The organism is Blautia hansenii DSM 20583 (genome assembly GCF_002222595.2).
GTDB lineage: Bacteria > Bacillota > Clostridia > Lachnospirales > Lachnospiraceae > Blautia > Blautia hansenii.
Window position 1 is genome coordinate 2,721,200 of record NZ_CP022413.2, and the last position, 57,671, is coordinate 2,778,870.

The following is a 57,671-nucleotide window of genomic DNA, read 5'->3' on the forward strand; positions in this document are numbered from 1 at the left end:
CTTTTGCTTCACTCTCTCACCTCTATATGCTGTTACTCTGCTTTGTAATTTTAGATAAAATACTTTTCACCAGACTGGTAAGCTGTTCCTTGAAAATCAAAACCAAACCGATAAGCACCACAAGTATAAGTATAATTTCTACTACGCCGACAGCATCCTCTTCCTGCCAAAATTCCTTTAATACTCCCATAATTCTTACCTCCTGTTATAAAAAACTAAAAAATGCCGGTATCATTAAAATCATTAACACAACAATCAGTTGCAGTACCATAGGAAGCAAAAGCTTCGTAGACGCCTCTTCTCCTCTTACCTTTGCACTGCGCTTTCTCTCGTCCTCTGCCACTGCCTCCTCCCTTTCCAAAAGCTCCAAAAGGTTCTGATTTCCCTTTTTCAAATTCTGCACTAATAAAACAGACAAAATTTTATACTGAGAAATCCCGCACCTTGTTCCGAAACGCTCATAGGCCTCTGCCTCATATATACCGCCCTGCATTTCTTTGCAGGTACGGACAATTTCTTCATACGCACTCCTTTCTTTTGCATGATATTTTTCCCTGCTGCGCAGATATCCGTCTGCAATTTTTTCCATAGCCTTTCGTATGGTAAATCCGGCTCTTAAAAACAACACCAATTTCTGAACAATATCAGGATAATCTCTCTGCATCTCCTTTCTCACAAGTTCCTGCTGCTTTTTCGCTTTTTCCTTCTGCAAGGGATAAACACCCAAGCCCAATACCAAAGACAGCATACAGATAATTCCTCCTGTCTGTATTCCCGTTCTCCTATAACGAATTTCTTCTCCCTGTACTGTTTGGGGAAGATATAAAGGTCCTGAAGGATTTTCGCTTAAGAGCTCTGCTTCTTTTTGAATTTCCTTCTGTATTTTTTCTCTTTCATTCAATTTCGATGGATAAACCGTAATCTCAGCATTCCATATATCTGTTACTTCTCCAAGAGAAAGAAACGCAGCCACTTCCACACTTTCTCCCTTTTCAGAAACACCTTCTTGCGGTATTCCCTCCCAGCTCAATATATCCGGATTTCCTGTACTCCATGATATTTGTACCGGATTTTCTTCCAAAGCCTGCGGAAACCGAAAGTCACCTCCTTCTTTCTTTGCCTTTTTCAACCACTTGTCCAACTCTTTTTTGGCTTCCTTTACATAGTTTTCCATCTCCTTTTCTGTATATCTTTCTTCCTCTACATAAACTGTAATTTCCTGTGTCTTTCCCTGTGTTTCGGCAAGAAGTGTCTCCTCGTACCCGCCTTCTCCATAAGGATTTCTTTCCAGATACTCCATACTTCTTTCTTTGTCTTCTTTTATAAAAATTCCTATACCTAAAAGATTTCCAAGCAAAATTACCGACACTGCCATACAAAAACTCTTTTTGTCCTTTCCCCACTCTTTAAACATCAATCTGAGTCAACCTCACTCCCCATTGAAATGCCGCAGTATACAAAAGAAGGCAAGCTGTCATAACACAAATCCCCACAGGATTTCCATATAACACGCTTAAAAATTCCGGAGAAGTAATCTGCATATAAAGAATAATCCCCAGAGGAATAAAGCTCATAATCTTCTGTTCCATTTTTCGAGATGCCAAAACAGCATCAATTTCCTTCTTCACCTGAATACGCTCTTCAATAGACGAAATACAACGGTTTAAAATTCCTCTCATATTTCCTCCCATTTTCTTTGCCTGTATCAATACATCTGTAAAATTCAAAATATCTTCTACTCTGCTTCGAATTCCCAAATCATACAGCAATTCTTCTAAGGGTATGCTGTGTCCCAGTTGTCTTTCTATATAGGCAAATTCCCTTGCCATCTCTGCTTTTTCTCCATACAGTCTTTCCAAATCTTTTCTTGCTTCCCTTATGGTGTTATCTAAAGAATAACCTGCCGATATCCCCACCTGCATAGCATTTAAGGCATCTTTAAACTGATAATTTAGCCTTTTCTTTCTCAGACGGATTTGTTGTTTTTTCCTTTGATGTATGTACCAGAAAGGTAACGGAAGCATAAAGAAAAAAACTGCCGTGCTCTTATAAAACAAATAATTTATTCCCATGCAGGCACACACTGCTTCCATAAGATAAAGTCCCCACTGCTGTACAGAAAGATGATAAACATCATAATCAATTTTATTCACAGGATAATTCCTGCCTTTGTAAGCTTTTCGGTGTGATAAAGCTGTCCTCTTTTTTCTAAATTTCTGTTTCTGACAAATAACGGATTTAATACAACCTCACCTTCCTTTGAAATTTCTTTAATCTCACAGATTTCCAATACTTTTCTGCTTTTATCTGACATTCTTCCTAAATGTATAAAGATATCAAAGCCTGACACAATCTGGCGGCGAATAACCGGTATAGGCAAATCTATTCCCATCAAAACCATTGTTTCCAGCCTGCTTATCATATCCTGACAGCTATTGGCATGAATGGTGCTCAGGCTTCCGTCATTTCCTATATTTACAACCTGCAAAAGCTCTGCCGCTTCCTTTCCTCTCACCTCTCCTACAATAATTCTGCTTGGTCTCATACGAAGGCAGGTTCTCAATAAATCTCCGATGGTAATTTCCTGAGATTTCTCAATATTCGCCGGTCTACATTCCAGACGAACCAGATTTTCTATCCCCTGAATTTGCAGTTCTGCATTATCTTCGATAGTAATGACTCTCTCATCCTTGGGAATATATTCTGATAACGCATTTAAAAATGTAGTTTTTCCCGAACCTGTCCCACCTCCTATTAAAATCGTATAACCTGCTTTCATAAGCTTTTCTAAAAAAATAGCTGCATCTTCTGTAATGCTCTCCAATTTCAACAAACGTTCCATAGTAATAGGCTTTTCCGGAAATTTTCTTATGGTAAGCACCGGACCGTCCAGCGCAACGGGAGCAATAACCGCATTTATTCGTTCTCCTCCTGCCAGTCGTGCGTCTACAATGGGCTGCAGCGTATTGATTACACGATTGCATTTTGATGCCATTTGCTGAATAACATCCTCCAGCTTTTCCGGAGAAGAAAAGCTCTTTTCAAAAGCTTCGATTTTACCGTCCTTTTCTATAAAAATTTTATTCCATCCATTAATCATAATCTCTGTGACATCATCGTTTTCCAGCAGCTCCTCCAGAATATCCATACGCCGTACAGACATAAAAAGTGCATTTCGCAGACTTTCTCTCTGTGCAATAGGCAAATATTTTTTCTTGCCGTGCTGATGTAAAATTTCATCAATTATCTCCAAAACATCTTCATCTAAATCTTTCCATGTATTTTCCAGCCTTTCCACCAATGTTTTTCGCAAATCTTGAAATTCATCACTGCTTTCTTCTTTCATAATTTTCCAGCACCTTTCTCACAAAACTTCCCCAAGGTCCCATTTTCAGTTCCTGTACTGTGTTTATTCCTTCCATACTCTCGCCGGTAAGAGAAACTATCCTTATCCTATCTTTCTCTATAACACCCCAATTTTCCATCAAGGTATGGAACTGAGAAAGTTTACAGTCTGCTATAAATCCTCCCTTTACAGGCACATAAATTTCACTGCATAAATTCAATACAGAAAACAGCTCATCCACTGCACTGCTGATATTCAATATCAAAACATGATATCTGCCGCTCTTTTTCACAGCTTCAAAAAGCCTGCTCCAATGTACAAAGGGAATTGATTTAATATCCTCCGGCGACTCCACAGGAGGCAGATAATCCATATCCCCCTGCTGCTGTATCATCCCTTCCACTTCCTCCCATAAATTTTCCTTTCCGCAGCGCAGTGCAAAAAAGAAATCCGTAAGGTTTTTCTCGTATTCTCTCAAAAATAACTGCTCCAATCCTGCAAAATCTTCCATGCTGATATACAGTACCCTTTTCTCTTCTCCCAAAATCTGTGCTGCCGCCAATGCAAACAAACAATTTGCACAGATTTCAGAAGGTGAATAAATTCCCACAATTTTCATGCCCTGTCTTGCATCCGAGCAGAAAGGAACCTGCGTTTTTTCCGTATAGTATTTCATCACCTCCTTAATTACACTTTCCGCCGACTGATACTTATAGATACACTTATACGGCGATTTTGGCTCCTCTTTTTCATCAGAAAGCACCACTACATTCTCTTCTTTTATCTGCTGTATCCGTTCATCTACATCTTTCTGTGCAATCAACAACATAGGCGGAGGCTGACTTCCCACCGAACTGTAAAATTTTTCCACATCTGTAAAAGCTTCTGCACGAAACGGAAGCTTTTTCTTATTGTTCAAATACTCTGTAAAATTACAGGCATAATCCGTATCTGAATCACAGACTGCAATCATATTTTTCTTCAATAAAATCCTCCTACATAAAGCATGACGCTTAGAAATATCGGTACTGTAAAATGGAAATTTTCAGGTCGACTGCCCTTTTTCCTGTAAGCACACAGCACCCTGCTTTGACTATATTCATAAACATAATTGAAAAAATAAGAAAATCGCTCTTTGAAATTTCCACAGGAAATCAGAAATGCGAAAGATAAAAGTCCTCCCAGAAAAAGAGAACAAAGAATAAGCTTAAAAACAGCAGTTACACCTAAAAAAATTCCCAGACCGGAAAATAATTTTATGTCTCCTGCACCTAACATTCGAAAGTAAAACAACGGGAACAGCAAAACACAGGGCAATAATAATCCCAAGCCTCCTGATAAAGTCCCAGCTATTCCATTTGCTCCCATCTGCCAGAAAAAGCCTGTCAGAAAAAACACTACAATAAATCCGTTCACCACCCTTTCCATCAGAAAATCCATGCACATGGCAATACCCGAAAAACACAATACAAATAACGATTGTACTGACAACAAATCACCTCTTTTATTTTATAAAATCTTTGGAAAATCCCAGTCGAACGACTGTAAGAATATCTTGAAGTTGTATCTGATTATAGTCTCAGAAAAAGGATTTGTAAAGAGAAATTATTACTAATTTTTCGATTTGGATAGACTACACAAAATTAGCATTTGCAATCTCTGTGATTTTCAGTTAAAATATTGAATAGAAACAGTAATAAGGAGTATAGACTATGGGACTTATTATATTTTTAGGTGACAGTATTACCGATGCCGGCAGGAAAACTTCTCCTAATGAGCTGGGATTTGGTTATGTAAATATATTTTCAGAACGTTTAAAAGCCCAAAGCCAGAACTGGAACATTCTCAATCGTGGTGTAGAGGGTTATGTCGTACAAAATGTTGCAGAAACTCTCCATCGTGAATGTATTTCCTTAAAGCCTGATTATATCAGTATTCTGGTGGGAGTGAATGATATCGGACTGATTGCAAATTCCTCTGCTTCCGAACAGGATAAGCTCTATATGCTGGAAGACAGTATCCGTGCCTATCACGAAATGCTTTTTGATTTATCCAGAGAAACACAGGCAAAAGTCATTATTTTAGAACCTTTTATTCTGCCTCAGCATGAAAAATATGAAGACTGGGTACCATGGCAGAAAAAAATGTCTAAAAACATTCAGAAGCTTGCCCGCAATTATGGCGCTTATTTCATTCCACTGCAAACACCTTTGAATAATAAAATTCAGGAACAGGGATATGAAAATATTACTACCGACGGTATTCATCTTACCACTCAGGGACAGCAGCTCCTTGCAGATATTGTAAAGGACTCTTTCCATTTATAAATTTTTTCAAAATTTAATCTTTCAAAAACAAAAGGCGGGATATACCTCAATGTGTATATCCCGTTGCTATTTCAACAAATTTTCCCGATACAACTTCAGCTAAATCTTTTGGATTTAATTTCAATGTCGTACCAATTCTTCCTCCGCTTACATAGATTTCCTCATACGCAAGAGCACTTTCATGAATAATGGTAGCGTACTGTTTTTTCATTCCCAACGGACTGCAGCCGCCTCTCACATAACCGCTCACTTTTGTAATATCCTTTACATGAATAAGCTCTACGGATTTTTCACCCACTGCTTTTGCAGCTTTTTTCAAGTCAATTTCAAGAGCAATGGGAATAACAACAACATAATACTCTTTACTTTTCCCCTGCACAATCAAAGTTTTAAAAGATTGCTCCACAGGAGCTCCTGTTTTTTGTGCGGTATGGAGTCCGTCAATAAACTCATCGCACTCATATTGAAGAACCTCATAAGGAATTTTATTTTTCTCTAAAATTCTCATTGCATTTGTCTTAATTTCTTTTTCTTTATGCTTTCCCATTGCTTTACTCCTATAATTTCAAATGCTTCATAAAATGTCTGTAAAGTACGCAGCCTACAAAAGCCGCCAAAAGCTCTGCGATTGGGAAGGTAATCCATACCCCAAACAGCCCCATACTCTTGGATAATAATGCAGCTAAAGGAATAATAATTACCAACTGACGCAGCACAGAAATCACCAGTGACTGAATTCCTTTTCCCAACGCTTCAAATGCACCGGAAAGTACGCAGCCTACCGTGGAAATTAAAAATCCCACAGCAATCACCCGAAGCATGGGTACGCCGATTTTCAGCATTTCCTCATTTGCATCAAACAGCTTCATAATAAATCCCGGAAACATCAAAAACAACAGCATACCTGCCAGCATAATTACACCGGTTGCTTCCATACTTGCCTTTAGCGTTTCCTTCATACGTTTTTTATTTCCCGCACCATAATTGTAGCTCATAATCGGACGCATACCCTGCACAACACCGTTTGCCGGCATATATACAAAAGACTGGATTTTAATGTAAAGTCCGAATACTGCAATGGCAGTTGCTGAAAAAGCTGCCAAAACAGAATTTAAGGCTGCTACCAGAATAGACGGCATTGCCATCATAATGGCGGAAGGAATTCCCACCGTATAAATTTTTTTCAAAATTGCTCCGTCCAGACGGAACCCTTTGAAATTGATTTTAATAGACGGACATTTTTTCAGGAAAAATCCCATAGAAAGCACTGCTGCTAAAATCTGTGCCGCAACCGTTGCAATGGCTGCACCCTGCACACCCATCGCAGGCAAACCAAACCATCCAAAGATTAACACAGGGTCTAAGATAATATTAAAAATAGCTCCTATTCCCTGAAAAAACATAGGCATAATCATATTTCCCGTTGCCTGAAACAGTTTTTCGGAATATAAATGATACATACTTCCGACACTGAAAAATAAAACAATCTGTGTATATTGGCAGCTCATATCCAAAATCTCAGGACTGTCTGTAAACGCACTGAGAAATGGTCTTGTCAGGAAAATCCCCGCAAGTACAAACAAAAGCCAATGTACTGCGCAAAATATCAGTCCGTGGTTCGCTGTTGCCGTAACCTCTTTGTCATCCTTTGCACCCAGCGCTCTGGCAGCACAGGCACTTAAACCAATACCAAATCCACAGGATACTGCCAAAATCATATTTTGCAGCGGATACGCCAGGGAAACTGCTGTCAGAGCGTCTTCACTTACTCTGGCTACATACATGCTGTCTACAATATTATATAACGCTTGTATCAACATAGAAATCATAGGCGGCACAGACATGGAAATCAAAAGGGGCATTACTTTTTTTGTCCCCATTGCATTTGTATTTTTATCCATTTTTGTTTTCCCTCCTTTTCTACCTCATACAGCATAACGATTTCCGTGTTTTTTGTCAATCATTTCATACATACCGCACTGCTTTTCGGAAATACTAAAAGAAAAACAGGAGGCGCATTATGAATAAAAATACGATAAAAAATTCCCATTTTGACAAATTCAACGTAGAAGCCACTTCCATCAATGATTTAGACGGCTGCGCTACAACAGAGGCTACCGGACTCATCCCCGCCATGCCGAAATCCCTCTCGGAAATTGACTCCTATAAAAAAATACTTCCCTACTCTCCTGATTGTTATGTGGAGAAAACAGACAAAAAAAGAGAGCAGTAAGAGGCTGATTTTCAGCTTCTTCTTGCTCTCCTGCCAAATTATTCTTCTTTTTTAGTCTTCTTTGAGGTTTCCTTGTCTGTCTGACTGTCCTCATTCTCCTTTTGCTTGTCCGACTTACTGTCTGAATTTACAGTCTGCCCTTCTGTCTTTTCTGACGTATTGCTGCCTTCCTTCGTATCTTTTTCTGCATCTCCCTGTTTCGCATCTACTTCTTCGCCGGAAGTCTTCTCTGTGCTGTCGGTTACCGGAGTTGCCACTTTTTCAGCCGCTTCTTTTAAAGCAGCCACTGTAAACTCTGCTTCTTCATCTTCTGTATGAATTTTGTGTTCCTCAGCCAATGCGTCTGTGTAATCAGAAAGCTTATAAACTCCCATTTCTGTAAAATCGTCATTATAATGTATTACCAACGGAACTAAACCATATTCCTCAATAGTTACTTCTCCTGACTTCGCATCCTTTTTTAATGTAAATTCTGCCATTCCTCCCAGAAGATTTTCCAAAGATGACTGATGACTTACAAAATTTCCAAGAGAATAATACACCAGCATTTCTTTTCCATCCGTTCTTGTCAGCTTTCCGTATTTTTTCAAAATATGAGGATGTGAACAGATTACGACATCCGCTCCCTGTTCTGCCAGAAAATCAATTTTTTCCTGAAGCTTTTCGTCTGTATCCTCTGCGTCACTTTTTCCTCCGTGAAGATATACAATACTTACATCTGCTTCTTTTTCTGCCTTTGCCAAATCCTCCTTGATATTCTTTTCTGAATAGGTATCCACCATATAACTTTCTTCTTCCGGAATAGAGTGATTTTCACTTACCATAGAACTGTAATTCATCACGGCAACTTTAAAATTTTTCTTCTTAATTACCTGATATCTGGCTTCGTCAGCTTCTCCATGTATTCCAAGGTAGACAATCTTCGGATAGCTTTTCTTCCAAAACTCTACGGAGTCTGTAATTCCGTCACTTTCTCTGTCAAATGCGTGTTCTGTTGCCTGTGTAACAATGTCAAAGCCTGCTTTTACCAATGCGTCACCTACTTCTGTGGGCGTTGCAAAATCAGGATAACCTGCTGCCTTATCATGCTCCTTAATAAAAGGCGTTTCCTGATTTACTGATGCCAAATCAGCCTTTTCTATGTCTTCCTTAATGTTCTCATACAGAAAATCAAAATTCCACTCCTGCTCTTTACCGGAGTTAATAACAGCGTCGTGAATAAGATTATCCCCTACCGCTACCATCTGAAGCACATTCTCCTCTTCTGCTGCTGCCTCCTGTTTCTTCTGTTCTTCTATCTTCTTCGCCTGTTTTTCTTCATTTTTCTTATGTACAGACGTTCCCACAGCAATGCCGCCAACGACCAAAACAAGTGCGCCAATTCCTGCTAAAATCATTCTCTGGCGCATAATTCTCTGACGTCTTTTTCTTTCTCTGATAATTCTTCTGTGTCTTTCTATTTCCCGCCTTCTGGCTTCTTCTTCCGCTCTACGTCTTCTACGATGCTCGCTCATGATAATCTCCTTCCTTAATCATCACTTTATCTTAACATGCGAATTTTCGCATAAATTTTGTGAACTAATTATTTCACAATTATAATATGAGTTTTAAGTTTATGTCAACTTATTTACGCGCAAAAAAAGAAGATGCTGTATCAAACAACATCTTCCCAATAAATCAACCAATTCCTTTATAAACCAGTCCTAAAATAAATACAATAATTGTCAAAGGCACATAGATGTATTTTGCGGTAGGTTTGAAGATTTTTGAAAGCCCCTTTTTACGTCCTTCTTCCAATTCTTCCTTAATTTTATCAAATCCTAAAATATAGTAGATAGAAATTGCTCCCAGAACTGCACCAAACGGAACTACAATAATAGTAATAAAGTCCATCCATGTTCCTACTCTTGCTTCTTCTTCCATGAAAAGTCCGACAATAAGTGTCAGTGCACCGCAAAGTAAAACTGCATGATTTCTTTTTAATTTAAATTTATGCTGCCAGCTCTCAATCACAGCTTCAAACATATTGATTAAAGAAGTAATTCCTGCAAAACATACAGACAGGAAAAAGATAACTGCAAACAGTCTTCCCATCGGCATCTGTTTAAAAATGTTCGGAATAGTCACAAACATTAAAGACGGTCCTGCGGAAGGTTCAATACCAAAAGCAAATACTGCCGGCATAATTGCCAAAGCAGAAAGCATGGCTGCTATCGTATCAAAAAACGCTGTCTGCATGGATGCCCTTGGAATGTCTTCTTTCTTGCTTAAATAAGAGCCGTAAACAATCATCCCCGAACCTGTAATAGACAGAGAGAAGAATGCCTGTCCCATAGCCATTACCCATGTATCAATATTTGCCAACGCTTCCCATTTCGGTACAAACAAAAATTCATAACCCTCTTTTGCTCCCGGAAGGAAGAATACTCTTACTGCCAATATGGAAAACAATACAAAAAACAAAGGCATCAATATCTTATTTGCTTTCTCAATCTGCGTAGCCGCCCCAATGAGAAGCACAATTACAGTAATTGCAATTACAAGTACGTGCCATGGCACATTTCCCATAAATGCAGTCACATCAGCAAAATATTCTGCTGAGTCCTGCTCTAAAACCGTATTTGTAACAGAACCGCATAAAAATCTCAAAACCCATCCGATAATTACAGAATATCCGATGGCAATTCCAAGAGAACCTAAAAGCGGTATCCACCCCAACACTTTTCCTACTTTTTCTTTCTTCTTTTCTTTCCAGCAAAGCTCGTAAGAACCCAGTGTTCCTGTTCCTGCTTTTCTGCCGATTGCAAATTCTGCTGAAAGTCCTACAAAACCAAACAAACAAATAAAGAAAATATAGGGAATTAAAAAGGCTGCTCCCCCATACTCTCCCAGTCGGTAAGGGAACATCCAGATATTTCCCAACCCTACTGCTGAACCTACGCAAGCCAGTACAAATCCCAGCGAATTTGTAAAGCTTCCATTTTTATGATTGTGCATATTTTTCCTCCTATCTCCCGATAATCTGCCCTTATTGGCAATATCACCGATTGATGCGTTAAATTTTAAAACTATACTTCATCAATGTAGCAAAGAATACAAGAAAAGTCAACCGGATATCCCTCTTTTTATGACGTTTTTTTTGCAGAAACATGGTATACTAAGTTAAAAAATCAGTTTATCGGCACATAGGTGTTGAATTATACTTGCAAGGGGGACTTTTCTAATGGATATTTTCACTTTCATTCTGGAAATTATTGGTACGGTGGCATTTGCTTCCTCCGGCGCCATGCTTGCGATTGAAAAGAAAATGGATATATTTGGTGTAAACATTTTAGGCGCTACAACAGCAGTTGGCGGCGGTATTATGAGAGATGTTATTTTAGGCGTAACGCCTCCTACTGCATTTGCCCAGCCTGTGTACATTTTATTCGCAATCATTACATCCACCTTATTGTTTGCCATTGTATATACCAATCCTGATATTATTCATTCTAAAATCAAAAATAAATTTTACGATAAGGTCATGCTCTGGTGTGATACTGTGGGCTTGGGAATTTTTACCGTAGTAGGTATTCAGACTGCTTCCCGCCATGTAACCGATGACAACGCCTTCTTTTTCCTGTTTATCGGTGTTCTTACCGGTGTAGGCGGCGGTGTTATCCGTGATATTATGGCAAGCGAAACGCCTTATATTCTGGTACGTGAGGTCTACGCCAGCGCTTCCATTGCCGGAGGAATTGTCTGCATTGTATGTCGAAGTACAATCGGAGAGGCAGCAGGACTTGTTCTAGGTCTTATTGTCACAGTAGTTATTCGTGCACTTGCAGCACATTTTCACTGGAACCTTCTGCGTATTCATTGACGAAGTTGAAAATCATGGTATGATAGATATAAAAAATAAAGGAGAGATTTCATAATGAGTAAAATTGATGAAGTAAGAAAAGCTATGGTTACTGCCATGAAAGCAGGTGACAAAGAACGTAAAGACTCCTTATCCATGCTGCTGTCTGCATTAAAAAATAAGGCAATCGACAAACGTGAGGATTTAACAGAAGCAGAAGAAAACGAGGTTGTTTTAAAAGAAATCAAACAGACAAAAGAAACTCTTGAGCTGACTCCGAAGGACAGAACAGAGATGATTGAAGAATGTACAAAACGTATTACTGTTTACGAAGAATTTGCTCCGAAAATGCTGAACGAAGATGAAATTAAAGAAGTTATTCAGGGCATATTAAGCGAGCTTTCTATCGAAACACCGACCGGAAAAGACAAAGGCAAAATCATGAAAGTGCTGATGCCTAAGGTAAAAGGAATTGCTGACGGAAAGCTGGTAAATCAGGTTTTGGCAGCTATGATGGAGTAAATTATCTTTATCTGAATTTTTAGAAGGGAATATCTATTATGCTTTTACATACATAGATATTCCCTTTTCTATTTTTAAACCACTGCTAAAATTCTTTATCACAACAAAAAACACCGTCCCCGCAGCTCTCTTGTCTGCAAAAACAGTGCTTTTTCATGCGCCTTCAGGGACTCGAACCCTGGACAAATAGATTAAGAGTCTACTGCTCTACCAACTGAGCTAAAGGCGCTTATTTATTTTGTTTTCCTCAATGCAAAAAGTATTATAACTGATACATTTTAAAAAAGCAAGCACATTTTTATACTTTTTTTGTTTTTTTTAAGAAACACTTTAGAAATATTTACACATTTTACGCTTAGTCTGTGCTCACTTTGAACTTGTAATCTCAAAGCGTGCTCGACAAATTCGCTAAAAGTGTATAAATATTTCCGAATAATGTTTCAAACAACAGTTCCACTTCTTCTATTTCCTTTTCACTTTTACAGAATGAAGCGTCTTTTCCACCTCTTCAATAGACCTTAAAACCTCCGAGGTCTTTGTTTTTTGCCTTCTGTTTTGATATGCCCATTGAAAAACTGCATCCTTTATTCCGCTTTTTCCTTTCATTGCAGACTCTCCAAAAAATTTCTTCTATTATATAGTCTATTGTCCTGCAATCAATTTGTGAATAGGATTTCCTTGAGAAGAGAATTTTTCTTCATATTCTGTCATCACATTTCCTTTATTCATTGCTTCATCATGATGAAGGTCAAAGGTATGTGCCAAGAGCTTCCATCCTGCTTCTTTTACTTCCTCCAAAGAAAATTCAAAGAGCTCTCTGTTATCTGTCTTAAATTCTACTACTCCTTCAGCATCCAGCACCTGCTGATATCTCTCCAGAAACTGACGGGAGGTTAATCTGCGCTTTGCATGTCTTTCCTTTGGCCATGGGTCTGAAAAATTCAAGTAAATCTTTTTTACCTCTCCTTTTTCAAATACTAACGGAAGTTCTCTTGCATCCATACGAATGAAGAACAGATTATTTAAAATTTTCCCTTCTTTTTCCTGTTCTTCTCTTTTCTGAAGCGCACGTAATAAAACGCTGTCATACATTTCAATTCCGATAAAATTTACGTCAGGATAAAGCTCTGCCAAGGTCATAATAAAGCGTCCTTTTCCCATTCCCACTTCGATATGAACCGGATTATGATTTCCAAAAACCTCTGCCCATTTTCCCTTTTTTTCCTGCACATCATGCACGACATATTTGCTATCTTCAATGGCATCCTTTGCCCCCGGTATATTTCTTAATCGCATTCAAAATTCCTGCCTTTCCAATTCTTCTATAAAAGTATAACCCATACCCTATCTCCTGTCAAAGACACAATAAATCCGGTGGTTTTTTTCCGGAAATGGTGTATAATAAGATGAGCAAGAAAAAAAGGAGGAAAGCCTATGGAAGACATTATCAACAAGCTTGCAGAAATAGAAGCTGCCGCCTCACATATTATGGAAGATGTTTCAGAGCAGAAAAAGCAACTGGCACAGCAATATGAAGAAGCTGTCCAGCAGTTTGATTTCACCATAGACACGGAAAGCCAAAACCGCTCCGATACAATCCGGCGGGAATTGGAAGTCCAGATGAAACAGGAGCTGGAAAAGCAGCGCAATGAGGCTGAACAGGTTTTAACCAGACTGGAAGCCTACTACACCAAATGTCATACGGACATGGCAAAAGAAATTTATGACAGAATATTAAGGATGTGAGAATATGGGAAGTCTGCTTTCTTACAGCGGTCTGTCCACAAAGGTACGGGCCATGCAAAGCAAGCTTATAAAAGAAGTCCAATATCAGGAAATTGCTCAAATGCCTTCTGTTACGGCTATTGTTTCTTATTTAAAGAAGCAGCCGGGATTTCAGGACCTTTGGGCAGATTTAGATGAAAACAGCCTCCACAGAGGAGATATTGAAAGGCTTCTTACTCATACCATTTATCAAAATTTTGCCAAGTTATACCGCTTCGCTAATCCGGAACAGCGAACCTTTATGGCATTGTATTTTAAACGCTATGAATTGGCAATTATGAAGGAATGTCTTAGAAAGGTCTTTGATAAAGGACACGCTGAGTTGGACCTTTCTCTTTTTAAGGACTTTTTCGACCGCCATTCAAAGCTGAATATTGAAAAGCTTGCAAATTCTTCTACGGTGGAAGAATTTATTTCTAATCTGGAGGGTTCCGAGTATTATAAACCCCTGAAAAAATTAGGGAATGATTACACCCCCAGAATTTTTGATTATGGTATGGCACTAGACCAGTATTATTTTGCCAATATCTGGTCCGTAAAAGAAAAACTCTTCAAAAAACGAGATTTAGAAGAAATCACAAAAGCATACGGAAATAAATTTGACATGTTAAATCTTCAATGGATTTACCGTTCAAAAAAATATTACCACATGACTCCTGCTGATATTTACGCACTGTTAATTCCTGTGCATTACCGTCTCAGCAGAAGAGAGATTTCCGCATTGGTGGAGGCCGGAGATGAAGAAGAATTTAAGCACATTCTGGACACCACCTATTACAAAAAGCGTTTTCCTGAGCTTGTTCCGGAAAAACTGGAAGCGTTTTATAATCTAAATTTAAAAAACATTCTGGAGACAGAGTCCAGAAAATATCCTCACTCAGTTATTATGCTGTATTCCTACCTCTATCACAAGGAGCATGAGGTAGACCGATTAACTACGGCTATTGAATGTGTCCGCTACGGACTGTCATCTGCTGAGATTTTAAAGTATATTGCAAAAACTTAATAACCGGAGGTGATTACATGATTGAGAAAATGAAATTCTTGAGTATTACCGGTCCGAAATCGGATATTGACCGTGTGGTAAATGAATATCTCTCCAAGTATGAAATTCATCTTGAAAATGCTATGGCACAGTTAAGTCAGGTACAGCACCTGTCGCCGTATATTCAGATAAATCCATATAAGGATTTATTAACCCGCATCAATGAATTTGCCGGTCAGCTCAAGGATACAGAGCACGTTCCCATACGTGATATTTCTCTGGAAGAAATCCAGCCCCTTGTGGATGTTTTGAATGAGAAAATTTCAAAAATTAACAAAAAATGTGATGAACTCAGTGAAAAACGTGCTTCTATCACAGAAGATTTAAAATGTATTACGCCTTTTCTTACCCTGCCTCAGGATTTAGATAAGCTGATACACTATCGTTTTGTTCAGGTACGTTTCGGACGTATTCCCGTAGAATATTATGAAAAATTCAAAGAATATGTTTACGATAATCTGGACACCATCTTTTTCCCCTGTCATCAGGATGATTATGTATGGGGACTTTATTTTGTCCTCTGGACAAAAATGGAACAGGTAGATGCCGTATTCTCTTCTATGCACTTTGAGCGCATTTATCTGAAAAAAGATTACTACTATGGTACTCCTCAAAAGCTTCACAACGATTTAAACACACAGTTAAATGAAATTGATAAAGAATTAAACACTTGTCATCAGGAAATTCAGGAGCTTCTAAACGGCGATGCCTCTGCTATTCTTTCTGCACAGGCTGCCTTAAATGCCCTTTCCACCAACTTTGATGTGCGAAAGGTCGCTGCCTGCGTACAGGAGCATCAGGAAACCTTCTACATTTTATGCGGATGGATGAGTGAAAAGGACAGCTCTTCTTTCATGAAAGAAATCGAAAACGACTCCAAGCTGTTCTGTGTGGTAGAGGATGACAATAATAAAATCAATTGTAAGCCGCCTACAAAGCTGAAAAATCCGAAGATTTTCAAGCCTTTTGAAATGTATATAAAAATGTATGGACTTCCTGACTATCACGAATTAGATCCTACTATTTTTGTAGCACTGACTTATTCTTTTATTTTCGGTGTTATGTTTGGAGATGTAGGACAGGGACTTTTACTGGCAATCGGGGGCTTTGCACTGTATAAATGGAAACAGGTTACACTAGGAGCTATTATTGGAACTGCAGGTATCTTCTCTACCTTCTTTGGTTTTATGTTCGGCAGTATTTTTGGCTTTGAACACACCATTGATGCTCTATGGCTAAGGCCCGTAGAAGCTATGACGCTGGTTCCCGGACTTGGACAAATGAATACTATTTTCGTTGTTGCCATTGTTTTTGGTATGTTCCTCATCCTTGTGACCATGATTTTCCACATTATCAATGCGGTACGTACTCATGACACAGAGGGTATCTGGTTTGACCAAAACTCTGTCTGCGGCCTTATTTTTTATGGAACTTTAACCGTATCTGCTCTTTTATTCCTCACAGGAAAATCACTGCCTGCTGCCATTATCTTAATTGTAATGTTTGCAGTTCCTCTTGTGGTTATCATGTTAAAAGAACCAATCACCCACATTGTGGAAAAGAAAACACCTGTAATCGAAGGCAGCAAGCCTATGTTTTTTGTACAGAGCTTCTTTGAGCTGTTTGAAATTATGTTAAGCTTTCTTTCAAACACACTTTCTTTTGTGCGTATCGGTGCTTTTGCTGTCAGCCACGCCGCTATGATGGGCGTTGTTATGATGCTTGCAGGTGCGGAAAGCGGTGGAAGCATTAACTGGCTGATTGTTATCGGAGGCAATCTCTTTGTATGTGCTATGGAAGGTCTGATTGTAGGTATTCAGGTACTTCGTCTTGAATATTATGAAATGTTCAGCCGTTTCTATAAGGGTACAGGAAAAGAATTTAAGCCATTTTTAAAACATGTAAATAAAACAAAATTCTCTGACCATACTTAATGGCGCAGACTGTTTATTATTTAGGAGGATATTATTATGACAACTATTATTCAAATTCTTACCGCAGCAGCTTTAGTTTTAAGTATTATCGTTCCTTTCGGAGCGTTCTTTCTGGGAGAAAAAACAAAAAAACGTTATAAAAAATCTCTCGCATGCAACTGCTTTTTCTTCTTCGGAAGCCTTCTTGTTGCTACTGTCGTAATGTTCAGCGGAACAGCCAGCGTTCATGCTGCAACTGCTGCCGGAACTTCTGACCTCGCAACAGGTCTTGGCTACATCGGTGCCGCTTTAGTTACCGGCCTTTCCGGCATTGGTTCAGGTATTGCCGTTGCAAGCTCTGCAAGTGCTGCTTTAGGCGCTATCAGCGAAGATGGTTCTTTATTTGGTAAATCCATGATTTTCGTAGCCATGGCAGAAGGTATTGCATTATATGGTCTGATTATTTCTTTCATGATCCTTGGTAAATTAGGCTGATTTCAATACGGAAGGATGATTTCCAATGAAAATGTTTTTAATCAGTGACAACATCGACACCTACACCGGTATGCGCCTTGCAGGCGTAGAAGGTGTGGTTGTCCACGAAAGAGAGGAGCTTCATCGTGCCTTGGAGGAAGCCATTAGCAACAAAGAAAACGGCATTATTCTCCTCACAGAAAAATTCGGAAAAGAATTTCCCGACATTATCGATGATGTGCGCTTAAATCACAAGCTTCCTCTGCTTATTGAAATCCCTGACCGTCATGGAACGGGACGGGCGCCTGACTTCATTACTTCTTATGTAAATGAAGCCATCGGACTAAAATTATGACAAGAAGGTGATGTGTATGACAACAGAAGAAAAATTGCAGCATTTCTATGAAGTTTCCATGGATACTGCCAGAGAAGAAGCGACAAAAGTATTGGATGAATACAAGGCTGCTCTGGAAACAGAAATGGAACGCCATAAACAGGAAAAGCAGGCTGCTTCTGAAAGTCAGTTCAAAATAGACTCAGACAACGCAGCCCGAGAAATCAACAAAGCACTTTCCGCAGAGCATCTCCATATTAAAAGAAAGCTTTCCAAAAAACAGCAGAAATTAAAAGAAAGTATCTTTGCTGAAGTAGAGGAATTACTGGATGACTTCTCTAAAAAGCCGGAGTATACAGACTGGCTGGAAGATAAAATCAAACAGTCCTTGGAGATTGCCGAAAACGACTCTGTACAGATTTATCTCACTGCAAAGGACTCTGCCAAGGCAGAGGAATTGACAAAACGCACCGGAATTACTCCTCTCATCTCTGAAACAGATTTTTTAGGTGGTATAAGAGCTGTTATTCCTGAAAAAAATATTTTAATTGACAATACGTTCCTTACTGCTTTTGAGAATGAAAAGGAACGTTTCAATTTCGATGGAGGATTTACCCATGAGTAAAACTGCTGAAATTTACGGCATCAATGGTCCTGTTATCTATTTAAAAGGCAACACAGGATTTAAAATGTCGGAAATGGTTTATGTAGGAGAGGAAAATCTGGTGGGCGAAGTTATCTCCCTGAAAAAGGAAGCCACAACGGTTCAGGTATTTGAGGAAACCAGCGGACTTCGTCCGGGAGAAACTGTAACTGCCAGTGGTGATGCCATTTCCGTCACACTGGGACCTGGTATTTTAAATAATATTTTTGATGGTATTCAAAGACCTCTTTCCGTTATTGCCGAACAATCCGGAAAATATATTTCCAGAGGTATGCAGGTAGACTCTCTGGATACAGAAAAACTTTGGGATGTGCATATTACTGTTTCTGAAGGTATGGAAGTCTATGGTGGAACTATTATTGCAGAAGTTCCTGAAACAGAGTCTATTGTGCATAAATCTATGGTTCCGCCAAACATTCACGGAGTAGTAAAATCCGTTGTTCCTGACGGAAAATACAATATTACTCAAACTATTGCCGTCCTGACTTTAGAAGACGGCTCTGAATATGAATTAAAACTAGCGCAGAAATGGCCGATACGAATTCCAAGACCTACAAGTAAACGTTACCCTGCTTCTAAACCACTTGTAACAGGACAGCGTATTTTGGACACTCTGTTCCCGATTGCAAAAGGCGGTACTGCTGCTGTTCCCGGCGGATTTGGTACAGGTAAAACCATGACGCAGCACCAGATTGCCAAATGGTCTGATGCCGATATTATTATTTACATCGGCTGCGGTGAGCGTGGAAATGAAATGACACAAGTATTGGAGGATTTCTCCAAACTTCATGACCCGAAAACAGGAAACGCCTTAATGGCACGTACTTCCTTAATTGCAAATACTTCAAATATGCCTGTTGCTGCCCGTGAGGCATCTATTTATACCGGTATTACCCTTGCGGAATACTACCGTGATATGGGCTATGACGTGGCAATTATGGCGGACTCTACTTCCCGATGGGCAGAGGCTTTGCGTGAATTATCCGGACGTCTGGAGGAAATGCCTGCGGAAGAAGGCTTCCCTGCTTATCTTGCATCCCGCCTTTCTGCCTTTTATGAAAGAGCCGGTATGATGCAGAATTTAAACGGTACGGAAGGTTCTGTATCCATTATCGGCGCTGTTTCCCCACAGGGCGGTGACTTTTCCGAGCCTGTAACACAAAATACCAAACGTTTTGTCCGCTGCTTCTGGGGACTGGATAAGTCTCTGGCTTATGCAAGGCATTTCCCTGCCATTCACTGGCTTACCAGTTACAGTGAATATCTGGGAGATTTATCTTACTGGTACAGTGAAAATGTTTCCCCGAAGTTTGTGGAGTACAGAAACCGCATTATGGCAATTTTAAACTCTGAAAGCAGTCTGATGGAAATCGTAAAGCTTATCGGAAGTGACGTACTTCCCGACGACCAGAAGCTGACTTTGGAAATTGCAAGAGTTATCCGTCTGGGCTTTTTACAGCAGAATGCTTTCCATCCTGACGATACCTGTGTTTCTCTGGAAAAACAGTTTAAAATGATGGAAGTTATTCTGTATTTATATAAGAAGTGCCGTGCTCTCATTGCAATGGGCATGCCAATGTCCGTATTGAAGAAGGAAAATATCTTTGAAAAAATCATTGCAATTAAATATGATGTGCCAAACGACCATCTGGAAATGATGGATGATTATAAAAAAGCTGTTAAAGATTTCTATAACACAGTAATGGAAAAGAATGGATAAGGAGGGACTGATTTATGGCAATCGAATATTTGGGCTTAAGCGAAATCAACGGCCCTCTGGTAGTTTTAGAAGGAGTAAAAAACGCCTCCTTTGATGAAATCGTAGAATTTCGTGTGGATGACGGAAGCAAAAAGCTGGGACGTATTGTAGAAATATACGAAGAAAAAGCAGTTATTCAGGTATTTGAAGGTACCGAAAATATGTCTCTTTCCAATACCCACACACGCCTCAGTGGACATCCTATGGAAGTGGAGCTTTCTCCCGATATTCTGGGACGTACCTTTAACGGTATCGGAAAACCCATTGACGGATTAGGTCCTGTCATTCCCGAAATGAAGCTGAATATTAACGGACTTCCGTTAAATCCCGTCACAAGAGAATATCCCAGAAACTTTATTCAGACAGGTATCTCTGCCATTGACGGACTGACTACTTTAATTCGTGGACAGAAGCTTCCGATTTTCTCAGGAAACGGACTTCCCCATGACCAGCTTGCAGCGCAGATTGTTCAGCAGGCATCTCTTGGAAGCAACAGCGATGAAAAATTCGCCATTGTTTTTGCTGCAATGGGTGTAAAATATGACGTAGCGGAATTTTTCCGCCGTACCTTTGAGGAAAGCGGTGTATCCGACCATGTTGTTATGTACCTGAATTTGGCAAATGACCCTGTTGTAGAACGTCTGATTACACCGAAGGTTGCTCTTACTGCTGCGGAATATCTGGCTTTTGAAAAAGGTATGCACATCCTTGTTATCCTTACAGATATCACATCCTTCTGTGAGGCCATGCGTGAGGTATCTTCCTCTAAGGGCGAAATTCCTTCCAGAAAAGGATATCCCGGATATTTGTACAGTGAACTGGCAACCCTTTATGAAAGAGCCGGTATTGTAAGAGGCGGCACAGGTTCTGTAACACAGATACCCATTCTTACTATGCCAAATGATGATATTACCCATCCAATTCCTGACTTAACAGGATATATTACCGAAGGTCAGATTGTACTTGACCGTCAGCTTCACGGACAAGCAATTTATCCGCCAATCAATGTACTGCCTTCTCTGTCACGTCTTATGAAGGACGGTATCGGTGAAGGCTTTACAAGGGAAGACCATCAAGACGTTGCAAATCAGCTTTTCTCCTGCTATGCAAAGGTAGGGGATGCCAGAGCTCTTGCATCCGTTATCGGCGAAGACGAGCTTTCACCTCTGGATAAAAAATATCTGGAGTTTGGTACTGCCTTTGAAGAAAACTTCGTGGGACAAAGAGCAGATGAAAACAGAACTATTCAGGAAACTTTAGATAAAGGTTGGGAGCTTCTTTCTATGATACCGAGAGAAGAACTTGACCGTATTGACACCAAAATTCTGGATAAATATTATCCTGAAAACGTAGAAAAGTAAAAGGGGGGATTTTGTGGATCCGAATACATTTCCCACCAAGGGAAACCTGATACTTGCGAAAAACTCTCTTGCTCTTTCAAAGCAAGGTTTTGATTTGATGGATAAGAAACGAAATATCTTAATCCGTGAACTGATGGATTTGATTGAGCAGGCAAAGGATATTCAGTCACAGATTGATGTTACCTTCCGTACTGCTTATGCTGCTCTGCAAAAGGCAAATATGGAAATCGGCATCAGTTATGTGCAGGAAATCTCCAGAACCGTACCTGTGGAAAACTCCATTTCCATAAAAACACGAAGCGTTATGGGTACGGAAATTCCTCTGGTGCGTTCTGAACCGTCTTCTGATGAGCCTACCTATTCCTACTATGGAACAAAAGCATCTCTTGATGAAGCTCACGCTGCTTTTGAAAAGGTAAAGGATTTAACTATCCGCTTGTCTATGGTGGAAAATTCTGCTTACCGACTGGCTGTTAATATCAAGAAAACACAGAAACGTGCCAATGCACTGAAAAACATCACAATCCCCAAATACGAGGCGCTTACAAAGAGCATCTCAAACGCATTGGAAGAAAAAGAGCGAGAAGAATTTACCCGCTTAAAGGTTATTAAAAGAATGCAGGGGAATTAAAACAGAGACCATTTTGACGAATTTATTTCCGTGAAAATGGTCTCTTTCTTTTTATTTCTTATTCCAATTCTTCTTTAATGGTATTATAAATCACCCAATTTGTGGCATCTATGCGAATTCTTTTATCACCTATCGGTGCATCATCAGCATTATCAGAGCAATACCCATATACCAGAGAAGCGTTTTCGGAAAATTCCTCCCACTTATCCTCAGAAAGACGTGTCATGGGAATTTCCCATAATTTCTCATATTCTTCTTCCTGTCCCTTTGGAATGACATCACTGACCTTTTTATCTGCCCACAAGGCTAAATGCTCATCTGCTTCATAATCATATCTTCGCATATCACTGTCTAATAACGTGCCAATCATATCAAAATCAGTCACATTATCCGTTGTTTTCCCAAAAGACTGTTCCATATTTTTCCGAACTTCATTCATATCTGTATCATCTGGATACATCACATCAATTCGGTGCAATTTCTGTGTTTTACCGCTGACTGTCATATCCATAAAGTTAAAACTGATGTGGTCCGTCTTTGCTCCAAATATTTCCCGTCCGTCTCGAAGCATAAATGCAGAGCCGTAAGTACCCTCCTGTATGTCGTCTAAATCATCTCGCTCTACCTGATATGCTTCCATAGTTTCTTCCATAGTCATTCCCCAAGGTGTATTTTCCAGTTCAAAATGCTCATTTTTTGCCTTGTTGCAGCTACATAAAAGCAATGCGACGGTTCCTGTTAAGAAAAATAAAGATACCTTTTTCATCATATCCCCTTCCTTACACTAAACATCTCAGATTTCAAATTTCTTACTACTTTTTTATCTAATCTATTGCTCATATATATACTACCACAATTATTATTTACATTTCAACCTGACGTATAATTTCTTTGTACAATATAATAATTAACAATAAAAGCTATCGCATAAAGCATCTGGCATATCTATACACTTTAATCAATAAATGTATAAATATTATCCAGATGCTTTCTACAACAGCTTCTTACATCGTAATCGTAAATTTACTTCCCACTCCCGGTGTACTTTCTACATCAACCTTAGCTCCCAAATACATGCAGCCATGTTTTACAATAGAAAGCCCCAGTCCTGTACCGCCGATTGCCTTTGAATGGCTCTTATCCACACGATAAAATCTTTCAAATACTCGAGACTGTTCTCCCTCAGGTATTCCAATTCCTGTGTCTTCCACTGAAATTTCTACTTTATTATTTTCTTCTTTCAATGTGACCGTCAAACTTCCACCCTGTTTATTATATTTTAACCCATTTTCACAGAGATTGAAGAGAACTTCATCTAAAATCATTCTTACTGTAGACACTTGAACATGAGATCCTTCCAGATAAAGTTTAACATCCTTTTCCTTTGCACTATGTTCTATACGGTGAAGAACCTCTTTAGAAAGCTGGTACAAATCCACCTGTTCTTTTTGATAAACAATTTCTCCTTCATCCAACTGAGAAATCTTAATTACATCATTTACCAGTGTAATTAATCTCTGTGCTTCTTTAAAAATACGACTGGCAAACACTTTTGTATCCTCAGGTTTTACAAATCCATCCTTAATAATTTCTGCAAAGCCTGAAATAGACGTAAGGGGTGTTTTCAATTCATGAGAAACATTTGCAGTAAACTCCCTGCGTAATTGCTCTCCTCGCATACGTTCTGTTACATCAAGAATAATAATAACTGCTCCTGTTACTTCCTTGCCCTGCCATACAGGATTAGCTGCAATCTGGCAGCTTCTTTCTGGGAATTCCATCATTCTAACTGTATGATGGCCTTCCAGCACCTGTTCTACAATACCCTGAAATTCTTCACTTCTATTTAGTGTTAAAATACTCTGTCTTCCCTGCCATTTAGAATCACCTAAAAGCTTCAGTGCACTGGAGTTATAAGATAATACTTCTGTATGCTTATCAATAACTAAAAATCCTTCTTCCATATTTTCTGTAATTAAAGAAAATTCTTCCTGTTGCTTTCTGGCATCTTCAATCTCACGATGAAGAGACTTTTGCTGTCTGCTAATTTTACTTAAGAGTGGTGTCAACTCATCATATACCTGATTATCCTCCGGATGTTCCAAATCAAGGGCATTGATAGGCTCTGTAATTTTCTTTGAAAGACGAAAAGCTAATAACGCTGACAAACCTACCATAAAAATCAAGATAATCAAAATAGGCTGTACCATTCCTCCTAAAAGCCCCGGAATATTATACTGAACACTGGATACTCTCAATACTTTTCCATCTGCCATTTTCATTGCATAATATAGCGTTTTTTCTGATAACGTATCTGATTTTCTTACTGCCGTACCAGATCCCGTTTTTAATGCTTTTTGAATTTCTGAGCGATTTTCATGATTATCCATATCATCTTCATCTGCTACACTGTCAAAAAGAACGGTTCCATCTTCATCAATATATGTGACACGTTCTGTCTGGGGAGGCAGTCTATCAAAAGCTTCCATTCCCTCTTTTTCCACTGCAATAGCCAAATAGGCTGCTTCTGTTTTTAGTTCTTTTGCCAGCTGCTTTCCAAAATAATGATATAAAATCCCCATAATCAATCCGGAGCCTGCAAAAAGGACAATCATGGAAACTAAAAGCATAGACTTGAAAATTCTTTTTGTCATTCTTCCCCTCCTACCTTATATCCTATACCTCGAACAGTCTCAATATATCGTCCGGCCTCTTTCAGTTTCTGACGAAGTGTTCTAATATGAACATCTACTGTTCTGCTTTCTCCATCAAACTGATATCCCCATATTTTATCCAAAAGCTGTGCCCTGGAAAACACAATCCCTGGATTTGATAAGAACAGCAATAAAAGCTCAAACTCCTTCATGGTAAGAGTAACTTCTTCTCCTTTTACCTTTACCAGATGACGCTTCTTTGAAACATATAATTCTCCCAAAACGTATTCTTCATCATCCTGAGGCTGTTCCTGACCACCCCTGCGAAGCAGTGCTTTCACTCTGGAAACCAACTCCATCATACGGAATGGTTTGGGAATATAATCATCTGCTCCGCCATCAAGACCTTTTACAACATCATATTCACTGCCCTTTGCCGTCAGCATGGCAATGGGAATATTTTTCGTTTCTTTCTTTTTACGAAGTTTCTGTAAAATTTCCAGTCCATCTTCCTCCGGCAGCATAATGTCCAAAAGCACTAAATCCGGAATTTTCTTTTCCATCGCATGCCAAAAATCAGAGGGATACGCAAATCCCTCTGCCACAAGCCCTTGACCATTTAAGGTATACACCAATAACTCTCTGATACTTTCATCATCTTCTACTAAATAAATCATCCTATTATCCTCTGTCTGCTTCATGCTTTCCTGTTATTGAGTACTCTACCCACTGGGCAATGTTTTCTGCGTGATCTCCAATTCTTTCCAAATACTTGGCAATCATAATTAAATCAATGTAATATTCTGCCTGCTGAGCATCCTTTTTCATCATATTTGGAAGCTCCTGTTTTACTTTTAAGAACAGATTGTCTACTACATCATCATATTCTACAACCTTTGCCGCAGCTTCCAAATCCTTCTTTACAAAAGAGTCAATGCTTTCTGTCACCATTTTAATTGCTGCTTCAGCCATTTCTCCAATATGAATTTTATGAGCCAGTTCCTTCACCTGAACAAAGCGGGACATATCCGCAATATCCTGCGCCTGATCCCCAATTCTTTCCATATCAGAAATCATTTTTAATGCAGAAGATATTTGTCTCAAGTCACCGGCTACGGGCTGCTGTTGAAGGAGAAGTTTCATACAAAGAGTTTCAATCTCTCTTTCTTTCTGATTGATTTCCTCCTCAATTCCATCTACAAGTTCCTTTTCTGCATCCTGAGTATCCTCAAGCTGATCCACTGCTCTTCTGATTGCTCTTTCACATAAAGCTCCCATTTTAATCAGCTCTACATTCAGCTCCTCAAGCTGCCGGTCGAATTTTGTACGCATCAGCCAAACCTCCCTGTGATATAAATTATTTATCTTTTTCTAATTTTTTACAACATTATTTTTTATTGCTGTGATATCATTATACGAAAATCATGTAAAATCGACTACCGTCAGATTGTTAAATCAAAGTAAAATTTATATAAAAATAACAGACGCCTCTCCTGCGTCTGTTAACTTTACATTCTTTACATTTTTATCTTGAAATCTTAACTGTTACCATAAAAATCCTATATCAAACATTATGAAAGTAATTTAACAATTCTTTTTGCTGCTTCTTTTGTATCTTCCGGAGAACTGAACGTTGAGAATCTAAAATATCCTTCTCCACAAGCTCCAAACCCCTCTCCTGGTGTTCCTACTACTTGAATTTCCTGTAACAGATAGTCAAAAAACTCCCAGCTTTTCATTCCTCTCGGACATTTCATCCAAATATAAGGGGCATTTTTCCCTCCACAGTACCAAATTCCAAGCTGATCCAAGGCCTGCATCAATACTTTTGCATTTTTCTTATAAATCTGTATATTTTCATGAATTTGTTTCTGACCTTCTTCTGAAAAAACTGCTGCTCCACCTTTCTGAATAATATAAGATACACCATTTGTTTTTGTTGTACGATTTCGCACCCACATCTCATTCATATTCATCCCATTACGCTTCAATGCTTTTGGTATAATGGTATAACCAAGTCTGGTTCCCGTGAAGCCGGCAGTTTTTGAAAAAGAGCAAATTTCTATGGCACATGTTTCTGCTCCATCCAGTTCAAAAATACTATGTGGAAGTATTTCATCCTCAATAAAGGCCTCATATGCCGCATCGAAAAGAATAATGGAACCTCTCTTATTTGCATAATTGACCCATGCCTGAAGTTGACTACGTGAAAAAACAGCTCCAGTAGGATTATTTGGTGAACAAATATAAATAATATCTGCTTCTGTTTTCTCATTTGGTTCAGGCAAAAATTCATTTTCCTCTCCTGAAACCAAATACATAATCTTTCTTCCTGCCATCACATTTGCGTCTACATACGCCGGATAAGCTGGCTCAATTACCAATACCTGATTAGAGCGATCAAATAAATCCAAAATATCTCCCAATTCATCACTTGCTCCGCTTGATACAAAAATTTCCTCCGCTGATAAAGAAATACCTCTTTTTGCATAATATTTTACAATCGCTTCTCTTAAAAATGGAGCACCACATTCTGGCATATATCCATGAAAACTACTTTTTGAAGCTTGATCATCCACAGCCTCATGCAATGCTTTAATCACTGCATCACACAATGGTAATGAAACATCTCCAATTCCCATTCTTAAAAGTTTTACTCCCGGATGGTTCTCTACATACGTTCTGGTTTTCTGGGCTATATTATAAAAAAGGTATGAGTCTTTCAATTCATTGTAATACATATTAGGTTTTACCATACTCTATTCCTCCATTATTTTTTTCTCTCCGATAATTTTCTTTCAAATCGGTCTTTGCGAAGATCTATTGGAATTCGTGTGGGATATCTTCCATTAAAACATGCTGCACAATAATCCTCACTTTCAATCAATTTTCCCAATTGAGAGATTTCCAGATATCCTAAAGAATTTACTCCAAGCATTCCAGCAATTTCTTCTGTACTGTGATGACAGGCAATCAGGTTTTCCTCAGAATCAATATCTGTCCCATAATAACAAGGATGCAAAAATGGAGGTGCGGAGATTCTCATATGTATTTCTCTTGCCCCTGCATCACGTAGTAATTTTACAATCTGTCTGCTTGTGGTTCCTCTTACAATAGAGTCATCAATAAGAACCACCCTTTTTCCATCTATTACATTCTTTACAGGAGATAGTTTTATTCGAACTTTATCCAATCGCTCATTTTGGCTCGGTGAAATGAATGTTCTGCCAATGTATTTGTTTTTGATCAATCCAATCCCATAAGGAATACCTGATTTATTTGCATAGCCAAGAGCAGCATCCAGACCGCTGTCCGGAACTCCAATTACAACATCTGCTTTTGCCGGATAGTTCTCTGCCAGCAACTGACCTGCGCGAATTCGTGAAGCGTGAACAGATACATTATCGATAACCGAATCCGGTCTGGCAAAATAAATATACTCAAAGATACATGTTTTTTTCTTCTGTTCTCCACAGTGTTCTTTTCTTGACACCATCCCTTTCTGATCAAAGACTAGTATTTCTCCCGGCAGTAAATCTCTGATAAATTCTGCACCTACGGCTGATAATGCACAACTTTCTGATGCAACAACATAAGAGCCATCTGACATCTGTCCATAACAAAGCGGTCTGAACCCGTAAGGGTCTCTTGCAGCAATCATCTTTGCAGACGATACCAAGACCAAAGAATACGCCCCTTCCAGTAAATTCATAGTATTGCTCACTGCATCTTCAATACTTGGCGTCATCAGCCTTTCTCTGGTAATAACATAAGCTATCGTTTCCGTGTCACTTGTCGTATGAAAAATTGCGCCTGACAATTCTAACTTATCACGCAATTCCAATGCATTACTTAGATTTCCATTATGCGCCACTGCCATTTTGCCTTTCTGATGGTTCACTTCAATGGGCTGACAGTTATTTCGCGTTGTTCCTCCTGTGGTTCCATATCGTACATGACCCACAGCCATGGTTCCTTCTGGTAAATGAGACAACGAATCTTTAGTAAATACTTCACTTACAAGTCCAAGATCCTTATGAGAAGTAAATACCCCCTCATCATTTACAACAATTCCACAGCTTTCCTGTCCTCTATGTTGCAGCGCATACAATCCATAATAAACGATTTCTGCCACATTCTTTTTTCTTGTATTTATTATTCCGAATACGCCACATTCCTCATGAATTCCCATAATTTTGCTCCTTTAATGCAGCCGAAATAAAGCCTCTAAATAGTGGATGAGCCTGATTTGGGCGGCTCTTGAATTCTGGATGAAACTGTACGCCAGTAAAAAACGGATGCTCCTGCAGTTCTATAGCTTCCACCAGACTGTTATCTGGAGAAGTCCCACTGATTACAAGTCCTGCATCTGTCAGCTTTTCGCGATATTTATTATTAAATTCATAACGATGGCGATGACGTTCATGTATGGTTTGTTTTCCATAGTATGATTCCAATTTTGTGCCTAACTTAATACTACATGGATAACTCCCCAAACGAAGAGTCCCTCCTTTTTCTACTTCTTCACTTTGTCCTGGCATAAAGTCAATTACTTTATGTTTGCATTGTTCGTCAAATTCTCCCGAATTAGCATCTTTAAGCCCCAACATATTTCTTGCAAATTCAATAACTGCAATCTGCATTCCAAGGCAAATGCCCAAATACGGAATTTGTTTTTCGCGGGCATATTTTGCCGCCAAAATCATACCCTCTATCCCACGATTTCCAAATCCTCCCGGAATAATAATCCCAGACAAATCTTTCAATATATTATTTACACTGTCTTTAGTAATATCCTCCGAGTCGATCCAATGGACTTTCACAAACGTATTCATTTCATACCCGGCATGATTCATTGCCTCTGCCACAGATAAATATGCATCATGAAGTTTTACATATTTTCCAACAAGTCCAATATGGACTGCCCCTGTACGGTTTCGAATACGTCTTACCATCTGTTCCCACTCTGCCAGTACCGGTTTCGGTGCATCAATATTAAGTTCCCTGCATACTACGTCTGAAAATCTGGATTTTTCCAACATCAGTGGCGCTTCATAAAGGTTAGACAAGGTTCTGTTTTCAACAACACAATCTGACTTTACATTGCAGAAAAGTGAAATTTTCTCGAAAATAGATGCCTCCAACGGTTTATCGGAACGCAACACAATAATATCTGGATTGATTCCCATACCTCTTAATTCCTTGACTGAATGTTGTGTTGGTTTAGACTTGTGTTCTTCAGAACCGCTCAAATAAGGAACTAACGTCACATGAATAAAAAGACTGTTTTCCTTTCCTATTTCTAAAGAAATCTGTCGCACTGCTTCCAGAAATGGCTGAGATTCAATATCTCCGATTGTTCCACCAATCTCCGTAATTACTACATCTGCATCCGTTTTTTCCCCTACGCGATACACAAATTCTTTAATTTCATTCGTAACATGAGGAATAACCTGAACTGTAGAACCAAGATATTCCCCTTTTCGTTCCTTATTTAATACATTCCAGTAAACTTTTCCTGTTGTAAGGTTAGAATATTGATTTAGATTTTCGTCAATAAATCTCTCATAATGTCCCAGATCCAAATCTGTTTCTGCTCCATCTTCGGTCACATATACTTCACCATGTTGATATGGACTCATTGTTCCAGGATCTACATTAATATAGGGATCCAGCTTCTGTGCAGCTACTTTCAAACCTCTTGCCTTTAAAAGTCTTCCAAGTGAAGCTGCTGTAATTCCCTTTCCCAGTCCTGATACTACCCCTCCTGTTACAAAAATATATTTCGTCACTGTCGCTCACTTCCTTCCTTTATTTTCTGTTTCATAAAATACAATTTCCCATCAAACAAAAAGGCAAAAGTGCCTTTAAGTTTCTTTTAACTTAAAGACGCCTTTGCCTTTACGCACGCTATTTTACCTCTTATGATTTCTCTTGTCAATCTATTTTATTGAAAATCTTTAGTTTTGTCACCATATTTCATTAAATCTGAAAGGGTAATATTGTCAAAATAATTGTTTACCATATGATGAAATTCTTTCCACATTGGAAATGTTTTACATATATTTGCGCGCTTACAAGTTTCCGCATTACATTCCAAACATGCTACAGGAACCAACTGTCCTTCAGTCAATCTTAAAATATCTCCAATCCGATAATCCTTTGGCTCTTTTGCAAGACAATATCCCCCGCCTTTTCCCTGTACACCTTCCACATAATGATTTTTAGAAAGTACAGGCATAATTCTTTCAATTATATCTATTATATTTTCTGTTCCGATAGAAAGTCGGATTGTATTAGATTTAATTTCCTGCTCTTCCAATTCTTCCGGTGAAAGCTGGCTATGTGTTGTAGTTGCCGGATGAATTACAAGACTTTTCACATCCGCTACATTTGCAAGCAATGAAAAAATTTGCAAGTGATCAATAAACCTATATGCTTCTTCCTTCCCTCCTTTGATATCGAATGTAAAAATAGATGCGCCTCCATTTGGAAAATATTTCTGATAAAGAAAATAATCCAGATGCGAAGGAAGGGACGGATGATTTACTTTTTCAACTTGCGAATGATTTTTTAAAAATTCTACCACTTTCTTAGTATTTTCTGCATGGCGTTCCAAGCGCAGTGACAATGTTTCAATTCCCTGTAATAGTAAAAATGCTTGCTCCTGTATCACGAAGGAGAATTGCCCTAATATATGTAACAAACGCTGCCGGTCCCGCAGCATTTACAAAAGAAACACCATGATAACTTGGATTCGGGGCAGCAATTGCCGGATACTTTCCGGAAACAGCCCAATCAAATTTTCCTGCGTCTACAATAATTCCTCCAAGAGGTAAGCCATGTTTATGAGCAATCCCAGCCAAGGCATCAATATCCGGAATATCACTGTTAGGATTACCAAGAGTTTCTATATAAATTGCCCTTGTATTTTCTTTAATAGCTGCTTCTACTTCATTAAGATCATGTATATTAACAAAGGAAGCCTTAATTCAAAATCCCGGAAGCGTATGTGCAGATTATAACTGCCTCCGTAAATTGTTTTCTGTGCAACAATATGTCCGCCATTTTGTCCCAGGGCCTGCAAGGTATAAGCAATTGCAGCTGCTCCTGAAGAAAGTGCCAGAGCAGCATACCTCCTTCCAAAGCAGCAACACGTTTTTCCAATACATCCTGTGTGGAGTTCGTTAAACGACCATAAATATAAGAAGTAGTTGCATAAATAGGCACTGCACGTGCATCTGTAACAGGGTCAGGAGTTTCCTGCCCCACATGAAGCTGAAGTGTTTCAAATCTGTATGTTGACATAGCATCCTCTTTTTACCTACTAATTTAATAGGTTTGTTTTTGCATTATATTTCCTTTCACCTACTATATCAATAGGTATTTCGAGATTTTCTTTTATTTCCCACTGTCACCATAATTGGCAAGGACTCTTGCGGAAGGATCTTTTACATTACATCCTTCCCATTCCGCATTCGGCATCCAGAAATCTACGACCATCTCAGATTGTCCCTTATAGTACTTTTCAAAAATTTCTCTGTACAATAAAGATTCTTTGGTAAATGGTATGGCATGTACATAATTTTCACATCTGCTTTCAAACTCTTCATCTGTATACTTATCTTCTGCATATTGCTTCAAATAATCAACTAAAGAATGTCCTACTGCATCTGAAAATGCAGCTTTTTCTCTCCAAAGAATTTCCTCCGGCAGATAATTATCTTTTTCAAATGCATGACGCAACAGATATTTTCCTTTTCCATAGATGTTAATCTTCATCTCTGGATTTATTGCCATTACATATTTTACAAAATCGAGATCTCCAAAAGGAACTCTTGCTTCCAATGAATTTACAGATATACAGCGGTCCGCACGAAGAACATCATACATATGAATTTCACGTATTCGTTTCTGAGATTCTCGTTGAAAAGCTTCTGCATTTGGTGCAAAATCTGTGTACTTATATCCAAATAATTCATCAGAAATCTCCCCTGTTAAAAGGACTCGGATATCCGTGTGTTCATGGATTGCTTTACACACCAAATACATTCCCATAGAGGCACGAATTGTTGTGATGTCGTATGTTCCCAATAAATAAATAACTGTTTCCAGTGAGGCAAGTACTTCCTGCGGTGTCATATACACTTCTGTATGATCACTACCGATGTAATCTGACACTTGCCTTGCATATTTTAAATCAATGGCATCTTCACTCATACCAATGGCAAAAGTTTTAATTGGTTCTTTGGTTTTTTTCGCCGCAATTGCACATACTAGAGAAGAGTCCAGTCCACCCGAAAGCAGAAATCCTACTTTAGCGTCTGATACAAGACGTTTTTCCACAGCAGTTATAAGCTTATCGTGAATTTTTCCACAAATTTTTTCCATACTGTCGTTGCAAACTTCGTCTACCTTTGTAATATCATGATAACAGATGAATTGGCCATCTTTATAATAGTGTCCTGGTGGAAAAGGCATAATCTTCTTTGCAATTCCTATCAGATTTTTGGGTTCACTGGCAAAAACAACAGCTCCTTCTTTGTCATAACCATAATATAATGGTCTAATTCCAATAGGATCTCTTGCAGCAATGAATTTTTCTGTTTTACCATCATAAATGATACAGGCAAACTCTGCATCCAGCATAGAAAACATATCTGTACCATATTCCTGATACAGCGGTAAAAGTATTTCACAATCTGAGTCACTTTCAAATGTATATTTATCTGACAATTCTTTCTTTAATTTCTCAAATCCATAAATCTCTCCATTACAGACTACATAATTTTTTCCATACTGAAACGGCTGCATACCAGACGGGGTCAACCCCATGATTGAAAGTCTGTGAAATCCGAGAATACCTTTTTCTGTCTTCACTACACGGCTGTCATCCGGACCTCTTGATTTTGTCTTTTCAAACCCTTTCATAAAATCATAAAAAGAAATGCTGCGGCTGCAATAACCCATAATAGAACACATCTGAATATACCTCCGTAATTTACTAAATACTGATTTATTTTACGCCAAACAACAAGTCACTGTAAGTTGGAAACGGCCAGTATTTCTTTGCTGTCATTGTTTCCGCCTCGTCACAGGCAACTCGGAGTTCACACATTTTACTTAAAATTATATCTCTTATCATATAAGCTTCTTCTTCAATATCTCCGGCGCTCTGTAATTTCAATACAGCATCTTCCAGCTCTTCTGCTCTGACTGCAATCTGCTCTTCCAGTCTGGATAGCTTCTTTAATAAATCATTTTCATATCTGCAGGAAATCAATGCATCTACTGTTTGCTTTGCCACTGCTGTATTCGCCAGTTCAAGGACATAGGAACTTACTGCCGGAGCAATTTCTGTTTTTGCCATGTCAATCATAGTATTTGCTTCAATTAATACCGTTTTGCAATAGTTGTCCAGCATAATTTCACATCTGGACTTTAATTCTGCCTCTGAAAATATTTTATGAGATGTCAACATCCGTACATTTTTTTCATCTAAAAGATGAGGCATACAGTCTGGTGTTGTACGATAATTAAGCAATCCTCGTTTTTCTGTTGCTTCTTTAATCCATGTATCATCATAGCCATTGCCGTTGAAAATAATATGTTTATGATCTTTAATCGTTTTTCTGATCATTTCATGTAGTGTATCCTCAAAATTCTCTGCTTTTTCCAGCCTGTCCGCATAAATTTTCAAGCTTTCTGCCACTGCACTATTGAGCATAATATTTGCACATGCGATACTGTTAGATGATCCCAACATGCGAAACTCAAATTTATTTCCGGTAAATGCAAATGGAGAAGTACGATTGCGGTCTGTAGTGTCTCGATTAAATTTGGGAAGCACATCTACTCCCAACTTCATCTGAGTCTTCTTCGTTCCTTCATACGTGACACCTGTCTCAATAGCTTCCAGTACTGCATTCAATTCATCTCCAAGAAAAACAGAAACAACTGCCGGAGGTGCCTCATTCGCCCCCAATCTGTGATCATTTCCTGCAGTTGCAACTGAAAGCCGCAGCAAATCCTGATAATCATCCACTGCTTTAATAACTGCACATAAGAACAATAAAAACTGTGCATTTTCATAAGGAGTATCTCCTGGTGACAATAAATTTACACCTTTGTCTGTCGCAATCGACCAGTTATTATGTTTTCCACTACCGTTTACACCTGCGAACGGTTTCTCATGAAGTAAACATACAAGTCCATTTTTTTCTGCGACCTTCTGCATAACTTCCATTGTCAGCTGATTATGGTCTGTTGCAATATTAGTTGTGGTATAAATAGGAGCTAATTCATGCTGTGCCGGAGCCACTTCATTATGTTCTGTTTTAGCCAGAATACCCAATTTCCATAGTTCTTCATTTAATTCTTCCATATATGCAGCAACCCTAGGCTTAATCACACCAAAGTAATGATCATCCATCTCCTGTCCCTTCGGTGGTTTTGCTCCAAAAAGAGTTCGTCCTGTAAATCGAAGGTCTTTTCTCTGTTCATACATTTCCTTTGTAATGAGGAAATACTCCTGCTCCGGTCCTACAGAAGTACGTACACATTTCACCGCATCATTTCCAAACAGATGAAGGATGCGAAGTGCCTGTCTGTTTAAGGCTTCCATGGAACGAAGTAATGGTGTTTTCTTATCCAGAGCCTCTCCACCATAAGAACAGAATGCCGTAGGAATACATAATGTTTTCCCTTTTATAAATGCATATGAAGTAGGATCCCACGCAGTATATCCTCGTGCTTCAAAAGTTGCGCGCAACCCTCCTGATGGAAAAGAAGATGCATCCGGTTCCCCTTTAATCAATTCTTTTCCAGAAAATTCCATAATCACGCCTCCATCTGGGGATGGGGAAATAAAACTGTCATGTTTCTCCGCTGTTACGCCGGTAAGCGGCTGAAACCAATGAGTATAATGCGTGGCGCCATTTGCAACTGCCCAGTCCTTCATTGCTGCTGCAACCGCATTTGCCACGCTAATATCAAGTTTTGCTCCCTTATCAATGGTCTTTCTTAAGGAGTTGTAAACCTCAGCTGATAAATTTGCTTTCATCACTCTGTCATCAAAAACCATACATCCAAAAAAGTCTGAAATATTTTTCATAATGCCACTCCTCTCAATTTAAAAAGGCAAGAATATCTTTCCCGATACTTTTCTCTGTATCTGAAAGACATCCTTGCCTTTTGTATTAAAATAAAAAACGCCTCTGAGATTTATATCTCAAAGACGCCCTTGCCTTTACGTGTTGGATAATACACCTCGCAAATTTATTTGTCAATCCCTTTTTTTATTTTTTCTCATTTTGCAATTATCACTCTTGACAAAACTGACCATACGCTGTATATATATGGAATATGAGCAAAGGTGTTCATTTTTCGTACAGATTTTTTCTGTCCTTAAAATGAATGCCTTTTTTATTTATTTTGAAAGGAAGGTGCAGATAATATGAAATTTGAAGGTCAGGTAAGAATTCCTTCCGGATGTGCAATCTCAGCAGTAATTTCCAAAGAAGGAAATAAAATGTCCGGAGAAATGATTATAAACTCCATGAAGCCTATGCATGACCGCTCTAATGGATTAGGCGGAGGTTTTGCCGGTTACGGTATTTACCCTCAATATAAAGATTTTTATGCATTACATATGTTTTTTGATACCAGAGACACAAGGAAAAAATGTGAAGCTTTTTTAAAAGATCAATTTGAAATTGTCCAGTCTGAAATCATTCCAACCCGTAAAATACCGGTAATTACAAATGAACCCATTATATGGCGATATTTTGTTGCCCCCCTCCAATCTGTTTTAACCTCTCTGCAACTAGACGAAAATGAATTTGTTGCCCGAACAGTTATGAAAATAAATGCAGAAATGCCCGGCGCCTATGTTTTCTCCAGCGGAAAAAATATGGGAACCTTCAAAGCTGTGGGGTTTCCTGAAGATGTAGGGATTTTTTATAAACTGGATGAATATGAGGGATATTCCTGGACTGCTCACGGACGTTATCCAACAAACACTCCTGGCTGGTGGGGCGGTGCACATCCATTTACACTACTTGATTATTCTATTGTACATAATGGTGAAATTTCATCTTATGATGCGAATCGCCGATTTATGGAAATGTTCGGCTACAAATGTACACTCCAAACCGATACAGAAGTTATTACTTACATCATGGATTATCTGCTCCGTATACAGGGACTCACCCTTGGAGAAGCTGCAAGCGTCATTGCTGCTCCTTTCTGGAGTACTATTGAAGCAAAAACAGATTTGAATGACCAGCAAAAACACACTTATCTCCGAACTATATTCCCAAGTCTGCTTATAACCGGTCCTTTTTCTATTGTTTTAGGTTTTAATGGGGGACTAATGGCATTAAATGACCGACTTAAATTACGTTCTATGGTTGTCGGTGAAAAAAAAGACAAAGTATTTATCGCCAGTGAAGAAGCTGCAATCCGAACCATGGAACCGAATGCAGAAAACATTTGGTCTCCTGCCGGCGGTGAACCGGTTATCATAAAAGTAAAGGAAGGTGTATTTTTATGAGCATAGAATTTATCTATCCTGAGTTTGAAATAATAAGAAATGAAAACAGATGTATTACCTGTCGAATATGCGAACAACAATGTGCCAATGAAGTTCACTTTTACGACAAAGAACATAAAATTATGAAACATGATGAAACAAAATGTGTCAACTGTCAGAGATGTGTTTCATTCTGTCCTACCAGAGCATTAAAAATTATAAAAAACGAATGTACCCTACGGAAAAATACCAACTGGTCCCAAAACACAGTAAATGAAATTTATAAGCAGGCAAACAGTGGCGGTGTCCTTTTATCTTCCATGGGAAATCCAAAATCACTGCCTGTATACTGGGATAAAATCCTTATTAATGCTTCACAAGTAACAAACCCCTCTATTGATCCTTTGCGCGAACCCATGGAGACTCGTGTGTACCTTGGAAAGAAGCCCTCCAAAATAAATCGTACAGCAGATGGAAAATTAGACTGCAAACTTCCTCCCCAGTTGGAACTCTCCATGCCTGTTATGTTCTCTGCCATGAGCTACGGCTCTATCAGCTATAACGCTCATAAATCCCTTGCTCTGGCAGCAACAGAACTCGGAATTTTGTATAATACCGGAGAAGGTGGATTGCATGAAGACTTCTACTGCTATGGAAAAAATACTATTGTGCAGGTAGCTTCCGGACGTTTCGGCGTTTACGAAGATTATTTAAAAGCAGGCTCTGCAATAGAAATTAAAATGGGACAAGGTGCAAAACCAGGCATTGGCGGACATCTTCCCGGTACAAAAATAATCGGTGATGTATCGCGTACCCGCATGATTCCTGAAGGCTCTGATGCAATCTCTCCCGCCCCCCATCATGATATCTACTCTATCGAGGATTTGCGTCAACTTGTTTTTTCAGTAAAAGAAGCTACACAATACCAAAAACCAGTCATTGTTAAGGTTGCCGCTGTTCATAATATTGCAGCTATTGCAAGCGGAATTGCCCGCAGCGGAGCTGATATTATTGCCATCGATGGCTTTCGTGGCGGTACAGGAGCTGCACCTACCAGAATCAGAGATAATGTGGGCATCCCCATTGAACTTGCGCTTGCCTCTGTTGACCAGCGGCTTCGTGACGAAGGCATTCGTAACAATGTATCACTGATAGTGGGCGGAAGTATTCGCAGCGCTGCTGATGTAGTAAAAGCTATAGCACTGGGCGCAGATGCCTGTTACATAGCTACTGCTGCCCTGCTAGCTCTCGGCTGTCACCTCTGCCGTACCTGTCAAAGCGGCAAATGCAACTGGGGAATCGCAACTCAAAGACCAGAACTTGTAAAGAGACTTGATCCAGAAATCGGAAAGCAACGCTTAGTTAATCTAATAACCGCATGGAACCATGAAATCAAAGAGCTTATGGGTGGCATGGGTATTAATTCAATTGAAGCATTACGAGGAAATCGTCTCATGTTGCGTGGCATCGGGTTAACGGAAAAAGAACTTGAAATACTTGGTATTTTTCATGCCGGAGAATAATTTCAAAAATATAAACTTTTTTTAGGAAGGTATGGTATAATATGAAAATCATTAATGCTGCAAATTTAAATTACAGAGCTGTGAATGAAGCACTGTGCAATGCAGATAAAGACTGTATGATTGAAAGTTGCTGTGGGCAAAGGTTTATTGCTGCAGGTATGTCTGATAAAAATATTACAATCAATGGCATTCCAGGAAACGCACTGGGTTCCTATTTAAACAATGCCAATATTGTAGTAAATGCCAATGCTCAAGACGCTGTGGGCGATACTATGAATGAAGGAAAAATTCTTATACATGGTAATATCGGAGATGCTGCCGGTTACGCTATGCGTGGGGGCAAGATTTATGTAAAAGGTAACGCAGGATATCGCGCCGGGATTCATATGAAAGCTTATAAAGAAAAAATTCCTGTTATGATTATTGGTGGACATACCGGAAGCTTTCTGGGCGAATATCAGGCTGGTGGCATCATTATTGTTCTTGGAATAAACACTGTCGGAAAACCTATAGTAGGGAACTTCCCATGTACCGGAATGCACGGTGGAAAAATGTTTTTGCGCGGGAATTGCAAAGATATCTGCTTTCCAGAACAAGTTACTGCAAGATACGCAACTTCAAAGGATTTAGATGAAATTATGGAATATCTGTCTGAATACTGTAGAGATTTCACATATTCTATAGATAAGCTTTTATCTGTTCCTTTTACAGTTATTACACCAGACAGTAAAAATCCATACAAACAAATGTATGTGGCAAATTAAAGAAAGCAGGTAGTATTATGAAGTATTCAAAAGAAGAGATCATCCAATATGTGCAGGAAGAAGATGTTAAATTCATTCGTCTTGCCTTTTGCGATGTATTTGGCAAACAGAAGAATATATCCATTATGCCTCAGGAACTTCCTCGGGCTTTTGAATATGGTATTGCCATTGATGCATCTGCAATCGCAGGTTTTGGAGACGAAACGCATTCTGATTTGTTCCTTCATCCGGAACCAGACACTCTGATGCCCTTACCCTGGAGACCAGAACATGGATGTGTGGTAAGAATGTTCTGTAGCATTACCTATCCGGACGGAAAAATATTTGAGTGTGACACACGTTCTATTTTAAAAAAAGCAATTCAGGCCGCTGAATATGCCGGTTATCAATTTTTCTTTGGTGCAGAACAGGAGTTTTATCTATTCCAATTAGATGACAATGGCAAATCCACAAAACTTCCTTATGACAATGCCTCTTATATGGATATTGCTCCGGAAGACAGAGGTGAAAATATACGTCGTGAAATATGTCTGACATTGGAGCAAATGGGTATTCAGCCAGAAAGTTCCCATCATGAAGAAGGACCAGGACAAAATGAAATTGACTTCCGCTACTCTAATCCTTTAACAGCAGCTGACAATGCAATGACATTTCAAACCGTTGTCAAAACAATTGCGCAGCAAAATGGGATTTTTGCTGATTTTAATCCAAAGCCATTAGAACATGCGCCTGGAAATGGATTTCATATTAATATATCTGTCAAATCTTCTGACAGTACAGATAATATGAATTATCTGATAGCGGGTATTTTAGATAAAATTTCGGATATGACAATATTTTTAAATCCAACAGAAAATTCTTATAAACGTTTTGGAAAAAACAAGGCTCCGAAATATATTTCATGGTCCAATGAAAACCGTTCACAGCTTATCAGAGTTCCTTCAGCAATTGGCAAATATCGACGTGTAGAACTTCGTTCTCCTGATCCCTCTGCGAATACCTATCTGGCATTTGCCCTGATTATTTATGCTATTCTGGACGGAATTCAAAATAAAACAGAACTTCCTGCACCCTCTGATATTAATCTGTACAAAGCAGATAAAGATATCCTTACAAGCTTTAAACAACTTCCGGAAAATTTCAAATCTGCCTGTACCACAGCCGCAAACAGTGATTTCATCAGAAAATATATACCGGATGCTATATTAAACATCTATTGTAACCGATAAATCAAATGAACAAAAGAAGGAGGAGATTAAATGAGTTTAAGAGAACGTGTTTACAGTATACTCATCGTATCTGCAACAGATAGCTTCACCTCTGCATTCACCAGTCTGTTGTCTGAAATACGCTATTATCCTGTCCTGACGGTCTCAAGTGTCAGTGCTGCCAGACGTATATTAGCAGAAAAAGCTTTTGACTTTGTTATCATCAATGCTCCTCTTCCTGATGATATTGGCACCCGTTTTGCAATTGACATATCTACTTCCAAGCAATGTGTGGTACTCCTTCTTGTTAAAGGTGACATTCAGCCCTCTATTCATGACAAAGTGGCTGAATATGGTGTGTTCACACTGCCAAAACCAATTTCTAAGCCTATTATTCTCCATTCTCTTACCTGGATGGAAAGCGCTCGTGAACGTTTAAGACAATTTGAAAAAAAGTCTTTATCTATTGAAGACAAAATGGCAGAAATCCGTCTGGTTAATAAAGCAAAATGGATTTTAATCAGCGAGCTCTCCATGAGTGAACCTGAAGCCCATCATTACATAGAAAAACAGGCAATGAATCGCTGTATTGCCAAACGATTCATTGCCGAAGAAATCATTAAAACTTATACCTGATAGTTCATGCGCATTTTCCAAATCATATTTTATTTTTTAATATAACGCAATTAACCAAATCTTCCTGTAATATAATCTTCTGTCTTCTTATTCTTAGGCATAGAAAACATTTCCTCTGTATTTCCGTATTCTACCATTTCTCCTAAAAGGAAAAAAGCTGTTTTATCAGAAATACGTGCTGCCTGCTGCATATTGTGAGTAACCATAACAATCGTATATTTTTTCTTTAATTCTACTGCTAATTCTTCTATTTTGGAAGTGGAAATCGGATCAAGCGCAGAAGTAGGCTCATCCATCAACAATACTTCCGGTTCTACTGCCAATGCTCTTGCAATACAAAGTCTCTGCTGCTGTCCACCTGACATACCAAGTGCACTTAATTTCAAACGATCTTTTACTTCGTCCCAAATTGCTGCGCTTCTCAATGATTGCTCTACAATTTCATCTAACTTTACTTTTGAACGAATACCATGTGTCCTTGGACCATAAGCAATATTATCGTAAATACTCATAGGAAATGGATTTGGCTTCTGGAATACCATTCCTACACGTTTTCTTAAAAGATTAACATTCATGTCTCCATAAACGTCTTCTCCGTCTAACAATATATTTCCCGTAATCTGACAGCCTTCTACCAAATCATTCATTCTATTTAAAGATTTCAGCAAGGTAGACTTTCCACAACCGGAAGGTCCGATAAATGCAGTAATCTCATTTGCCTGAATTTCCAGATTTATGTTTTTTAACGCATGAAAAGCTCCTTTATCATAATATAAATCCAAATCGGAAATCGAAAACTTACTCATTCTTTCTATTTATCCTTTCTTAATCTTGCGGGCAATTTTTCCGGACAACCAGTTAATTGCCAATACAATTACAAGTAATACAACTGCTGTTGCATAAGCCTGATTTACATACAATCCTTCACTTGCAAGAGAATACATGTGTACAGACAAGGTTCTCGTAGACGACATTACACTATCCGGCAGCTCTGCTACTGTTCCCGCTGTATACATCAAAGCTGCAGTTTCTCCCACAATACGTCCGATAGACAAAATTACACCGGAAAAAATACCTGGTACTGCAGAAGGTAAAATAACCACAAATATAGTTCTAAGTTTTCCTGCACCTAGTCCAAAACTTGCCTCACGGTAAGTATCCGGCACTGCCAAAAGCGCTTCTTCTGTTGTTCTCATAATAACAGGGAGTACCATAATTGCCAGTGTAAACGCACCTGCCAGCATAGAATATCCCCAACGCAGTGTTGTTACAAAAAATAACATTCCGAACAGACCATATACAATGGAAGGAATTCCTGTAAGTGTTTCTGCTGTTACGCGCACAACAGACACCAGTTTATTTCCCTTTTTCGCATATTCTACCAAATATACTGCTGCAAAAATTCCCAAAGGACCTGCAACCAAAAGAGACAACATAATCATGAAAATCGTATTGATAATTGCCGGAAACATAGAAACATTCTCCGAATTATACTCCAGTTCAAATAACTGTGGTGTCAAATGCGGCACACCCTTTATCAAAATATATCCTACAATAAAAATCAGTGTCACTGCTGTAAAGATTGCACTAATCCAAACCAACAAAGCCAAAAGAAAAGAGGCTGGATGATGGGCATACATTTTTAGTTTCTGACGTATCTTATCCATTTATTCCCCTCCTCTTAACTAATGAGAACAACAGGTTAATTAATAAAATAAAGACAAAAAGTACAACTGCTGTTGCAATCAATGCTTCCTTGTGAAGATCAGCTGCATATCCCATTTCCATAACAATATTTGATGTTAAAGTACGAACACCTTTAAACAGACCTTTTGGCATACGCGGTTGATTTCCTGCAATCATAATAACCGCCATAGTCTCTCCAATTGCTCTTCCGATACCTAAAATCACACCTGCCATTACACCTGATTTTGCAGCTGGCAGCACTGTACGAAACACACTTCTTTCATGTGTTGCCCCAAGAGCAAGAGCACCTTCATAATAACTCTCCGGCACTGCACGAATTGCAGACTCACCCACACTGATAATTGTAGGCAAAATCATAATACCCAGCATTACCGAAGCCGTGAACATACTGGAACCGTCTCCCCCAAATCCCAGCTGAATACCAAAGAAGTCACGAACAAAAGGAACAACCACTACCATACCAAAGAAACCATATACAACAGAAGGAATTCCTGCCAGTAATTCAACAGCAGGTTTCATAAATTTATATAATTTTGGTGGGCAGAACTTTGCCATGAAAACAGCTGTACAAATACCAATGGGAACACCAATTAAAACGGCTCCTGCGGTTACATAAATACTGCCTAAAATAAATGGTAAAATACCGTAAATATTGTTTCCCGGCTTCCATCTTTCTCCCAGCAAAAAGTCAAAAACTCCTATTTTGCCAATGGCAGGAATACCATTGGCAAATAAGAAGATGCAAATTAATGCTACTGCCAGAATAGAGGCACAGGCACACACAAGAAACACATATTTCATAACGGTTTCTTTTATATTTTTCATTCCTTTAATCCCTTTCTGTCTTTACTGAAGGTCGCTCCATTCTGTAATTTCACCTGTGTAAATATCTTTTACCTGATCTGTTGTAATATCACTCATAGAGTTTTTATTATTTACAATAACTGCAATACCGTCTAATGCAATTTCCTGTCCTTTTAATCCAGCTTCGATTTCTGAGTCTTTTAATTCTCTGGAAGCCATTCCAATATCACAGATACCATTTACTGTGGATTCCATACCTGTTGTAGAGTCACTCTGCTGAATTTCAATTTCTGCATTTGGATTTACTTCTTTATATCCTTCTTTTAACTTTTCCATTACCGGTGTAATAGAAGAAGAACCTGCAATTACGATTTTTCCAGATGGTTTTGTTCCCGCATAAGCCGCTGCATCATCTCCAACAGAAATATAACCATTATCTTCTACGATTTTCTGACCTTCCTGACTTAAAATATAAGAAATGAAATCCTGTGCTGTCTCACTTACGCCTTCTTTTGTAGCAATATTGAATGGACGTGCAATTTTATAAGTATCACTTTTTACATTTTCTGCTGTAGCTTCTGCTCCATCTACTTTTAAAGCTTTTACAGGGTCATCCAAAGAACCTAAAGAAATATATCCGATTGCCTGAGGATTACCTGCTACACTTGTCATCATAACAGATGTATTATTTGTTACCTGTGCATCTTCTGTTGTATTGTCAATTTTTTCCCCTGAAGCATCCTTTTCTTCAATTCCAAATAACTCAATGAACGCACTTCTTGTTCCTGAACCTTCTTCTCTGGAAATTACAGAAATTTCTCCTTTTGGTGCTTCTGTACTTTTTTCAGCTTCTCCTGATGAAGCTTCTTGATTTGTTGCTTCCTTATTTGTAGTTTCTTTATTTGCATTTTCATCATTTCCGCTTTCATTTCCACATGCTGCTAAACCGAATACCATAGTTCCCATTAAAATTGCTGCTAACATTTTTTTCTTCATAATAAATACTCTCCTTTATTATCTTTATTTGTAAAATTCAATTCTTCTCCTCGTCGACAGCATTTACTATAAAGGAGTTTTGTAAAATCACCAATCATGAAATCGTTAAATTTCTGTAAAATTATCGTAAACCTAAATTTTCAGATAATAGATTTAGTTTTCACGTTATTTCGGTGAATTATAACATAGTTCGTTAAAAATTTGACTTCAAAAAAGTCAATATCTTTTCTTCTTTTTTCTACAAAAAACGCCTTTTTATAAGAAGTACACAAAACCTTTGTTCTTTATTTCATTATGTAAATCATATTCTTCCACACATTTTTTTGTGGATAATGTGGATAACTTAGTGTATAACTATAATTTTCCCATATTTATTGGATTTTTCAGTGTGTATAACTTTGAGGATAAAATGTGGGAAACTTCCAACAGTTCAACATCTTTTGTACACTTTTACATTTGAGAATATTCTGACTATTTAAAAGATAACATAAACTATTTTATCTATATTTTACATCCAACAACATTTCTATTTTGTAAAATTGATTATGTAAACTCTTTTCTTTTTAAACTCCAAGAAAAAAGGAAGCCCATCTTCTGAGCTTCCCAAACTTTTTCTATATTCCTATTATTACAATACCTGCATACCGCCATGCTGACGTACTTTTAATACATGACAAGAACCACTTCCAAAAACTTTATCCATAGCTTTTCTGTATTCTTCTACAAAGCTGTTTTCCACAAAAATCTGAATGGTTCCTGCGAAACCGCCTCCGTGTACACGGCACACACCATGATTACCCAAAATGCTTTCGCTGACGCCAAGAGCAATGGACATTGCCTGACTTTGTTCGTTTCTTGTTGTATAGATGTTCTGAAGATATTTAAAAGAGGAGTTTCCTGATTTTTCCACAAGAGAAAGAAATTCTTTAAAATCTCCCTGTTTCAGAGCTTCTACCTGTGCCTGTACACGTTTTTCTTCCTCGAAGAAGTGAAGGGCACGCAGTACCGGTCTGTCTCCTAAAATACTTCTCAGCCCCGGTATCTGGCTGTAAAACTCTTTCTCATCTACCTCTCTTAACACATCCTGTTTAAAGAAAGCAGCTACCTTCTTCATCTCTGCGGGAATTTGTGCGTAATCCTCTGTAAGGTCTGCATGAGAAGCTTTTGTATCCACAATACACAGACTGTATTTATAAGCTTCAAAGTCAGCCGGAACCTTCTCTACCACAGGTTCTTCCGGATTTTTAAAATCAATATGGATTAATCCGCCTACGGAACATGCCATCTGGTCCATCAAGCCGCATGGCTTTCCGAAATATACATTCTCCGCAAACTGTCCTGCCTGTGCAAGAAATACAGGACTGATGCTCATTTCATTAAATAAGCCGGAGAAAATCGTACCTACAATAATTTCAAATGCTGCGGAAGAGGAAAGTCCTGCTCCAATCAGCACATCACTGGTAACATAAGCTTCAAAGCCGCCAACACGGTAGCCTTCTTCTTTTACCTTAGCTACAACGCCACGGATTAAAGCTGCTGTTGTTCCTTCTTCTTCATATTTTTCTTCTAAATCATTTACGTCTACCTCTACCATGTCGTATCCTTCTGATACAATACGGATAAGGTCTCCTTCTGTCTTACTTACGACTGCAATGGCATCTAAGTTGATTGATGTAGCAAGCACCATTCCAAGCTGGTGGTCTGTGTGATTTCCGCACACTTCACTACGCCCCGGTGCGCTGTAAACTTCTACTTCCTTTTCGCCGTAAAGCTTTTCAAACTCTGTAATTGCATCTGCATATCTTTTGTTCTGATATTCCAGCATGCTTTCATCCAGATAAATTTCTTTCAATAACTGACTATACTTTCCCTGTAATAATTCTTCTTTTAAAATTCCGGAGTTCTTCATCTCTGGTTTATCCTCCTTGGTTCTGATAATTTAACAACCCTCATAAAGAGCATATCACACTCGTATGCTTTTTACCACTACATTTCTTCCGACTTTTCCTATTCTTCCGTAATCTTTTCCTCATTCAAAAGCGCATCTGAAGGATTTGTTTTCTCATCCTCATTTTCCTCTCCCTCATCCAAGGTCTCGGGACTGTTGGAAACCTCAAGCTCTCTCACCAGCTGCAAATCTTTGTCCACAAAAATACGGATAAAATTCTTCTTACTCTCATCTGAATATATAAAATAATTCTCTCCCTTTTCATCCTCTTCCTTCTGATAAACGCTTCCTTCCAGCCGTTGTTTCATTTCTTCTGCCGGCATGCCCAGTACAATTTCATCTCCCACGCCAATGGAAACCTTTGTCACATCAAAATCTCCCGACAGATTTGTCACAAAGGTATTTTGAATATTTGTGGTTGCTTCTCCGTAGTTTTTTACCACTGCATATAAGGACTGCCCGTTTTTTTCCAGCGTCACATACCCATGCCTTCCTGCTTTTACATACGTATCCGAGCCCTCTTTTGAAATTTTCCATCCATTTTCCACAAACTGCGATACAGGCGCAGGAATTTGATAAAAAGAGTTATCATACTTTACCACATATTCCTGAAAGTCTCCATTGTACTCCTCCGGCGCTTGATATTCCTTTACTTCTTTCGGTATTTCCTCTGAAATCGGTTCTTCCTCATTCTCCGGTTCCCGATAATTTTTCATCCGTACCTGATACAGCACCTCATCCTCTATATGAAATACCAGCTCTGCTTCCTTATATTTTCCATATTCATACGTAATATAGATATCCTCTTTTTCCTCGTACTCATCCGTAGGTGTTCCGAATTTGTCTGTCACCTGAACAAGCGTGCTTTCTCCCAGTGTAATTCCTGACGGAAGCTGATAATAAGGAGCTTTCTCTTCATATTTTAAAAGAATTCCTCCTACATAACACTGTTTTAAAGGCTTCTTCTCCCCCTCAGGATTTACAAAATCCACAGAAATCTCCTGCTCCTGATTTTTTAAAGTTTCTCCTTCTATATAAGCTTCTCCGTCCAGCATGGTCTCTTCCTGCTTTTCGTCAATACTCCATCCCTTTTCTTCCCATTTGGACAGCTCCGCAGGCAGCTTCCATACATCTTCTCCTATGGAAAATTCAAAATCCCAAAGATTTTCAGATAAGGAAACCTCCGGCTTTTGATTTTCTTCCTGCTGCAAAGCTTCCTGTGGATTTGGAGTGTTCTCTTTCTTCTCGCATCCCCCTAAAAGTAAGAAAGACATGAAGCATAGCAATATTCCTTTTTTTCTCAAACCGCCCTCTCCTCTCTTTTCTTTTATCCTCATTATTACCTGCTATACAGCATCTTAACACAAGCCCTTCCTCTTTTCCATGCAAAATGCACATACATCTTTCTTTTTCTCATAAACTATAATGAATATCCTTACAAGGAGCTTACCTTGAAAAAATTCTTTCAAAAGAAACGCCGTCTCCTACTTTTCGGTTCTGCGCTTTTCTTTCTCTTTGGCATCTGCTTTTTCTGTTTTAAAAGCTGCTTTATCTCTCCTGATGCACAGTTTGAACAATTTACAGATAAGCTTTTCGAAAACGAGTTATCCTCCAACACCCTAAATCTTCATTATACTTTAGCAAACCCTGAAAAATATGGCATCAAGGAAAAAGAAATCAGTCTGGGTGATATGTCGCCGGAAAGCTTTGAAAAAGGAAAAGAAGACCTTAAAAAGCTGCAAAAAAAGCTTAATTCCTTTTCTCCTGAAAAGCTTTCAAAGGAAAATCAAATCATCTACGATATTTTAAGGCTGTCCTTCGCTACACAGCTTTCCGCAGCCGATGATTATCTTCTGGCAGAACCCCTCGGAGCAAATCTGGGTATTCAGGCACAGCTTCCTGTTCTTCTGGCAGAATACACCTTTCGTTCTCTTGATGATATCAAAGACTATTTTTCCTTACTTGCCTCTATACCCCAATATTTTAAAAGCATTGTCAGATTTGAAACAGAAAAATCCAAAAAAGGACTTTTCATGAGTGATACAACTGCCGACAGAATTATCGAGCAATGCAATACCTTTGTGGAAAATACAGAAACAAACTATCTGCATACCATGTTTCAGGAACGTGTGCAAAAATTACAGGAAGAAAAACAAATCAGCAAAAAACAGGCTTCCTCCTACATAACTATGCACCAAAAGCTCTTAAAAGAGTCTGTTTTTCCTTCTTACAGCCTTCTGGCACAGGAGCTTGAACATTTAAAAGGTACAGGAAAAAACAAAAACGGGCTTTCTCACCTTCCCAAAGGAAAATCCTACTATTCCTATTTGATTAAAAATGATGTGGGAGATTATCGCAGCATAGACGAAATCGAAAAAGATTTATATCAGCAGCTTTTGCAATATTATAATGATGTGCAAAAATTATCACAGGAAAACCCTGCTTTACCGGAAAGCTTAAATACCGAAACTGCCGTAGAAATGGTTGAACCTGAAAAAATTCTTGCGTTTCTGCAAGATACTATTACAAAAGATTTCCCTGCTCTTACAGTGAAGGATTATGAAGTGAAATACGTACCAAAGGCAATAGAAGAATTCTCAAGCCCTGCTTTTTACCTCACTCCCCCTATTGACACTCTCAATCCAAATACTATTTATATTAACAAAGGTTCTTCTGTTTCCTGTCCTGAGCTTTTTACAACCTTGGCTCATGAAGGCTTTCCCGGTCACCTGTACCAGACTCTTTACTTTGGTAAGCAAAACGCATCTCCCATCCGAAGCTGTCTGAGCTGCAGCGGCTATATAGAAGGCTGGGCAACTTTTGTAGAAGACCGTTCCTACCGATATGCGGCGGATTTTTTAAATATCAGCCCTGCCTCCATGGAATTTCTCCGCTTAAACCGCTGTATCAGTCTCTGTCTCTATTCTCTCCTTGATATCGGCATCCATGACAAAGGCTGGAATTTCACTGCGGTTTCTGAGATACTGTCTTCCTTTGGCGTTACGGAAGAGGACGTTTGCCATGAAATCTTTCAATACATTGTAGAAAATCCCGCAAACTATTTAAAATACTATTTGGGATTTCTGAATTTTTCTTCCTTAGAAAATACAATTCGGGATTTAGAAGGAGATGCCTTTGACCTGAAAAAATTTCACAAAAATGTTCTGGAAATAGGTCCGGCTCCCTTTCCTGTTTTGAAAAAATATCTGCTCATGAAATATTAGGTTATAAATGAGGCTGTCGTATTAAGCCAAAATCTTGATACCCTTAATACAACAGCCTTATTTTTTTAATCATTTAATTTGGTAATAATTTCCGTAATCAGCTTCTTAAACTGCACAGCCACTCTGTCTGCCGTTTCCTGTACCTCTTTGTGGTTTAATTCTTCTTTTGACATTCCTGCTGCCATATTTGTAATACAGGAAATTCCGCCGATTTCCACTCCCATATGGCGTGCTGCCATTGCCTCACATGCCGTACTCATGCCCACTGCGTCTGCTCCCCATGTTCTTGCCATGCGGATTTCTGCCGGAGTTTCATAATTGGGCCCTGTAAACTGTGCATAAACACCTTCTTTGATGTCAATATCCAAGTCTTTCGCCGCTGTTTTTATAATTTCCTGTATTCTCTTGCTGTATACTTCGCTCATATCCGGAAATCTCACACCCAGCTCATCTAAATTTTCCCCAATCAAAGGACTTGGCACACCGGTTGTAATATGGTCTGTAAGCATCATAAAATCTCCCGGCTTAAACTCAAAGTTTACACCGCCTGCCGCATTGGTTAAAATCAGCTTTTTCGCTCCTAAAAGAGCCATAAGTCTGGTTGGAAGCACCACGTCTGACATGGCATAGCCTTCATAATAATGCACACGTCCCTGCATAATTACAACAGGAGTTTTCCCTACATATCCAAAGACAAAACGTCCCTTATGCCCTGCCACAGTCGAAGTTGGAAAGCCTTCGATTTCTGTATAATCAAGCGTCTGCACCACATCGATTTCATCTGCATAATCACCCAGACCGGAGCCTAAAATCAGAGCCACCTCCGGTTTAAAATCTACTTTTTTCTGAATACTCTCCAAACATGTCCTTAATTTTTCATACACTGCGCTCATAATAATTCTCCCTTCTTTCACTCAATATCTATAATTGCCGCTATCAATTCTTTTAATTTCTTATACTGTTCAAAAGAAACAAGAAGCTGATTTCCTTCCTTACTGATAAGACCTTCCTCCAAAAATTTCTTTACAGAACGGTTAATGGTTTTTACACACAGTCCCGTAGTGTCAGAAAGCCCCTGTCTGCCGCCCCGTACCCGCAATATGCCGTTCTTTGCATACAATTCATATCGCTCTGTCAAAAGCATTGCCAGACGGTCTGAGCCTTGGAGAAATAAATATGCCCTGTTCTTTCTTCCGTCCTCCAGTAATGATTTGCCTGTAAGCTTTGCTTCCAGCTTTAAAACACGCAGATCCGTCAACAGCCATTTTTCATACTTTGCCTTTGCAATCTTCACAATGGTACATGGTGTGGCAGTTTCCAAGGTCGTCATATAAGTATCCAAATCCATAATGATTTCCATTCCGCCCAGAGCATGTACACAGTCAAAGCTCATAAAATCATAGGTAATGCCATAAATTCTGTAATCTGTTGCCTTAATCGTACCTCTTCCTACAAAATAAATGGTATCAATCGGTGTGTTTTCCCGCACAAATATTTGCCCTTTTTCCATTTCCTCTACCTGAAAACATTCCATAAGCCAAGCCGGCGCTGTCTGAAAATAATCCTCAAACTGCTGTTGTGTCTCTCTTTTACATTTTTTCAAAAATGGCAGTACACTATACAAATATTTGTTTCGCATTTTTATACCTCTTTCAGTCTTCTTACAAGCTCTGCTTTCACTTCATCATTTGCAAACGCCGCATGAACTGCATTTTCTGTCATACGTACCAGCTCTTCATCTGTAATTCCGTAATTCTTCTGCACAAATTCCATTTCCTTTTGTATACTGGAATTACTTACTGTTCTGTTATCTGTATTTATGGTAACACATAATCCTGCATCCAGAAACTCTCTCATTGGATATTCTGATTTACTTGCCACTGCCTTTGTCTGAAGATTACTGATTGGACACATTTCAATTCCAATCTGCTTTTCTTTGCACATTGCCATTGCATCAGCATGTCCTCTTAATGCAATTCCGTGGCCTATTCTGGATGCTCCACACTTAACTGCCTCTATGACATTTTCTACTCTTCCACATTCTCCTGCATGAATGGTAAAAGGCAGCCCCAGTTTTTTTGCTTTCTGAAATAATTCTGTGAAATTTTCCATAGGAAATGCAGCTTCATTTCCTGCCAAATCCACAGCACAAATTCCTTCCCCTAAAAAGCTTCTGGCTGCTTTCATCATCTGTAAATTATCTTCCTCTGTATGGTGACGCATAGCACAGGCAATTACATTATAATAAATTCCACATTCTTTTTTGGCTTCCTCCAGTCCTTCTAAAACAGACTGTATTACCCTCGTACAATCTAAGCTCTCATTCACAGATAACAGAGGTGCAAAGCGAACTTCTACATATTGAATGTTATCCTGCTTTAAGCTTTCTAAAAAAGCTTTTGAAGTACGCTTTAAGCCTGTTTCTGTCTGCATACAGGACAAAGGCAGGTCAAATTTTTCCAGATATTCCGCAAGATTTCTGCAATCATCCCGAACCTGAAGCTCCTCCTTCTTTACATCCCTGCCTAAAAGCTCACGAATAATTCCCATTGGCAATGAGCCGTCCAAATGACAATGAAGCTCCACCTTTGGAAGTTTTATGATTTTTTCACTTTCCATTCCTGCTCCCTTCCGGCAGATATTTCTCTGCTAAAATAGCATAAGCATCTTTCAGCCTAAGGTGAAGATGCTTATACGAATTATCATTTCTTAATTATTTAATAGACTCAACTGTTACAACGTTAACCGGAAGCTTGCTTGCATCATCTGCTGCGGTATCATTTGCAACCTGAATAGAACCATCTTTTAATGCTGCATAAATTTCATCATATTTTTCCTGTGTGAATTTTTCAAACTTAGATGTTTCCATTGGTAACTGAACACCGTCATCTGCTGCGCCTAATGTGATAGATTTTCCACCTTCAAATGTTCCGTCATAAACAGATGCCACTGCATTGTAAACAGAGTCACTTAATGTTTTCATTGCAGAAGTGATAACTGTTTCAGACTCTACGGACTGGTCAACGTCTACACCAATAACTTTCTTACCTGCACCTTCTGCTGCTTTCATAACAGAGTTACCAACTCCGCCGCCGCATGCGAAAATACATTCTGTTCCTTCGCTGTACCAAGCTGCTGCTTTTGCCTGATTTTCAGGAGAAGCGTCAAAGTTACCTACATAAGTATATTTAATGTTGATGTCACCCTGTGCAAGACCTAAGTCTTTTGCTGCTGCGTCTGCACCCTGAACAAATCCGTAACCAAAACGAATAACTGCCGGTACTGCAATACCACCCATAAATCCTAACTGTCTGTATCCTTCTTCTACTGCTGCGTATCCTGCTAAATATCCAGCCTGTTCTTCTGCATAGAAAATAGAAAGTACGTTTTCTTTAATTTCCGGAGCTTTATTTTCGCCTTCTACCGGAGCTGCATCAATAATAACAAATTTTGTATCCGGATATTTTGTCTGTGCTTCAAAAATCGGTCTTTCAAATAAGAAGCCCGGTGTTACAATAACCTTTGCTCCGCCTTTTACTGCAAGGTCAATAGCTGTTAAACAAGCCTTATCTGATTTTTCTGAAGGTTTGTAATATTTACATGTGATATCATTCTCATCTGCATATTTCTTTAAACCTTCCCATGAACCCTGATTAAAGGATTTGTCATCAATCGTTCCAACGTCTGTGATTAACGCCAGTTCGTACTTGCTTCCTTTGTCCTCTTTTTTTCCTTCTTCAGATGCACCCGGTTTTTCTGCACATCCTGCCATTCCTAATAACATTGCTCCTGCCAGCACTAAGCTAATCAGTTTTTTCTTCATGATTTTTCCTCCTAAATTTTAATAACCTTTTACACTTTGCCCTTTAATCAGGGAAATTGCTGAACTTGTGCCAATTCTGTCGCATCCTGCTTCCAGAAAGGCCTCCATATCCTCCACACTCTTAACTCCGCCTGCGGCTTTCATTTTTACGTGTGGTCCAATAAACTTCTTAAACAGAAGAATATCTTCCATTGTAGCTCCACCTGTTCCAAATCCGGTGGATGTCTTAATGTAGTCTGCACCTGCTTCTGTAACAGCTTTGCACATAGCAATCTTTTCTTCCTCTGTTAAATAGCAGGTTTCAATAATAACTTTTAAAATTTTATCGCCGGCTGCCTGTTTCAGGCTTCTAATTTCCTCGGTAACCTTATCAAAGTCACCGTTTTTCACATCTGCAATGTTGATTACCATATCTACTTCAGATGCTCCATCTTCAATCGCCTGCACTGTTTCCGCAACCTTTGCTTTTGTAGTGCTGTATCCCAAAGGAAATCCCACTACTGTACAAATGTTAATTTTTTCCCCATAAGTGTCATGAATTCTTTTAATATAACTTGGGGGTACACACACAGAAGCGGTATGGTACTCCATAGCTTCTTCACACAGCTTCTGAATATCTTCCCATGTTGCAAAAGCTTTCAAAAGTGTGTGGTCTACATGACTTAAAATTTCACTTGTGTTCATATAATTCCTCCTTATCTTAATATTTTTCTATTCCTTTCGGAGTAACTCTGGCATAAACCAGAGGTTCCTTCTTGGGCGCTTCCTCTTCTATGAAAATAGATTTTTTATACTTTTCTGCCGCTGCTTCAAATAATTCTTCCTTTGATGTATAGAGCGCAGCAAGAACATCGCCTTTTTCTACTTTTTCTCCGGTCTTCTTATGTAAAATAATACCCGCAGTATAGTCAATTTCACTTTCCTTTGTCTCTCTGCCAGCGCCTAACATGGCAGATGCAATTCCACAGCCCTCTGCATCAATGTGCGTAATATAGCCGTCTTTTTCTGCCTTTACTTCATAGACATAAGGCGCTTTTTCAAACTTCTCAGGGTTTAAGATAACTTCCGAGTCACCGCCCTGCGCTTCTACCATAGCTACCAGACGTTCCAGAGCCGCACCGCTTCTTATTGCATTCTCAGCCAAAGCTCTGCATGCTTCCTCTGTACCCTTTCCTGCAAGATAAAGCATATTGGAAGCCAACTGCAAGCACACCTCTGTTAAATCCGCCGGACCTTTTCCTTTTAAAGTTTCCACAGCCTCGATTACCTCAAGGCTGTTTCCAATATTGTGACCTAAAGGAATGTCCATATTCGTAATCAACGCAGCCATTTTCTTTCCTGCGTTTTCTCCGATAGATACCATTTCCTTCGCCAATGCAATGGAGTCCTCCACGGTTTTCATAAAAGCTCCGCTTCCTGTTTTTACGTCTAAGAGAATACCGTCATTTCCTGCAGCCAGCTTCTTACTCATAATTGACACTGCAATGAGCGGAATACTGTCTACTGTTGCCGTTACATCCCGAAGGGCATACAGCTTTTTATCCGCAGGAGCCAGATTTCCCGACTGTCCGATAACGGAAAGACCTGTTTTATTCACCACATCAAAAAATTCTTCTCTGTCTAAAGAGGTTCGCATTCCCGGAATTGCTTCCATCTTGTCCACAGTTCCGCCGGTATGACCTAATCCTCGCCCTGACATCTTAGCCACCTTTACTCCACAGGAAGCTACAATAGGAGCAATAACCAGTGTTGTTTTATCTCCTACGCCTCCGGTAGAATGTTTGTCTACCTTCATTCCTTCAATACCGGATAAGTCCACCATATCACCGGAATGCGCTACCGCCTGTGTCATTGCCAGAGTTTCTTCCTCGTTCATTCCTTTAAAATAAACTGCCATCAAAAATGCCGACATCTGATAATCCGGAATTTTTCCGTCTACATATTCGGTAATCATGTATTGGATTTCTTCTTTTGTCAGCGCTTCCCCATTTCTTTTCTTCATGATTAAATCATACATTCTCATAGCGATTGCCTCCTTTATCTGCTTCCTTTATCGTAAGGAATACCTTCTGCCTTCGGAGCCTGTGAATTCTTAGAGAAGAATGCCAGAACTACCAAAGTTGCAATATAAGGAATCATTTTATAAATTTCATTTGGAATTGGCAAATCCTTTAAAACAGGAATAGCAGAATATGCACTTGCCAAGGTTTTCATAATTCCAAAGAAAAATGCTGCCAGAAAAATCTTATTACTTCTCCACTGTCCGAAAATCAATACTGCCAATGCCAAAAATCCGTATCCCGCAACGCTTGCATTAAAGTTTGTGGAAGTCGGTACAACAAAGACCAAACCGCCAATTCCGGCAAGAACACCGGAAATAATAACACCGGAATATCTGATTTTATAAACATTAACACCCACAGAGTCTGCTGCTCCCGGATGTTCTCCACAGGCACGAAGTCTTAATCCAAATCTTGTTTTCTTAATTACAAAAGCTGCTACAAGGAAAATTAAAATCCCAATATAAGTTGTAATATAACAATTCTGGAAAAATAATGGTCCAATTACAGGAATATCTCCCAATACAGGAACTTTATCAATCTGGAAAGTATCTGTAAACTGAATTTGCTGCACTTCCTGAATGGTTCTTGCTGCAAAAATTGCAAATGCAGGAGCAAACATGTTCAGTGCAGTACCGCTGATTGTCTGGTCCGCTTTCATATTAATAGATGCAAATGCGTGAAGCAGTGAGAAAATTCCTCCCGTAACGCCTGCAATCACAATGGCAATGAGCAAGAGCCCCTGTCCGCTTAAATTTGCCTGTGTCATATTGATAAAAAGAACACCTGCAAAAGCTCCGATTACCATAATACCTTCTAGCGCAATGTTAATGACGCCGCTTCGCTCAGAATACATACCGCCAATAGCTACAATCAGAAGCGGGATGGCAAAAAACATTGTCTGCTGCATAATAAAATATACAATATCCATACTCCTACTCCTCCTTCTTCAGATTGCTGTTTGCTTTATCTGTCTGTTTTTTACTTTTTCCGGCTTGAATTTTATGAATGATACCTCTGAATAACAGGGACAACGCTCCACAGTAAATAATTGCCGCAATAATCATATCAATAACTTCCGGAGCAAAATCAAACAACTGCATATTGTAACCGCCTACGGTAAGATGTCCGATAAACAATCCGGCAAAAAGAATACCGATTGGATTAGACATTCCCAAAAGTGCTACGGAAATTCCTGAAAATCCTTCCGGTGCGATAATATCCAATACCTGAAGATATTTTCCCGAGTCTGCAAGATATAAAAGTGCGCCGCCGATACCGGATAATGCGCCTGCAATTACCATAGATAATACAATGTTTCTCTTTGCATTGATACCTGCATATTTACTTGCATTCGGATTTTTACCACACGCTTTCAATTCGTATCCGAAAGTAGTACGGTTTAAAATCACATAAATTAAAATTACAAAAGCAATAACAATAAGAATTCCTACATTGATATCGGAATTAGGAAAAATCTTGTCCAATCCCGCTTTCGGCAGGTTAGCAGTCGATGCAACTGCCATGGACTGGTTCTTTACCTGGTCATAAATGGTT

General features: G+C 38.9%; 56 protein-coding genes, 1 tRNA gene and 1 pseudogene (2 of these 58 running past the window's edge). 19 read left to right on the forward strand and 39 right to left on the reverse strand.

What is annotated here, in order from left to right:
• The 7 genes in view from CGC63_RS13715 to CGC63_RS13745 are tightly spaced (at most 31 nt apart) and all read right to left on the reverse strand, a layout consistent with a single transcriptional unit that may run on beyond the window.
• On the reverse strand, window positions 1-12 hold the beginning of the coding sequence (locus CGC63_RS13715; RefSeq protein ID WP_004220402.1) for a DUF5702 domain-containing protein. Its footprint begins 1,356 nt before the window's first position; only the first 12 of its 1,368 coding nucleotides appear in the window; it begins with the start codon at window positions 10-12; its stop codon lies beyond the left edge, outside the window.
• 10 nt (window positions 13-22) lie between these two features.
• Window positions 23-190 (reverse strand): Flp1 family type IVb pilin, encoded by a 168-nt coding sequence (locus CGC63_RS13720; RefSeq protein ID WP_004220405.1) that lies wholly within the window; start codon window positions 188-190, stop codon window positions 23-25.
• Between the two features lie 15 nt (window positions 191-205).
• The gene (locus tag CGC63_RS13725) at window positions 206-1,375 is read right to left on the reverse strand and encodes a type II secretion system F family protein (protein ID WP_022239125.1); all 1,170 of its coding nucleotides are present in this window, start codon (window positions 1,373-1,375) and stop codon (window positions 206-208) included.
• A 31-nt stretch (window positions 1,376-1,406) separates the two neighbouring features.
• Window positions 1,407-2,153 carry a type II secretion system F family protein gene (locus CGC63_RS13730; RefSeq protein WP_004220409.1) on the reverse strand — a complete coding sequence of 249 codons (747 nt, stop codon included), beginning with the start codon at window positions 2,151-2,153 and terminating at the stop codon, window positions 1,407-1,409.
• Window positions 2,150-3,346 carry a TadA family conjugal transfer-associated ATPase gene (locus CGC63_RS13735; RefSeq protein WP_004220411.1) on the reverse strand — a complete coding sequence of 399 codons (1,197 nt, stop codon included), beginning with the start codon at window positions 3,344-3,346 and terminating at the stop codon, window positions 2,150-2,152. The genes CGC63_RS13730 and CGC63_RS13735 overlap by 4 nt, the downstream gene beginning before the upstream one ends.
• Window positions 3,327-4,331, reverse strand: coding sequence for a P-loop NTPase family protein (locus tag CGC63_RS13740; RefSeq protein ID WP_004220413.1), 1,005 nt, complete (start codon window positions 4,329-4,331; stop codon window positions 3,327-3,329). The genes CGC63_RS13735 and CGC63_RS13740 overlap by 20 nt, the downstream gene beginning before the upstream one ends.
• The gene (locus CGC63_RS13745) at window positions 4,328-4,837 is read right to left on the reverse strand and encodes a prepilin peptidase (protein WP_022239128.1); all 510 of its coding nucleotides are present in this window, start codon (window positions 4,835-4,837) and stop codon (window positions 4,328-4,330) included. Before CGC63_RS13745 ends, CGC63_RS13740 begins: the two co-directional genes overlap by 4 nt.
• A 221-nt stretch (window positions 4,838-5,058) precedes the next feature.
• Here CGC63_RS13745 and CGC63_RS13750 point away from each other — a divergent pair, with 221 nt between their 5' ends.
• Window positions 5,059-5,673 carry an SGNH/GDSL hydrolase family protein gene (locus CGC63_RS13750; protein ID WP_004220415.1) on the forward strand — a complete coding sequence of 205 codons (615 nt, stop codon included), beginning with the start codon at window positions 5,059-5,061 and terminating at the stop codon, window positions 5,671-5,673.
• A gap of 46 nt (window positions 5,674-5,719) precedes the next feature.
• On the opposite strand, the gene ybaK is transcribed toward CGC63_RS13750, so the two are convergent.
• A complete protein-coding gene (gene ybaK, locus CGC63_RS13755) occupies window positions 5,720-6,220 on the reverse strand; it encodes a Cys-tRNA(Pro) deacylase (protein WP_004220417.1) in 501 nt (166 codons plus the stop codon).
• 10 nt (window positions 6,221-6,230) lie between these two features.
• A complete protein-coding gene (locus tag CGC63_RS13760; RefSeq protein WP_004220420.1) occupies window positions 6,231-7,574 on the reverse strand; it encodes an MATE family efflux transporter in 1,344 nt (447 codons plus the stop codon).
• Between the two features lie 119 nt (window positions 7,575-7,693).
• Between CGC63_RS13760 and CGC63_RS13765 the strand changes: the two genes are divergently transcribed.
• Window positions 7,694-7,906, forward strand: a complete 213-nt coding sequence (locus CGC63_RS13765) for a hypothetical protein (RefSeq protein ID WP_004220422.1) — start codon at window positions 7,694-7,696, stop codon at window positions 7,904-7,906.
• Between the two features lie 38 nt (window positions 7,907-7,944).
• On the opposite strand, the gene CGC63_RS13770 is transcribed toward CGC63_RS13765, so the two are convergent.
• Window positions 7,945-9,420, reverse strand: coding sequence for a CapA family protein (locus CGC63_RS13770; RefSeq protein WP_004220424.1), 1,476 nt, complete (start codon window positions 9,418-9,420; stop codon window positions 7,945-7,947).
• Between the two features lie 163 nt (window positions 9,421-9,583).
• Window positions 9,584-10,903 carry a sodium-dependent transporter gene (locus CGC63_RS13775; protein WP_004220426.1) on the reverse strand — a complete coding sequence of 440 codons (1,320 nt, stop codon included), beginning with the start codon at window positions 10,901-10,903 and terminating at the stop codon, window positions 9,584-9,586.
• A 226-nt stretch (window positions 10,904-11,129) separates the two neighbouring features.
• Between CGC63_RS13775 and CGC63_RS13780 the strand changes: the two genes are divergently transcribed.
• Window positions 11,130-11,768, forward strand: a complete 639-nt coding sequence (locus CGC63_RS13780) for a trimeric intracellular cation channel family protein (protein WP_004220427.1) — start codon at window positions 11,130-11,132, stop codon at window positions 11,766-11,768.
• 54 nt (window positions 11,769-11,822) lie between these two features.
• Window positions 11,823-12,269, forward strand: coding sequence for a GatB/YqeY domain-containing protein (locus tag CGC63_RS13785; RefSeq protein WP_004220432.1), 447 nt, complete (start codon window positions 11,823-11,825; stop codon window positions 12,267-12,269).
• 156 nt (window positions 12,270-12,425) lie between these two features.
• Here the strand turns inward: CGC63_RS13785 and CGC63_RS13790 are convergent.
• The 3 genes from CGC63_RS13790 to trmB form a co-directional block, all read right to left on the reverse strand.
• Window positions 12,426-12,498: transfer RNA gene (locus CGC63_RS13790), tRNA-Lys, on the reverse strand.
• Between the two features lie 233 nt (window positions 12,499-12,731).
• Window positions 12,732-12,875, reverse strand: a complete 144-nt coding sequence (locus tag CGC63_RS15490) for a hypothetical protein (protein ID WP_004220434.1) — start codon at window positions 12,873-12,875, stop codon at window positions 12,732-12,734.
• A gap of 36 nt (window positions 12,876-12,911) precedes the next feature.
• On the reverse strand, window positions 12,912-13,565 hold the full coding sequence (gene trmB, locus CGC63_RS13795; protein ID WP_004220436.1) for a tRNA (guanosine(46)-N7)-methyltransferase TrmB: 654 nt from the start codon (window positions 13,563-13,565) through the stop codon (window positions 12,912-12,914).
• 138 nt (window positions 13,566-13,703) lie between these two features.
• Between trmB and CGC63_RS13800 the strand changes: the two genes are divergently transcribed.
• From CGC63_RS13800 to CGC63_RS13840, 9 genes are read left to right on the forward strand one after another with little or no spacing between them, the layout of a single operon-like run.
• The gene (locus CGC63_RS13800; RefSeq protein ID WP_004220439.1) at window positions 13,704-14,015 is read left to right on the forward strand and encodes a hypothetical protein; all 312 of its coding nucleotides are present in this window, start codon (window positions 13,704-13,706) and stop codon (window positions 14,013-14,015) included.
• 4 nt (window positions 14,016-14,019) lie between these two features.
• Window positions 14,020-15,060, forward strand: a complete 1,041-nt coding sequence (locus CGC63_RS13805) for a V0D/AC39 family V-type ATPase subunit (RefSeq protein ID WP_004220441.1) — start codon at window positions 14,020-14,022, stop codon at window positions 15,058-15,060.
• 17 nt (window positions 15,061-15,077) lie between these two features.
• On the forward strand, window positions 15,078-17,033 hold the full coding sequence (locus tag CGC63_RS13810; RefSeq protein WP_004220443.1) for a V-type ATP synthase subunit I: 1,956 nt from the start codon (window positions 15,078-15,080) through the stop codon (window positions 17,031-17,033).
• 36 nt (window positions 17,034-17,069) lie between these two features.
• Entirely contained in the window at window positions 17,070-17,507 is a 438-nt protein-coding gene (locus CGC63_RS13815; RefSeq protein WP_004220445.1) for an ATP synthase subunit C, read from the forward strand.
• A 25-nt stretch (window positions 17,508-17,532) separates the two neighbouring features.
• Window positions 17,533-17,841: a V-type ATP synthase subunit F gene (locus tag CGC63_RS13820; RefSeq protein WP_004220447.1), complete on the forward strand. Its 309-nt coding sequence runs from the start codon at window positions 17,533-17,535 to the stop codon at window positions 17,839-17,841.
• Window positions 17,842-17,857: 16 nt separating this feature from the next.
• Window positions 17,858-18,445, forward strand: coding sequence for a V-type ATP synthase subunit E (locus tag CGC63_RS13825; RefSeq protein ID WP_004220449.1), 588 nt, complete (start codon window positions 17,858-17,860; stop codon window positions 18,443-18,445).
• A complete protein-coding gene (locus tag CGC63_RS13830; RefSeq protein ID WP_004220450.1) occupies window positions 18,438-20,204 on the forward strand; it encodes a V-type ATP synthase subunit A in 1,767 nt (588 codons plus the stop codon). The genes CGC63_RS13825 and CGC63_RS13830 overlap by 8 nt, the downstream gene beginning before the upstream one ends.
• A 14-nt stretch (window positions 20,205-20,218) precedes the next feature.
• Window positions 20,219-21,604: a V-type ATP synthase subunit B gene (locus tag CGC63_RS13835; RefSeq protein ID WP_004220452.1), complete on the forward strand. Its 1,386-nt coding sequence runs from the start codon at window positions 20,219-20,221 to the stop codon at window positions 21,602-21,604.
• A gap of 13 nt (window positions 21,605-21,617) precedes the next feature.
• Window positions 21,618-22,235 carry a V-type ATP synthase subunit D gene (locus CGC63_RS13840; RefSeq protein ID WP_004220453.1) on the forward strand — a complete coding sequence of 206 codons (618 nt, stop codon included), beginning with the start codon at window positions 21,618-21,620 and terminating at the stop codon, window positions 22,233-22,235.
• A gap of 58 nt (window positions 22,236-22,293) precedes the next feature.
• Here the strand turns inward: CGC63_RS13840 and CGC63_RS13845 are convergent, their stop codons facing one another.
• From CGC63_RS13845 to CGC63_RS13895, 11 genes and pseudogenes are all read right to left on the reverse strand, one after another.
• Window positions 22,294-23,004: a hypothetical protein gene (locus CGC63_RS13845; RefSeq protein ID WP_004220454.1), complete on the reverse strand. Its 711-nt coding sequence runs from the start codon at window positions 23,002-23,004 to the stop codon at window positions 22,294-22,296.
• Between the two features lie 235 nt (window positions 23,005-23,239).
• A complete protein-coding gene (locus CGC63_RS13850; RefSeq protein ID WP_004220455.1) occupies window positions 23,240-24,889 on the reverse strand; it encodes an ATP-binding protein in 1,650 nt (549 codons plus the stop codon).
• Window positions 24,886-25,566, reverse strand: a complete 681-nt coding sequence (locus CGC63_RS13855) for a response regulator transcription factor (protein ID WP_009246647.1) — start codon at window positions 25,564-25,566, stop codon at window positions 24,886-24,888. The genes CGC63_RS13850 and CGC63_RS13855 overlap by 4 nt, the downstream gene beginning before the upstream one ends.
• 4 nt (window positions 25,567-25,570) lie before the next feature.
• Window positions 25,571-26,221 carry a phosphate signaling complex protein PhoU gene (gene phoU / locus CGC63_RS13860; RefSeq protein ID WP_004220457.1) on the reverse strand — a complete coding sequence of 217 codons (651 nt, stop codon included), beginning with the start codon at window positions 26,219-26,221 and terminating at the stop codon, window positions 25,571-25,573.
• Between the two features lie 239 nt (window positions 26,222-26,460).
• Window positions 26,461-27,645: an LL-diaminopimelate aminotransferase gene (locus tag CGC63_RS13865; protein WP_004220458.1), complete on the reverse strand. Its 1,185-nt coding sequence runs from the start codon at window positions 27,643-27,645 to the stop codon at window positions 26,461-26,463.
• A 14-nt stretch (window positions 27,646-27,659) separates the two neighbouring features.
• Entirely contained in the window at window positions 27,660-29,081 is a 1,422-nt protein-coding gene (gene purF, locus CGC63_RS13870) for an amidophosphoribosyltransferase (protein WP_004220459.1), read from the reverse strand.
• Window positions 29,068-30,681, reverse strand: coding sequence for a CTP synthase (locus CGC63_RS13875; protein ID WP_004220460.1), 1,614 nt, complete (start codon window positions 30,679-30,681; stop codon window positions 29,068-29,070). Before CGC63_RS13875 ends, purF begins: the two co-directional genes overlap by 14 nt.
• A 155-nt stretch (window positions 30,682-30,836) precedes the next feature.
• Window positions 30,837-31,130, reverse strand: a complete 294-nt coding sequence (locus CGC63_RS16020) for an RrF2 family transcriptional regulator (RefSeq protein ID WP_326929165.1) — start codon at window positions 31,128-31,130, stop codon at window positions 30,837-30,839.
• A 9-nt stretch (window positions 31,131-31,139) separates the two neighbouring features.
• Window positions 31,140-32,197, reverse strand: a pseudogene (locus CGC63_RS16025) (O-acetylhomoserine aminocarboxypropyltransferase/cysteine synthase family protein); the annotation flags it as partial.
• 93 nt (window positions 32,198-32,290) lie between these two features.
• Window positions 32,291-33,871, reverse strand: coding sequence for an asparagine synthase B (asnB, locus tag CGC63_RS13890; protein WP_040351008.1), 1,581 nt, complete (start codon window positions 33,869-33,871; stop codon window positions 32,291-32,293).
• Window positions 33,872-33,905: 34 nt separating this feature from the next.
• Window positions 33,906-36,002 carry a glutamine synthetase III family protein gene (locus CGC63_RS13895; RefSeq protein WP_004220473.1) on the reverse strand — a complete coding sequence of 699 codons (2,097 nt, stop codon included), beginning with the start codon at window positions 36,000-36,002 and terminating at the stop codon, window positions 33,906-33,908.
• A 342-nt stretch (window positions 36,003-36,344) separates the two neighbouring features.
• On the opposite strand from CGC63_RS13895, the gene CGC63_RS13900 reads away from it, so the two are divergent.
• From CGC63_RS13900 to CGC63_RS13920, 5 genes are read left to right on the forward strand one after another with little or no spacing between them, the layout of a single operon-like run.
• Window positions 36,345-37,442, forward strand: coding sequence for a class II glutamine amidotransferase (locus tag CGC63_RS13900; protein WP_004220478.1), 1,098 nt, complete (start codon window positions 36,345-36,347; stop codon window positions 37,440-37,442).
• Entirely contained in the window at window positions 37,439-38,944 is a 1,506-nt protein-coding gene (locus tag CGC63_RS13905) for a glutamate synthase-related protein (RefSeq protein ID WP_004220481.1), read from the forward strand. The genes CGC63_RS13900 and CGC63_RS13905 overlap by 4 nt, the downstream gene beginning before the upstream one ends.
• Before the next feature lie 41 nt (window positions 38,945-38,985).
• The gene (locus CGC63_RS13910) at window positions 38,986-39,708 is read left to right on the forward strand and encodes a GltB/FmdC/FwdC-like GXGXG domain-containing protein (RefSeq protein WP_004220485.1); all 723 of its coding nucleotides are present in this window, start codon (window positions 38,986-38,988) and stop codon (window positions 39,706-39,708) included.
• A 17-nt stretch (window positions 39,709-39,725) separates the two neighbouring features.
• Window positions 39,726-40,937, forward strand: a complete 1,212-nt coding sequence (locus CGC63_RS13915; protein WP_004220488.1) for a glutamine synthetase family protein — start codon at window positions 39,726-39,728, stop codon at window positions 40,935-40,937.
• Between the two features lie 30 nt (window positions 40,938-40,967).
• On the forward strand, window positions 40,968-41,552 hold the full coding sequence (locus CGC63_RS13920; RefSeq protein WP_004220491.1) for an ANTAR domain-containing response regulator: 585 nt from the start codon (window positions 40,968-40,970) through the stop codon (window positions 41,550-41,552).
• Window positions 41,553-41,602: 50 nt separating this feature from the next.
• Here CGC63_RS13920 and pstB read toward each other — a convergent pair whose 3' ends face one another.
• The 6 genes from pstB to CGC63_RS13950 form a co-directional block, all read right to left on the reverse strand.
• Window positions 41,603-42,358 carry a phosphate ABC transporter ATP-binding protein PstB gene (gene pstB / locus CGC63_RS13925; protein WP_004220494.1) on the reverse strand — a complete coding sequence of 252 codons (756 nt, stop codon included), beginning with the start codon at window positions 42,356-42,358 and terminating at the stop codon, window positions 41,603-41,605.
• A gap of 9 nt (window positions 42,359-42,367) precedes the next feature.
• Window positions 42,368-43,219 carry a phosphate ABC transporter permease PstA gene (pstA, locus tag CGC63_RS13930; protein WP_004220497.1) on the reverse strand — a complete coding sequence of 284 codons (852 nt, stop codon included), beginning with the start codon at window positions 43,217-43,219 and terminating at the stop codon, window positions 42,368-42,370.
• Window positions 43,212-44,084, reverse strand: coding sequence for a phosphate ABC transporter permease subunit PstC (gene pstC, locus CGC63_RS13935; RefSeq protein WP_004220501.1), 873 nt, complete (start codon window positions 44,082-44,084; stop codon window positions 43,212-43,214). Before pstC ends, pstA begins: the two co-directional genes overlap by 8 nt.
• Before the next feature lie 21 nt (window positions 44,085-44,105).
• Window positions 44,106-45,059, reverse strand: coding sequence for a substrate-binding domain-containing protein (locus CGC63_RS13940; protein ID WP_004220505.1), 954 nt, complete (start codon window positions 45,057-45,059; stop codon window positions 44,106-44,108).
• Between the two features lie 628 nt (window positions 45,060-45,687).
• Window positions 45,688-46,968 carry a galactokinase gene (locus CGC63_RS13945; RefSeq protein WP_004220507.1) on the reverse strand — a complete coding sequence of 427 codons (1,281 nt, stop codon included), beginning with the start codon at window positions 46,966-46,968 and terminating at the stop codon, window positions 45,688-45,690.
• Window positions 46,969-47,066: 98 nt separating this feature from the next.
• On the reverse strand, window positions 47,067-48,311 hold the full coding sequence (locus tag CGC63_RS13950) for a hypothetical protein (protein WP_242648425.1): 1,245 nt from the start codon (window positions 48,309-48,311) through the stop codon (window positions 47,067-47,069).
• A gap of 147 nt (window positions 48,312-48,458) precedes the next feature.
• On the opposite strand from CGC63_RS13950, the gene CGC63_RS13955 reads away from it, so the two are divergent.
• Window positions 48,459-50,231, forward strand: a complete 1,773-nt coding sequence (locus CGC63_RS13955; RefSeq protein ID WP_004220511.1) for a DUF885 domain-containing protein — start codon at window positions 48,459-48,461, stop codon at window positions 50,229-50,231.
• A 65-nt stretch (window positions 50,232-50,296) separates the two neighbouring features.
• On the opposite strand, the gene CGC63_RS13960 is transcribed toward CGC63_RS13955, so the two are convergent.
• The 8 genes from CGC63_RS13960 to CGC63_RS13995 all read right to left on the reverse strand — a co-directional run.
• Window positions 50,297-51,124: a purine-nucleoside phosphorylase gene (locus CGC63_RS13960; protein ID WP_009246661.1), complete on the reverse strand. Its 828-nt coding sequence runs from the start codon at window positions 51,122-51,124 to the stop codon at window positions 50,297-50,299.
• Window positions 51,125-51,141: 17 nt separating this feature from the next.
• Window positions 51,142-51,870, reverse strand: coding sequence for a Crp/Fnr family transcriptional regulator (locus tag CGC63_RS13965; protein ID WP_004220516.1), 729 nt, complete (start codon window positions 51,868-51,870; stop codon window positions 51,142-51,144).
• Window positions 51,871-51,872: 2 nt separating this feature from the next.
• Window positions 51,873-52,850, reverse strand: coding sequence for an adenosine deaminase (gene add / locus CGC63_RS13970; RefSeq protein WP_004220517.1), 978 nt, complete (start codon window positions 52,848-52,850; stop codon window positions 51,873-51,875).
• A 94-nt stretch (window positions 52,851-52,944) separates the two neighbouring features.
• The gene (locus CGC63_RS13975) at window positions 52,945-54,054 is read right to left on the reverse strand and encodes a BMP family lipoprotein (protein WP_004220519.1); all 1,110 of its coding nucleotides are present in this window, start codon (window positions 54,052-54,054) and stop codon (window positions 52,945-52,947) included.
• 18 nt (window positions 54,055-54,072) lie between these two features.
• Complete coding sequence (gene deoC, locus CGC63_RS13980; protein ID WP_009246663.1) at window positions 54,073-54,738, reverse strand: deoxyribose-phosphate aldolase; 666 nt, start codon at window positions 54,736-54,738, stop codon at window positions 54,073-54,075.
• Window positions 54,739-54,754: 16 nt separating this feature from the next.
• The gene (locus tag CGC63_RS13985) at window positions 54,755-56,077 is read right to left on the reverse strand and encodes a pyrimidine-nucleoside phosphorylase (RefSeq protein ID WP_004220526.1); all 1,323 of its coding nucleotides are present in this window, start codon (window positions 56,075-56,077) and stop codon (window positions 54,755-54,757) included.
• A gap of 14 nt (window positions 56,078-56,091) precedes the next feature.
• The gene (locus CGC63_RS13990) at window positions 56,092-57,045 is read right to left on the reverse strand and encodes an ABC transporter permease (protein WP_004220527.1); all 954 of its coding nucleotides are present in this window, start codon (window positions 57,043-57,045) and stop codon (window positions 56,092-56,094) included.
• 4 nt (window positions 57,046-57,049) lie between these two features.
• A protein-coding gene (locus CGC63_RS13995) for an ABC transporter permease (RefSeq protein ID WP_004220533.1) crosses the window boundary here: on the reverse strand, window positions 57,050-57,671 show its 3' portion. 506 nt of this gene lie beyond the right edge of the window; only the last 622 of its 1,128 coding nucleotides appear in the window; its start codon lies off the right edge, out of view — the gene reads right to left on this strand; its stop codon occupies window positions 57,050-57,052.

Coding starts and splice junctions, on each gene's coding strand:
- CGC63_RS13720 (WP_004220405.1), bottom strand. CDS start 190: ATGGGAGTATTAAAGGAATTTTGGCAGGAAGAGGATGCTGTCGGCGTA.
- CGC63_RS13725 (WP_022239125.1), bottom strand. CDS start 1,375: ATGGCAGTGTCGGTAATTTTGCTTGGAAATCTTTTAGGTATAGGAATT.
- CGC63_RS13735 (WP_004220411.1), bottom strand. CDS start 3,346: ATGAAAGAAGAAAGCAGTGATGAATTTCAAGATTTGCGAAAAACATTG.
- CGC63_RS13750 (WP_004220415.1), top strand. CDS start 5,059: ATGGGACTTATTATATTTTTAGGTGACAGTATTACCGATGCCGGCAGG.
- ybaK (WP_004220417.1), bottom strand. CDS start 6,220: ATGGGAAAGCATAAAGAAAAAGAAATTAAGACAAATGCAATGAGAATT.
- CGC63_RS13760 (WP_004220420.1), bottom strand. CDS start 7,574: ATGGATAAAAATACAAATGCAATGGGGACAAAAAAAGTAATGCCCCTT.
- CGC63_RS13765 (WP_004220422.1), top strand. CDS start 7,694: ATGAATAAAAATACGATAAAAAATTCCCATTTTGACAAATTCAACGTA.
- CGC63_RS13770 (WP_004220424.1), bottom strand. CDS start 9,420: ATGAGCGAGCATCGTAGAAGACGTAGAGCGGAAGAAGAAGCCAGAAGG.
- CGC63_RS13775 (WP_004220426.1), bottom strand. CDS start 10,903: ATGCACAATCATAAAAATGGAAGCTTTACAAATTCGCTGGGATTTGTA.
- CGC63_RS13780 (WP_004220427.1), top strand. CDS start 11,130: ATGGATATTTTCACTTTCATTCTGGAAATTATTGGTACGGTGGCATTT.
- CGC63_RS13785 (WP_004220432.1), top strand. CDS start 11,823: ATGAGTAAAATTGATGAAGTAAGAAAAGCTATGGTTACTGCCATGAAA.
- CGC63_RS15490 (WP_004220434.1), bottom strand. CDS start 12,875: ATGAAAGGAAAAAGCGGAATAAAGGATGCAGTTTTTCAATGGGCATAT.
- trmB (WP_004220436.1), bottom strand. CDS start 13,565: ATGCGATTAAGAAATATACCGGGGGCAAAGGATGCCATTGAAGATAGC.
- CGC63_RS13800 (WP_004220439.1), top strand. CDS start 13,704: ATGGAAGACATTATCAACAAGCTTGCAGAAATAGAAGCTGCCGCCTCA.
- CGC63_RS13805 (WP_004220441.1), top strand. CDS start 14,020: ATGGGAAGTCTGCTTTCTTACAGCGGTCTGTCCACAAAGGTACGGGCC.
- CGC63_RS13810 (WP_004220443.1), top strand. CDS start 15,078: ATGATTGAGAAAATGAAATTCTTGAGTATTACCGGTCCGAAATCGGAT.
- CGC63_RS13815 (WP_004220445.1), top strand. CDS start 17,070: ATGACAACTATTATTCAAATTCTTACCGCAGCAGCTTTAGTTTTAAGT.
- CGC63_RS13820 (WP_004220447.1), top strand. CDS start 17,533: ATGAAAATGTTTTTAATCAGTGACAACATCGACACCTACACCGGTATG.
- CGC63_RS13825 (WP_004220449.1), top strand. CDS start 17,858: ATGACAACAGAAGAAAAATTGCAGCATTTCTATGAAGTTTCCATGGAT.
- CGC63_RS13830 (WP_004220450.1), top strand. CDS start 18,438: ATGAGTAAAACTGCTGAAATTTACGGCATCAATGGTCCTGTTATCTAT.
- CGC63_RS13835 (WP_004220452.1), top strand. CDS start 20,219: ATGGCAATCGAATATTTGGGCTTAAGCGAAATCAACGGCCCTCTGGTA.
- CGC63_RS13845 (WP_004220454.1), bottom strand. CDS start 23,004: ATGATGAAAAAGGTATCTTTATTTTTCTTAACAGGAACCGTCGCATTG.
- CGC63_RS13850 (WP_004220455.1), bottom strand. CDS start 24,889: ATGACAAAAAGAATTTTCAAGTCTATGCTTTTAGTTTCCATGATTGTC.
- CGC63_RS13855 (WP_009246647.1), bottom strand. CDS start 25,566: ATGATTTATTTAGTAGAAGATGATGAAAGTATCAGAGAGTTATTGGTG.
- phoU (WP_004220457.1), bottom strand. CDS start 26,221: ATGCGTACAAAATTCGACCGGCAGCTTGAGGAGCTGAATGTAGAGCTG.
- CGC63_RS13865 (WP_004220458.1), bottom strand. CDS start 27,645: ATGGTAAAACCTAATATGTATTACAATGAATTGAAAGACTCATACCTT.
- purF (WP_004220459.1), bottom strand. CDS start 29,081: ATGGGAATTCATGAGGAATGTGGCGTATTCGGAATAATAAATACAAGA.
- CGC63_RS16020 (WP_326929165.1), bottom strand. CDS start 31,130: ATGCCTGTACTTTCTAAAAATCATTATGTGGAAGGTGTACAGGGAAAA.
- asnB (WP_040351008.1), bottom strand. CDS start 33,871: ATGTGTTCTATTATGGGTTATTGCAGCCGCAGCATTTCTTTTTATGAT.
- CGC63_RS13895 (WP_004220473.1), bottom strand. CDS start 36,002: ATGAAAAATATTTCAGACTTTTTTGGATGTATGGTTTTTGATGACAGA.
- CGC63_RS13900 (WP_004220478.1), top strand. CDS start 36,345: ATGAAATTTGAAGGTCAGGTAAGAATTCCTTCCGGATGTGCAATCTCA.
- CGC63_RS13905 (WP_004220481.1), top strand. CDS start 37,439: ATGAGCATAGAATTTATCTATCCTGAGTTTGAAATAATAAGAAATGAA.
- CGC63_RS13910 (WP_004220485.1), top strand. CDS start 38,986: ATGAAAATCATTAATGCTGCAAATTTAAATTACAGAGCTGTGAATGAA.
- CGC63_RS13915 (WP_004220488.1), top strand. CDS start 39,726: ATGAAGTATTCAAAAGAAGAGATCATCCAATATGTGCAGGAAGAAGAT.
- CGC63_RS13920 (WP_004220491.1), top strand. CDS start 40,968: ATGAGTTTAAGAGAACGTGTTTACAGTATACTCATCGTATCTGCAACA.
- pstB (WP_004220494.1), bottom strand. CDS start 42,358: ATGAGTAAGTTTTCGATTTCCGATTTGGATTTATATTATGATAAAGGA.
- pstA (WP_004220497.1), bottom strand. CDS start 43,219: ATGGATAAGATACGTCAGAAACTAAAAATGTATGCCCATCATCCAGCC.
- pstC (WP_004220501.1), bottom strand. CDS start 44,084: ATGAAAAATATAAAAGAAACCGTTATGAAATATGTGTTTCTTGTGTGT.
- CGC63_RS13940 (WP_004220505.1), bottom strand. CDS start 45,059: ATGAAGAAAAAAATGTTAGCAGCAATTTTAATGGGAACTATGGTATTC.
- CGC63_RS13945 (WP_004220507.1), bottom strand. CDS start 46,968: ATGAAGAACTCCGGAATTTTAAAAGAAGAATTATTACAGGGAAAGTAT.
- CGC63_RS13960 (WP_009246661.1), bottom strand. CDS start 51,124: ATGAGCGCAGTGTATGAAAAATTAAGGACATGTTTGGAGAGTATTCAG.
- CGC63_RS13965 (WP_004220516.1), bottom strand. CDS start 51,870: ATGCGAAACAAATATTTGTATAGTGTACTGCCATTTTTGAAAAAATGT.
- add (WP_004220517.1), bottom strand. CDS start 52,850: ATGGAAAGTGAAAAAATCATAAAACTTCCAAAGGTGGAGCTTCATTGT.
- CGC63_RS13975 (WP_004220519.1), bottom strand. CDS start 54,054: ATGAAGAAAAAACTGATTAGCTTAGTGCTGGCAGGAGCAATGTTATTA.
- deoC (WP_009246663.1), bottom strand. CDS start 54,738: ATGAACACAAGTGAAATTTTAAGTCATGTAGACCACACACTTTTGAAA.
- CGC63_RS13985 (WP_004220526.1), bottom strand. CDS start 56,077: ATGAGAATGTATGATTTAATCATGAAGAAAAGAAATGGGGAAGCGCTG.
- CGC63_RS13990 (WP_004220527.1), bottom strand. CDS start 57,045: ATGGATATTGTATATTTTATTATGCAGCAGACAATGTTTTTTGCCATC.